This is a genomic window from Methylotenera versatilis 79 (assembly GCF_000384375.1).
Lineage (GTDB): Bacteria > Pseudomonadota > Gammaproteobacteria > Burkholderiales > Methylophilaceae > Methylotenera_A > Methylotenera_A versatilis_B.
In genome coordinates this window covers 346,030-403,700 of record NZ_ARVX01000001.1, presented here as the reverse complement: position 1 = coordinate 403,700, position 57,671 = coordinate 346,030, and the positions used below count along the sequence as shown (strand labels likewise).

The 57,671-nt window shown below is 42.2% G+C and carries 58 protein-coding genes and 3 tRNA genes (2 of these 61 only partly in view); 34 read left to right on the top strand and 27 right to left on the bottom strand.

The features are described 5' to 3' along the window. Together METVE_RS0102055 and METVE_RS0102050 are read right to left on the bottom strand one after the other, a co-directional pair. On the bottom strand, positions 1-3 hold the 5' end (the start) of the coding sequence (locus METVE_RS0102055) for a C40 family peptidase (protein ID WP_020166786.1). It extends 561 nt beyond the left edge of the window; the window shows 3 of its 564 coding nt (coding positions 1-3); its start codon is at positions 1-3; its stop codon lies off the left edge, out of view. A gap of 155 nt (positions 4-158) precedes the next feature. Beyond that, a complete protein-coding gene (locus tag METVE_RS0102050; RefSeq protein ID WP_020166785.1) occupies positions 159-455 on the bottom strand; it encodes a hypothetical protein in 297 nt (98 codons plus the stop codon). Positions 456-617: 162 nt separating this feature from the next. Here METVE_RS0102050 and METVE_RS0102045 point away from each other — a divergent pair, with 162 nt between their 5' ends. From METVE_RS0102045 to METVE_RS0101995, 11 genes are all read left to right on the top strand, one after another. Next, complete coding sequence (locus tag METVE_RS0102045) at positions 618-2,567, top strand: ATP-dependent DNA helicase (protein WP_020166784.1); 1,950 nt, start codon at positions 618-620, stop codon at positions 2,565-2,567. After that, entirely contained in the window at positions 2,564-2,962 is a 399-nt protein-coding gene (gene arfB, locus METVE_RS0102040) for an alternative ribosome rescue aminoacyl-tRNA hydrolase ArfB (protein WP_020166783.1), read from the top strand. Before METVE_RS0102045 ends, arfB begins: the two co-directional genes overlap by 4 nt. Positions 2,963-2,976: 14 nt before the next feature. Beyond that, complete coding sequence (tsaB, locus tag METVE_RS0102035) at positions 2,977-3,678, top strand: tRNA (adenosine(37)-N6)-threonylcarbamoyltransferase complex dimerization subunit type 1 TsaB (RefSeq protein WP_020166782.1); 702 nt, start codon at positions 2,977-2,979, stop codon at positions 3,676-3,678. Further along, positions 3,675-4,136 (top strand): ribosomal protein S18-alanine N-acetyltransferase, encoded by a 462-nt coding sequence (gene rimI / locus METVE_RS0102030; RefSeq protein ID WP_020166781.1) that lies wholly within the window; start codon positions 3,675-3,677, stop codon positions 4,134-4,136. The genes tsaB and rimI overlap by 4 nt, the downstream gene beginning before the upstream one ends. Next, positions 4,136-4,771 carry a uracil-DNA glycosylase family protein gene (locus METVE_RS0102025; protein WP_020166780.1) on the top strand — a complete coding sequence of 212 codons (636 nt, stop codon included), beginning with the start codon at positions 4,136-4,138 and terminating at the stop codon, positions 4,769-4,771. Before rimI ends, METVE_RS0102025 begins: the two co-directional genes overlap by 1 nt. 84 nt (positions 4,772-4,855) lie before the next feature. Continuing rightward, positions 4,856-5,467 carry a LemA family protein gene (locus METVE_RS0102020; protein WP_020166779.1) on the top strand — a complete coding sequence of 204 codons (612 nt, stop codon included), beginning with the start codon at positions 4,856-4,858 and terminating at the stop codon, positions 5,465-5,467. 63 nt (positions 5,468-5,530) lie between these two features. Continuing rightward, positions 5,531-6,388, top strand: coding sequence for a TPM domain-containing protein (locus METVE_RS0102015; RefSeq protein ID WP_020166778.1), 858 nt, complete (start codon positions 5,531-5,533; stop codon positions 6,386-6,388). Between the two features lie 19 nt (positions 6,389-6,407). Then, entirely contained in the window at positions 6,408-6,929 is a 522-nt protein-coding gene (locus METVE_RS0102010; RefSeq protein WP_020166777.1) for a TPM domain-containing protein, read from the top strand. A 201-nt stretch (positions 6,930-7,130) separates the two neighbouring features. Beyond that, entirely contained in the window at positions 7,131-8,852 is a 1,722-nt protein-coding gene (locus METVE_RS0102005) for a proline--tRNA ligase (protein ID WP_020166776.1), read from the top strand. A 2-nt stretch (positions 8,853-8,854) separates the two neighbouring features. Further along, positions 8,855-9,460, top strand: coding sequence for a lytic transglycosylase domain-containing protein (locus tag METVE_RS0102000; protein ID WP_020166775.1), 606 nt, complete (start codon positions 8,855-8,857; stop codon positions 9,458-9,460). 267 nt (positions 9,461-9,727) lie between these two features. After that, entirely contained in the window at positions 9,728-10,231 is a 504-nt protein-coding gene (locus METVE_RS0101995; RefSeq protein WP_020166774.1) for a DUF1097 domain-containing protein, read from the top strand. A 94-nt stretch (positions 10,232-10,325) separates the two neighbouring features. Here the strand turns inward: METVE_RS0101995 and METVE_RS0101990 are convergent, their stop codons facing one another. Then, complete coding sequence (locus tag METVE_RS0101990) at positions 10,326-11,207, bottom strand: hypothetical protein (RefSeq protein WP_020166773.1); 882 nt, start codon at positions 11,205-11,207, stop codon at positions 10,326-10,328. 184 nt (positions 11,208-11,391) lie between these two features. After that, positions 11,392-12,447: a tRNA preQ1(34) S-adenosylmethionine ribosyltransferase-isomerase QueA gene (gene queA, locus METVE_RS0101985; protein ID WP_020166772.1), complete on the bottom strand. Its 1,056-nt coding sequence runs from the start codon at positions 12,445-12,447 to the stop codon at positions 11,392-11,394. A 45-nt stretch (positions 12,448-12,492) separates the two neighbouring features. Between queA and METVE_RS0101980 the strand changes: the two genes are divergently transcribed. From METVE_RS0101980 to METVE_RS0101955, 6 genes are all read left to right on the top strand, one after another. Then, a tRNA-Leu gene (locus METVE_RS0101980) sits at positions 12,493-12,579 on the top strand. Between the two features lie 182 nt (positions 12,580-12,761). Further along, positions 12,762-13,238, top strand: a complete 477-nt coding sequence (locus tag METVE_RS0101975) for a DUF2244 domain-containing protein (RefSeq protein ID WP_020166771.1) — start codon at positions 12,762-12,764, stop codon at positions 13,236-13,238. Between the two features lie 30 nt (positions 13,239-13,268). Then, on the top strand, positions 13,269-14,435 hold the full coding sequence (gene coxB / locus METVE_RS0101970) for a cytochrome c oxidase subunit II (RefSeq protein WP_020166770.1): 1,167 nt from the start codon (positions 13,269-13,271) through the stop codon (positions 14,433-14,435). A gap of 73 nt (positions 14,436-14,508) precedes the next feature. Beyond that, a complete protein-coding gene (gene ctaD / locus METVE_RS0101965) occupies positions 14,509-16,101 on the top strand; it encodes a cytochrome c oxidase subunit I (RefSeq protein WP_020166769.1) in 1,593 nt (530 codons plus the stop codon). A 176-nt stretch (positions 16,102-16,277) separates the two neighbouring features. Further along, on the top strand, positions 16,278-16,862 hold the full coding sequence (locus METVE_RS0101960) for a cytochrome c oxidase assembly protein (RefSeq protein ID WP_020184159.1): 585 nt from the start codon (positions 16,278-16,280) through the stop codon (positions 16,860-16,862). Positions 16,863-16,947: 85 nt separating this feature from the next. Beyond that, positions 16,948-17,829, top strand: a complete 882-nt coding sequence (locus METVE_RS0101955) for a cytochrome c oxidase subunit 3 (RefSeq protein WP_020166767.1) — start codon at positions 16,948-16,950, stop codon at positions 17,827-17,829. A 72-nt stretch (positions 17,830-17,901) separates the two neighbouring features. Here the strand turns inward: METVE_RS0101955 and METVE_RS12665 are convergent, their stop codons facing one another. Next, positions 17,902-18,102 carry a twin transmembrane helix small protein gene (locus tag METVE_RS12665; protein ID WP_020166766.1) on the bottom strand — a complete coding sequence of 67 codons (201 nt, stop codon included), beginning with the start codon at positions 18,100-18,102 and terminating at the stop codon, positions 17,902-17,904. 102 nt (positions 18,103-18,204) lie between these two features. Here METVE_RS12665 and METVE_RS0101945 point away from each other — a divergent pair, with 102 nt between their 5' ends. From METVE_RS0101945 to cyoE, 4 genes are all read left to right on the top strand, one after another. Continuing rightward, complete coding sequence (locus METVE_RS0101945) at positions 18,205-18,912, top strand: SURF1 family protein (protein ID WP_232496457.1); 708 nt, start codon at positions 18,205-18,207, stop codon at positions 18,910-18,912. A gap of 65 nt (positions 18,913-18,977) precedes the next feature. Further along, positions 18,978-19,589: an SCO family protein gene (locus tag METVE_RS0101940; RefSeq protein ID WP_020166764.1), complete on the top strand. Its 612-nt coding sequence runs from the start codon at positions 18,978-18,980 to the stop codon at positions 19,587-19,589. A 2-nt stretch (positions 19,590-19,591) separates the two neighbouring features. Continuing rightward, on the top strand, positions 19,592-20,608 hold the full coding sequence (locus tag METVE_RS0101935) for a COX15/CtaA family protein (protein ID WP_020166763.1): 1,017 nt from the start codon (positions 19,592-19,594) through the stop codon (positions 20,606-20,608). Positions 20,609-20,710: 102 nt separating this feature from the next. Then, the gene (gene cyoE / locus METVE_RS0101930; protein ID WP_026361969.1) at positions 20,711-21,595 is read left to right on the top strand and encodes a heme o synthase; all 885 of its coding nucleotides are present in this window, start codon (positions 20,711-20,713) and stop codon (positions 21,593-21,595) included. A gap of 11 nt (positions 21,596-21,606) precedes the next feature. On the opposite strand, the gene METVE_RS0101925 is transcribed toward cyoE, so the two are convergent. Next, positions 21,607-21,683: transfer RNA gene (locus METVE_RS0101925), tRNA-Arg, on the bottom strand. Positions 21,684-21,840: 157 nt separating this feature from the next. On the opposite strand from METVE_RS0101925, the gene METVE_RS0101920 reads away from it, so the two are divergent. Both METVE_RS0101920 and METVE_RS0101915 read left to right on the top strand, forming a co-directional pair. After that, entirely contained in the window at positions 21,841-22,407 is a 567-nt protein-coding gene (locus METVE_RS0101920; RefSeq protein ID WP_020166761.1) for a c-type cytochrome, read from the top strand. A gap of 119 nt (positions 22,408-22,526) precedes the next feature. Further along, a complete protein-coding gene (locus METVE_RS0101915) occupies positions 22,527-23,369 on the top strand; it encodes a symmetrical bis(5'-nucleosyl)-tetraphosphatase (protein ID WP_020166760.1) in 843 nt (280 codons plus the stop codon). Here the strand turns inward: METVE_RS0101915 and METVE_RS0101910 are convergent. From METVE_RS0101910 to METVE_RS0101875, 8 genes are all read right to left on the bottom strand, one after another. Further along, positions 23,320-24,105, bottom strand: a complete 786-nt coding sequence (locus METVE_RS0101910; RefSeq protein ID WP_020166759.1) for a lysophospholipid acyltransferase family protein — start codon at positions 24,103-24,105, stop codon at positions 23,320-23,322. The two genes, METVE_RS0101915 and METVE_RS0101910, sit on opposite strands and share 50 nt — an antisense overlap. Position 24,106: 1 nt before the next feature. Next, the gene (locus tag METVE_RS0101905) at positions 24,107-24,901 is read right to left on the bottom strand and encodes a GNAT family N-acetyltransferase (protein ID WP_020166758.1); all 795 of its coding nucleotides are present in this window, start codon (positions 24,899-24,901) and stop codon (positions 24,107-24,109) included. Positions 24,902-25,037: 136 nt separating this feature from the next. Continuing rightward, positions 25,038-25,460: a glycine zipper 2TM domain-containing protein gene (locus METVE_RS0101900; protein ID WP_369751047.1), complete on the bottom strand. Its 423-nt coding sequence runs from the start codon at positions 25,458-25,460 to the stop codon at positions 25,038-25,040. A gap of 177 nt (positions 25,461-25,637) precedes the next feature. Then, positions 25,638-26,603, bottom strand: a complete 966-nt coding sequence (locus METVE_RS0101895; protein ID WP_020166756.1) for a carbohydrate kinase family protein — start codon at positions 26,601-26,603, stop codon at positions 25,638-25,640. 143 nt (positions 26,604-26,746) lie between these two features. Continuing rightward, complete coding sequence (locus tag METVE_RS0101890) at positions 26,747-27,313, bottom strand: TetR/AcrR family transcriptional regulator (RefSeq protein ID WP_020166755.1); 567 nt, start codon at positions 27,311-27,313, stop codon at positions 26,747-26,749. Positions 27,314-27,566: 253 nt separating this feature from the next. Next, positions 27,567-28,328, bottom strand: a complete 762-nt coding sequence (locus tag METVE_RS0101885) for a hypothetical protein (protein WP_020166754.1) — start codon at positions 28,326-28,328, stop codon at positions 27,567-27,569. A gap of 35 nt (positions 28,329-28,363) precedes the next feature. Beyond that, positions 28,364-28,774 (bottom strand): CopD family protein, encoded by a 411-nt coding sequence (locus METVE_RS0101880; protein WP_020166753.1) that lies wholly within the window; start codon positions 28,772-28,774, stop codon positions 28,364-28,366. After that, positions 28,774-29,271 carry a TlpA disulfide reductase family protein gene (locus METVE_RS0101875; RefSeq protein ID WP_020166752.1) on the bottom strand — a complete coding sequence of 166 codons (498 nt, stop codon included), beginning with the start codon at positions 29,269-29,271 and terminating at the stop codon, positions 28,774-28,776. The genes METVE_RS0101880 and METVE_RS0101875 overlap by 1 nt, the downstream gene beginning before the upstream one ends. 137 nt (positions 29,272-29,408) lie before the next feature. On the opposite strand from METVE_RS0101875, the gene METVE_RS0101870 reads away from it, so the two are divergent. From METVE_RS0101870 to METVE_RS0101855, 4 genes are all read left to right on the top strand, one after another. Next, entirely contained in the window at positions 29,409-33,311 is a 3,903-nt protein-coding gene (locus tag METVE_RS0101870; protein WP_020166751.1) for a DUF3683 domain-containing protein, read from the top strand. Between the two features lie 110 nt (positions 33,312-33,421). Beyond that, entirely contained in the window at positions 33,422-34,198 is a 777-nt protein-coding gene (locus tag METVE_RS0101865; protein WP_020166750.1) for a hypothetical protein, read from the top strand. A gap of 39 nt (positions 34,199-34,237) precedes the next feature. Then, positions 34,238-35,269 carry a quinone-dependent dihydroorotate dehydrogenase gene (locus tag METVE_RS0101860; protein WP_020166749.1) on the top strand — a complete coding sequence of 344 codons (1,032 nt, stop codon included), beginning with the start codon at positions 34,238-34,240 and terminating at the stop codon, positions 35,267-35,269. Between the two features lie 74 nt (positions 35,270-35,343). Next, on the top strand, positions 35,344-35,952 hold the full coding sequence (locus tag METVE_RS0101855; protein ID WP_020166748.1) for a glutathione S-transferase: 609 nt from the start codon (positions 35,344-35,346) through the stop codon (positions 35,950-35,952). 28 nt (positions 35,953-35,980) lie between these two features. Here METVE_RS0101855 and clpA read toward each other — a convergent pair whose 3' ends face one another. The 7 genes from clpA to tgt all read right to left on the bottom strand — a co-directional run bounded on the left by clpA (position 35,981) and on the right by tgt (position 44,724). After that, positions 35,981-38,260, bottom strand: a complete 2,280-nt coding sequence (gene clpA, locus METVE_RS0101850; protein WP_026361968.1) for an ATP-dependent Clp protease ATP-binding subunit ClpA — start codon at positions 38,258-38,260, stop codon at positions 35,981-35,983. A 106-nt stretch (positions 38,261-38,366) separates the two neighbouring features. Beyond that, positions 38,367-38,678 carry an ATP-dependent Clp protease adapter ClpS gene (gene clpS, locus METVE_RS0101845; protein ID WP_020166746.1) on the bottom strand — a complete coding sequence of 104 codons (312 nt, stop codon included), beginning with the start codon at positions 38,676-38,678 and terminating at the stop codon, positions 38,367-38,369. Between the two features lie 91 nt (positions 38,679-38,769). After that, on the bottom strand, positions 38,770-40,041 hold the full coding sequence (locus tag METVE_RS0101840) for an HlyC/CorC family transporter (protein ID WP_020166745.1): 1,272 nt from the start codon (positions 40,039-40,041) through the stop codon (positions 38,770-38,772). Positions 40,042-40,179: 138 nt separating this feature from the next. Further along, the gene (gene secF / locus METVE_RS0101835; protein WP_020166744.1) at positions 40,180-41,136 is read right to left on the bottom strand and encodes a protein translocase subunit SecF; all 957 of its coding nucleotides are present in this window, start codon (positions 41,134-41,136) and stop codon (positions 40,180-40,182) included. 96 nt (positions 41,137-41,232) lie between these two features. Beyond that, on the bottom strand, positions 41,233-43,077 hold the full coding sequence (gene secD, locus METVE_RS0101830; RefSeq protein ID WP_020166743.1) for a protein translocase subunit SecD: 1,845 nt from the start codon (positions 43,075-43,077) through the stop codon (positions 41,233-41,235). Positions 43,078-43,237: 160 nt separating this feature from the next. Continuing rightward, entirely contained in the window at positions 43,238-43,567 is a 330-nt protein-coding gene (gene yajC, locus METVE_RS0101825; RefSeq protein ID WP_020166742.1) for a preprotein translocase subunit YajC, read from the bottom strand. A 50-nt stretch (positions 43,568-43,617) separates the two neighbouring features. After that, positions 43,618-44,724 (bottom strand): tRNA guanosine(34) transglycosylase Tgt, encoded by a 1,107-nt coding sequence (gene tgt, locus METVE_RS0101820; protein ID WP_020166741.1) that lies wholly within the window; start codon positions 44,722-44,724, stop codon positions 43,618-43,620. A 206-nt stretch (positions 44,725-44,930) separates the two neighbouring features. Here tgt and pssA point away from each other — a divergent pair, with 206 nt between their 5' ends. From pssA to METVE_RS0101800, 4 genes are all read left to right on the top strand, one after another. After that, the gene (pssA, locus tag METVE_RS0101815; protein ID WP_020166740.1) at positions 44,931-45,716 is read left to right on the top strand and encodes a CDP-diacylglycerol--serine O-phosphatidyltransferase; all 786 of its coding nucleotides are present in this window, start codon (positions 44,931-44,933) and stop codon (positions 45,714-45,716) included. 424 nt (positions 45,717-46,140) lie between these two features. Next, positions 46,141-47,694 (top strand): 2-isopropylmalate synthase, encoded by a 1,554-nt coding sequence (locus METVE_RS0101810; RefSeq protein ID WP_020166739.1) that lies wholly within the window; start codon positions 46,141-46,143, stop codon positions 47,692-47,694. A gap of 114 nt (positions 47,695-47,808) precedes the next feature. Continuing rightward, positions 47,809-48,687: a drug/metabolite exporter YedA gene (gene yedA / locus METVE_RS0101805; protein ID WP_020166738.1), complete on the top strand. Its 879-nt coding sequence runs from the start codon at positions 47,809-47,811 to the stop codon at positions 48,685-48,687. Between the two features lie 88 nt (positions 48,688-48,775). After that, complete coding sequence (locus tag METVE_RS0101800; protein WP_020166737.1) at positions 48,776-49,438, top strand: HAD family hydrolase; 663 nt, start codon at positions 48,776-48,778, stop codon at positions 49,436-49,438. A 122-nt stretch (positions 49,439-49,560) separates the two neighbouring features. Here the strand turns inward: METVE_RS0101800 and METVE_RS0101795 are convergent, their stop codons facing one another. Next, entirely contained in the window at positions 49,561-50,382 is an 822-nt protein-coding gene (locus tag METVE_RS0101795; protein WP_020166736.1) for a cytochrome C assembly family protein, read from the bottom strand. Between the two features lie 89 nt (positions 50,383-50,471). On the opposite strand from METVE_RS0101795, the gene ffh reads away from it, so the two are divergent. The 3 genes from ffh (at position 50,472) to METVE_RS0101780 (ending at position 52,850) form a co-directional block, all read left to right on the top strand. After that, positions 50,472-51,836: a signal recognition particle protein gene (gene ffh, locus METVE_RS0101790; RefSeq protein WP_020166735.1), complete on the top strand. Its 1,365-nt coding sequence runs from the start codon at positions 50,472-50,474 to the stop codon at positions 51,834-51,836. A 271-nt stretch (positions 51,837-52,107) separates the two neighbouring features. Continuing rightward, a tRNA-Lys gene (locus METVE_RS0101785) sits at positions 52,108-52,183 on the top strand. Between the two features lie 184 nt (positions 52,184-52,367). Continuing rightward, positions 52,368-52,850: a GNAT family N-acetyltransferase gene (locus tag METVE_RS0101780; RefSeq protein WP_020166734.1), complete on the top strand. Its 483-nt coding sequence runs from the start codon at positions 52,368-52,370 to the stop codon at positions 52,848-52,850. 74 nt (positions 52,851-52,924) lie between these two features. Here the strand turns inward: METVE_RS0101780 and METVE_RS0101775 are convergent, their stop codons facing one another. The 5 genes in view from METVE_RS0101775 to METVE_RS0101755 are tightly spaced (at most 60 nt apart) and all read right to left on the bottom strand, a layout consistent with a single transcriptional unit that may run on beyond the window. Beyond that, on the bottom strand, positions 52,925-54,589 hold the full coding sequence (locus tag METVE_RS0101775) for a sulfite reductase subunit alpha (protein ID WP_020166733.1): 1,665 nt from the start codon (positions 54,587-54,589) through the stop codon (positions 52,925-52,927). Continuing rightward, positions 54,586-55,593: an FAD:protein FMN transferase gene (locus tag METVE_RS0101770; protein ID WP_020184155.1), complete on the bottom strand. Its 1,008-nt coding sequence runs from the start codon at positions 55,591-55,593 to the stop codon at positions 54,586-54,588. Before METVE_RS0101770 ends, METVE_RS0101775 begins: the two co-directional genes overlap by 4 nt. A 4-nt stretch (positions 55,594-55,597) precedes the next feature. After that, positions 55,598-56,413: a DUF4198 domain-containing protein gene (locus METVE_RS0101765; protein WP_020184154.1), complete on the bottom strand. Its 816-nt coding sequence runs from the start codon at positions 56,411-56,413 to the stop codon at positions 55,598-55,600. Positions 56,414-56,438: 25 nt separating this feature from the next. Further along, positions 56,439-56,999, bottom strand: a complete 561-nt coding sequence (locus METVE_RS0101760; protein WP_020166730.1) for a DUF2271 domain-containing protein — start codon at positions 56,997-56,999, stop codon at positions 56,439-56,441. Between the two features lie 60 nt (positions 57,000-57,059). After that, positions 57,060-57,671: the 3' portion of a PepSY-associated TM helix domain-containing protein gene (locus METVE_RS0101755; RefSeq protein ID WP_020166729.1), read on the bottom strand. Its footprint extends 15 nt past the window's final position; only the last 612 of its 627 coding nucleotides appear in the window; its start codon lies off the right edge, out of view — the gene reads right to left on this strand; it ends in the stop codon at positions 57,060-57,062.

The following is a 57,671-nucleotide window of genomic DNA, read 5'->3' as shown; positions in this document are numbered from 1 at the left end:
CATGCAATAATTTGAGATAAATTTAAATGTGTTAAAAATTTAAGAGAAATTTAAAGTGAATATGGATATTGAATAAATTAAATGAAGCCTATTTTAAATATACAAAGTCAGTCAATTAAGACTAACGTTGAAACCCAAAATAGGCTGATTTGAAACAACTAATTTTTTGCTATTGCGTTTTTAATCAAGCCAACGATCGCCAGCAAAACACCGCCACCTACGCCGCCGCCAACTACTTGTGTAACAATTGAGGCAATATCTACACCGCCAGCAGTACTGGCTGCAGCTGCACCGCCAACACCTAATAGGCTTAATAATTGACCACCTAAACCGCCGCCTAAAATACCGACTAACGAATTGCCCAACGTACCTAAGCTAATATTTTTAAGTAAACCACCGGCAACATTGCCACCTACTGCACCACTTATTAATTGAATAATCAAAGCTAAATCCATACATCCTCCCTAGAGATAGAACAGAATTAAAACCATCATTTCAAGCTAATAGCAACGCTAGGCTAACAATTTATAAAACATAACGCAATACTTTTACTAATAGTTTTGCTTTATATATAAGCACGGCTGAATCGTGTCAGGTATTCATGGGATAATTTAAGCATGGTTGAAAATTCACTATTAACACAAGTTTTTAAGCAAGGCGGTACATTAGCTGAAGCGATTGAAGGCTTTTCAGAGCGCCATCAACAGCTAGAAATGGCGCTGGCGATTGAAGCCGCTATTAAAGATAACAAACAGCTAGTGGCTGAGGCTGGTACAGGCACAGGCAAAACATTTGCTTACCTAGTTCCGGCGCTGCTTTCAGGTGGAAAAGTGATTATTTCCACTGGCACCAAAACGCTGCAAGACCAGTTGTTTAATCGCGATTTGCCCAATGTGCGCGATGCGTTAAAAGTACCTGTCAGTGTTGCTATGTTAAAAGGGCGTTCTAATTATGTTTGTCATTATCATTTAGAAGCTGCGGCGCAAAGCGGACGTTTTGCCTCGCGCGAAGATGCTAACTATGTACACTTAATCAAAAATTTTGCTGAAAATTCAAAAACTGGCGATAAAAGTGAGTTAACTGAAGTGCCTGAAAATGCCACTATTTGGCTTAACGTAACTTCTAACCGCGATAATTGTTTAGGGCAGGATTGTAATTTCTACAAAGATTGCTTTGTGATGGAAGCGCGCAAAAAGGCGCTGGCGGCTGATATAGTCGTGGTGAATCATCATTTATTCTTTGCTGATGTGATGTTGCGCGATGAGGGAGTGGCAGAGCTTTTGCCAAGTGCCAACACAGTCATTTTTGATGAAGCGCATCAATTACCAGAAGTAGCCGGCTTGTTCTTTGGTGAAGATATTTCCACCAGCCAATTAATCGAATTATGTCGTGATAGCACAGCCGCACATTTAACCTTGGCAAAAGATTGCATTGAGCTTGGCAAAGCGATTCCACTGTTAGAAAAAGCCTGTAAAGATTTTCGGCTGGTATTCCAGTTTGAAGGTTCGCGCATGCCCGTGCAAAAAGCCTTGGCGCTGAAAAATTTTGAGTTTGCTTTTTGCGATATGCAAATGATGCTCAAAGATTTGAATAAAGTATTAGAAAGCCAAGCCGCGCGCGACCCGATGTTAGAGAAATGCTGGCAACGCGGCGAGGCATTAAGCGAGCAACTTAACAATTGGATTAAAGCCGAAAATGCTAATTTAGTGCGCTGGATAGAGGTATTTACGCAATCCATTCAACTACATGCCACGCCGTTGAGCGTGGCAGATGGCTTTAGCAAACAATTAAACGCCCAACCACGTGCTTGGATCTTTACTTCTGCTACGTTGGCAGTTAAAAGTGACTTCAGCCATTACATCGCGCAAATGGGTTTGCACGCGGCTGAAACTGGCTTTTGGGAAAGCCCGTTTGATTACGGCAATCAAGCGTTATTGTATGCGCCAGCCAATATGCCAGACCCTAATAACTCCAGTTATGCCGCCGCCGTTGCTGCTGCCAGTTTACCCGTTATCCAAGCCAGCCAAGGCCGTGCGTTTGTATTATGCACATCGCTTAAAGCCATGCGCGAAGTGCATGCATTGCTGAAAGATGCATTTGCCAGTGCTGGTATGGAATATCCGCTACTGATGCAAGGTGAAAGTACGCGCACAGAATTATTAGATCGTTTCCGAGCACATGGCAATGCCGTGTTAGTCGGTAGCCAAAGCTTTTGGGAAGGCGTAGATGTACGAGGTGAAGCGCTCTCAGTTGTCATTATCGATAAGCTCCCTTTCGCCCCGCCCGATGACCCTGTACTTTCTGCGCGCATCGATAAGATGAATCAAGAGGGCAAAAACGCCTTTATGGAGTATCAATTGCCGTATTCCGTCATTACCCTAAAACAAGGTGCGGGTCGATTGATTCGTGATGAAACCGATAGAGGTGTGCTGGTGATTTGCGACCCAAGATTGATTACAAAGCCTTATGGTAGACGTATTTGGCAGAGCTTGCCGCCATTTAAGCGTACAAAAGAGTTGGCGGATGTTGAGGCTTTCTTTTCTGAAAATCTACAAGAAAATACATGATTTTAATCCCTGAAACCGAATACGAACTCACCGCTATCCGTGCGCAAGGCGCGGGCGGACAGAATGTGAATAAGGTTTCTAGTGCGATTCATCTGCGCTTTGATATTAACGCCAGCAGTTTGAGTGATTGGCTGAAAGAGAAATTAATCCATAGCAAAGATAATCGCATTACGGATGAGGGTGTGTTGATATTGAAAGCGCAACAATATCGCACACAAGAGACGAATAAAAAAGATGCGATTAAGCGTTTGCATGAGATTGTGAATGTTGCCAACCAAGTGAAACCAACCCGCTACGCTACACGGCCTAGTTATGGCTCTAAACAACGCAGGTTGGAAAGTAAAACTCAGCGTGGGCAAGTGAAGCAATTGCGCGGTAAAATAGCGGCTGATTAAATGATTTCTTTAGCATGAATTTACTGGCACTCGACACCTCTACCGAATTTTTATCGCTGGCTTTAATGCTGGGCGAACGTACTTTTACGCATTATCAAGCCGCTGGTTCAGGGTCATCGCAATTGGTATTGCCACAAATTCAGATCTTGTTAGATTCTGCTAACGTAGAATTGAAAGATTTAGATGGCATTGCTTTTGGCGCAGGGCCGGGTGCATTTACTGGTGTGCGCATTGCTAGTGGTGTAGCGCAAGGCTTGGGTTTTGGCGCTAATTTACCTGTTGTGGGCATTAATACATTAATTGCCGTGGCCGAAGCAAGCAAGCAAGATAAAGTGATTGTCTGTTTGGATGCACGCATGGGTGAAATTTATCACGCAGCTTTAGTTAAAGAGAATGGTAATTGGCTTGAAGTAAGCGAAACCAAAGTGTGCAAGCCGCAAGATGCGCCAGCATTAGAAGGTGAATATTGGTTTGGTGCTGGTAGCGGTTGGGCGGCTTATGCTGAAGCGCTAACGCAGCTGTACACCAACAATTTAAGCCAAAAGTTGCCGAATGTTTTACAAAGTATTACGCCGACTGCCGAAGCTATTTTGCATTTAGCACAGCCCGTTTTTGCAGCAGGGCAGGCGAAACCAGCAATGGAAGCAATGCCTATTTATATTCGTAATCGCGTGGCATTAACTACGCTTGAACGTGAGCAAGGTTTGCGACTATGAGTGCTGTCTTAAAACAGGCATATCAATTACGGCCTATGCAAATGGATGATTTGGATGCAGTAATGGCGATTGAGCCAATGATTTATACACATCCATGGACGCGCGGTAATTTCAGCGATTCACTTAATTCTGGATACAGCGCTTGGATTTTAGAGCTTAATCAAAAAATGATTGGTTACGCGTTATTAATGATGGTGCTGGACGAAGCGCATTTGCTTAATTTGAGCATTGCCAAAGATCAGCAAAAACAAGGCTTGGGCAGGCATTTATTAGAACATATGTTACAGATTGCTAAAAACCACAAGGCTGCCAATATGTTTTTAGAAGTGCGCCCTAGTAATATTTCGGCAATTGCGTTGTACGAAAACATGGGCTTTTGCGAAATGGCTGTGCGCCGTAACTATTATCCTGCACATGATGGCCGTGAAGATGCGGTATTAATGGGGTTGGCGCTTTAATGGTTATGCAAGAAGATGCTTATAAAATAGCGCGTGAAAACGCTAGTAAAATAACACGCGAAGACGTGTTGCGCGAACTGGAACTATTGCCCGTTTGGAAGTTGCGCGCGCCGCTGTCAGCCGTGCCAATCGTCGAATTAGTACAGCCAGTTTTGCTTAAGACTTCTGAAAACAGGCCTGAAAAAGTTGAGCAGATTGAGGAAGTTAAGCAGGCTGAGCCAATTGAAAGTAGCCCAATTCAACAAGTAATTGCAAGCAACCCTGTATTAGTCGCATCTGACGATAAAAAATGGGTATTTGTCTTGCCAGCGGTTTTAACAGGGCAATCTGCCGAGTTGTTTAACAATATTTTACGTGCGTTAAAAATCAAACCCACGCAAACTGCACACACACAGCAATTAGAGCAAGATATTGCGGATTCTGGTGCTAGCGTAATTGTGGCGATGGGCGAAATTGCGGCGCAACAGTTATTAACTAGCGCAGAAACGATTGAAAGTTTACGCGGTAAATTACATTTACTGAATGGCACGCAAGTGGTCGTAACGTATCACCCAGATGCACTATTACAGCATTTGCCTAATAAAGCCAAAACGTGGGATGATTTGTGCATGGCGTTAAGCGTTGTGAATGCTTGATCGTTGATGTTTGTGTAGATGCTTGAATAGCCAATATTTGACCCAATTAAAACAATTGAATTACACACTATTAAGGAGTTAAAAATGCGTACTTTTTGGCAGAAATTTTTACCGTTGGCATTTGTTTTAATCAGCACGTTAAGTTTATCTGGCTGTGGCTACAACAATTTTCAAACCTTAGATGAAGAAGCGAAAGCCAGTTGGGCCGAAGTGTTGAATCAATATCAACGTCGTGCAGATTTAGTGCCTAATTTGGTGGCAACAGTGAAAGGTTATGCCGCGCATGAACAAGAGGTATTAACCGATGTAGCGAATGCGCGTTCAAAAGTGGGTAGCCTGCAAGTGACGCCAGAATTGCTGAATGACCCAGAAGCGTTTGCCAAATTTCAAGCAGCGCAAGGTCAATTGACTGGCGCGTTATCACGCTTGATGGCTGTAGCGGAAAATTACCCTAATTTAAAAGCCGATCAAGGTTTTAGAGATTTGCAGGCGCAATTGGAAGGCACAGAAAATCGCGTGACAGTGGCGCGCAATCGCTACATTACAACGATTAAAGATTACAACGTTGCCGTGCGTAGTTTCCCCAATAATTTAACCGCGATGATGTTTGGCTACAAAACTAAGCCATCATTTACAGTAGAAAATGAAAAATCGATTTCTGTGACGCCTAAGGTAGATTTTGGGGATAAAAAGTAGCTTAAGTTAATACTCAAATTAACTTAACTTTTTTATTAGATATTTATTGCTTACAGAATTAAAGTGTTTTTCAAACTAAAAGCCAGCTTGTATGCGCTATGTGTAATGCTGTTATTCGCATCAAGCATAGCGCGTGCGGATTTGGTTGCCATCCCTGAACTGAAATCGCGCGTTACCGATTTAACTCAAACCTTATCTGCAGAACAACAAAGCCAATTGGAAGCCAAACTAGCGGCCTTTGAACAAAAAAAAGGTAGCCAAATTGCAGTGTTAATGCTGCCCAGCACGCAGCCAGAAGATATCGCGCAATACTCCATCCGAGTCGTTGAGCAATGGAAAGTAGGGCGCGAAAAAGTCGACGATGGAATATTGGTTTTAGTCGCGAAAGATGACCGTAAATTGCGCATTGAAGTCGGTTATGGCTTAGAAGGCGCTATTCCCGATTTAATCGCCAAGCGCGTGATTAATGAAGTGATTTCACCCAGATTTAAGCAAGGTGATTATTTTGGTGGGTTGGATGCTGGTGTTGATACTTTAATTGGTTTGGTTGACGGCGAACCTTTGCCAGCGCCAGCTAAAACTGCAAACAACGGCAGTAATTTAGAAAATCTACTGCCTATTTTGTTATTTGGCGGCTTAATTTCAGGCTTATTTTTGCGCAGTATATTTGGCACATTTGGCGGTAGCGCGCTAAATGGAGGCTTGGTTGGCGGCGCGGTTTGGTTATTAGGTATCGCGCTTGGCGGCGCAGTTATTTTGGCTATTGTCGCTTTCTTTTTTACCATGATGATGGGCGGTCGCGGTTTAGGCGGCATACCCATGGGCGGTGGAATGGGCGGCGGCGGTTTCGGCGGCGGCTCAAGCAATTGGGGCGGTGGCGGCGGTGGATTTGGCGGCGGCGGTGCTTCTGGTGATTGGTAATGGCGGAGATTATTGCTAAATGAAACGTAGGCATCCCATTGCGCGATTTTTTTCGCATGTTATCAGCGCCGCTAAACCGTCAAAATGGCAAGTGCATCAGCATTTTTCAAAAGCCGCTTTGCACCGGATTGAGCAAGCAATTAAAGCTAGCGAATTAACGCATTCTGGTGAGATTCGTTTTGTGGTGGAGGCTGGATTACATCCGCTGGAAATACTCAGCAAAAAAATGCCAAAAAAACGTGCAATTGAGCTGTTTAGCCATCTGAATATTTGGGATACCGAACAAAATAATGGCGTACTGATTTATTTGTTACTGGCAGACCGTGACGTGGAAATTGTAGCGGATCGTGGTATTCATCAACATGTAGGCAATGATGGCTGGGAAGCGATTTGCCATGCGATGGAATTGCAATTCAGGCATGGCGAATTTGAGGCTGGCGTTTTGAATGGTATTCAGCAGATTGGAGCTTTACTGCAGCAATATTACCCAGCCGATGGCGAGAATGAAAATGAGTTGCCGGATGCTGCAGTTATTATTTAGTCCATTTTTATTAAAATATCTCATCTTAAATATTCACACTTAAATTATTACTTCTCACATATATTCAGATTATTGACTAATCTCACACAGCTACAAATTTAAAAGCACCTTTCAATTCAGTCTCTCAACAGTAAGTCGCTACTGACTTATTATGCGTTTACCGTTAAAATTCGGTTTCAATTTTTATTCCACATCATTCCCATGCGCGCATCCCAATTTTTTATTGCCACCCAAAAAGAAGCTCCAGCAGATGCGGAGCTAATTTCGCACAAATTAATGGTGCGTGCTGGCTTAATTAAAAAGCTGGGTAGCGGCCTGTATAGCTGGATGCCACTGGGGTTGCGCGTATTGCGTAAAGTGGAGAATATAGTACGCGATGAAATGAATAAAGCAGGCGCACTAGAATTGTTAATGCCTGCAGTACAACCAAAAGAGCTGTGGGATGAAACAGGCCGCTGGGCGGTTTTTGGGCCTCAAATGTTAAAAATCAAAGATCGGCATGATAGAGATTTTTGTTTTGGCCCAACACATGAAGAAGTGATTACCGATATTGCGCGCCGCGAAATCAGCAGCTACAAGCAATTACCGATTAGCTTTTACCAAATTCAAACTAAATTCCGTGATGAGATCCGCCCGCGTTTTGGCGTGATGCGCGCACGCGAATTTATGATGAAAGATGCGTATTCATTTCATACTAATTTTGAATCGTTAACCAAAACTTATGCGGATATGCATCAAGCCTACAGCAACGTTTTTACGCGTTTAGGGTTAAAGTTTCGTGCGGTAAAAGCCGATTCTGGCGCTATCGGTGGTGATGGTTCGCAAGAGTTTCATGTGTTGGCAGATAGCGGCGAAGACGCATTGGCATATTGTGAAAGTTCGGATTATGCAGCTAATGTGGAATTAGCTGAAGCCTTACCAGAAGCTAATATTAGAACTGCGGCTAGCCAAAACTTAACCGAAGTAGAGACGCCAAAACAAACCACCTGTGAAGATGTAGCGAAATTATTGGGTATTACTGTTCAGCAGACAGTTAAGTCTATCGCCTTAATGGTGAAAAAAGAGACAGAAGTTGAACAGTTTTATTTAGCTTTATTACGTGGCGACCATAGTTTAAATGAAGTGAAAACGAGCAAGGTTTTGGGTGATTTTAGACTGGCTACTGAAGAAGAAATTCGTGCCAATTTAAACTGCCCACCGGGTTTTATCGGCCCAGTAAATGTAGCTGCGAATGTTATTGTGATTGCCGATAAAACCGTTGCCAATATGAGCGATTTTGTCTGCGGCGCAAATAAGCCTAAATATCACTTGAGCGGTGTTAATTTTGGTCGCGACTTGCCTGAGCCTAGTTTGGTTGCGGATATTCGGAATGTAGTCGATGGTGACGCAAGCCCTGATGGAAAAGGTACATTAAGTTTGTGTCGTGGTATTGAAGTTGGGCATATTTTTCAGCTGCGCACTAAGTACGCACAAGCCATGAACGCAACATATTTAGATGAAAACGGTCAATCACAAGTGATGGAAATGGGCTGTTATGGCATTGGCGTGTCACGTATTGTCGGCGCAGCGATTGAGCAAGGTAATGATGAAAAAGGTATTATTTTTCCATTAAGCATGGCGCCGTTTGCGCTAGTCATTTGCCCAATTGGCATGGATAAAAGTGAGCTGGTGAAAAATACAGCTAATCAGTTATATGCAGATTGCAAAAAAGCAGGCTTTGATGTGTTGCTGGATGATCGCGGTGAACGCCCAGGTGTGATGTTTGCGGAAAGTGACTTAATGGGTATTCCGCATCGCATTGTGATTGGTGATCGTGGTTTGGCAGAAGGCAAAGTGGAATATAAATCGCGTAGCCAATCAGAAGCGCAAAATATCGCGCTGAATGATGTGATGAATCATTTGGGTGGTTTGCTCAACACTTAACCATGAAAATGAGGCAATTTTTATGGTTAAGTATTTGTTTTTTATGCGTAACTTCGACTAGTTTCGCTGGCAATCAGCGAGAAGAACCGCTTTCTAACTCAGTCAAAGCGGTAATGCAAAAATCGATTAGTGATTTAGCGGCGCCAAAGTTAATGTTTGCAAGCCAAGCAGAAGGTCAGGCTTGGATGGCGGAGATGTCACAACGCCTGAAAAAGCGCATGCCAGACCAAGCATACCGTGAAGATTTTTTAAGATCGGTGCATTATGAAGCGACGCGCGCAGGCTTAGATCCGCAATTGGTGATGGGTTTAATTCAGGTGGAAAGTGGCTTTAAAAAATATGCGGTGTCTTCTGTAGGCGCACGTGGTTATATGCAAGTGATGCCTTTTTGGGTAAAAAGTATTGGTAACCCAGAGCATAATTTATTTCATTTGCGGCTTAATTTGCGTTATGGCTGTACTATTTTGCGCCATTATTTAGATATAGAGCGTGGCGATTTGTATCGCGCACTTGGTCGCTACAACGGCAGTTTGGGTCGGCCGCAATATCCGAATTTAGTGGTTGGTGCTTGGAAAAAGCAATGGCACTATCCGCTGAATAAGTTTTAGCTAGTCTACTTTTACAGCGTTTTTGGCGCTTTTTATCGTCTATAAAATCCCATCAAAATTTAGCAGTTATTCGCTGCGATTCACAAAAAACTTGTCAATATGACAACAATAAGTCTAGACTACGCCTAGCCAATTAGTTTGAAGCCGATTAAAGGCGTCGTCATGTTGTCGCTGTTAAGTTGTTGTATGGTCATTAAGTTAATTGGCTGTAATACTCAAAAACATTATTTTATAAAGAGTTTTACCTTTTAATTTAGGGAGAAAAGTATGTCGAAGTTAACAGCATTGGCAGTGAGTATCGCAATTTTAGGTGGAGTTTGGGCGTATTTAGCATTAAATCCGTTGGCAAGTGCAACATTAGTATGGGTTGGTTTTATTGCATGGGGTTGTTACTTCCATACAGGAGGTGATTCAGCAGCGTTGCAAAAAACTATTGCAGGCATGAGTTACGGTGCGGTAATCGCTGGCGTTGCTTTATATTTGGTGAGTTCAGGTTTGCTGGGTGCTTTAGGCGTGTTGGCTGCTCCCGTTATTATTGCAGTAACTGTGTTTCTACTAGTAATCGTTGCCGGCTGCAATTTGCTTTCTGTGGTGCCAGCTAATGTTTACGGTTACGCTGCAACCGCTGGTTTAGCATTAACAGCCAGTACGGCAGCTAATGCAACAGCGTTGAATCTGACTAATCCTGTGATATTAGTCATTATTTCTGTTGTATTAGGTGCTTTATTCGGTGCGGCTTCTGGCAAATTAGCAGGCGCGCTAGGAAAATAAATGCTAAGTAAAAGTAAAATTTAAGTATTTAAAATAAAAAAACCGCATCTAGTATGCGGTTTTTTTTGATGCCTAAATCTAATATCTAATTAGATTACTTAACCACTTTAAAACCGTAATAAGTGCCAAATTCACCTTCGTTTTCGTGATACACAAATAATAAATCATTGGTATAACCCAAACCATTAAAGTGATTTTGTGAACGTAGTTTCATGTCTTTAGGCAAATCACTTTTTGCAACAAATTTTCCAGTTAAGTCAAAAATCAATGCGGCTTTGTGATCCACATCCAACAGCAATAACTCTTCACCTTTTACACCAGTGTAAGCCACATAGTGATCACTAATATCATCATGCAAAACGCCTGCTTTAGTAAAATCTAATGCAATTTCGCCAATTTTTTCACGTTTTTTCGGGTCGACAATAAATACTTTATTACCACGTTCTTGCTTGGCGAAATAGCGATTATTCTCTGCGTCAAAACTTGGCATGGTGCCAGCATCACCAAATGCTGGGTTAAATAGAGATAGCTCATCAGAGGTATTCTTTACCTCCCCCGTTTCAGATAAGTGAATCGCGAAAATGCCTGTATTCGGCGCAAAGCCAACGTCACTGGATACGTTGTAGGTAATCGTTTCCAGCTTGCCTGTATTTGGGTTGTAATAAATAGAGCGATTGTCGTAGCCAGGTTTGCTTGAATTGACATATTTGCCAGCTTCATCGTAGGCATGAATCTGCGATTTTGATACTGCCGCTTCATATTCAGTGGCTAATGGTGCTAATCCGCCATCTGCAATGTAATAATGTTTCACGCTTGGCACGTAAGCAACTGTCATCGGGCGCGTTGTCGGTTTTTTTGCCAGTGGAATTTTAATCACCACAAGTGCTTCTGGTAGCACTTCTGCCATCAGCGTGCTGGCTGATAAAAGGCTAGATAACACTAGTGAGCTAATTAGAATTGGTTTGATTAAAGACATAAATGAGTTAACTTTCTTGGGTGAATACGTTAATGCAAACTAGCTATAAGGCATACAAAAAATAAACATCTTAATGGAACGCAAGCTTTAGTGTTTGTGTTCACTGACTAGTTCAACGCGGATTTTGACTGGATTTTTTAGTTAACCTTAATTTTAATGAAGTTTTTAATAACAGTAACTTTAATTACAGCTTGGCTTTTTCAATTAGCATTGCATCACCATAACTAAAAAATCGATATTGTTTTTCAATTGCATGCGCATAAGCTTGCTTCATCGCTGCAAATCCTGCAAAAGCTGACACTAACATGAGTAGCGTGCTTTTAGGTAAATGAAAGTTGGTGAGTAATTTGTCAATCACTTTAAATTCAAAGCCTGGTGTAATAAAGATAGCGGTTTCAGCGCTGCCTGCCTTCAGCGTCCCGTTTAAGGCTGCGCTTTCTAGTGCGCGCAAACTGGTTGTGCCGACGGCAATTACTTGTCGGCCAACTGATTTGGTTGCTTCAATCGCTGCTATCGTTTCAGCAGAAATATGATAAATCTCACTATGCATTTTGTGGTCTTTGATTTCATCTACACGCACGGGTTGAAATGTGCCAGCGCCGACATGTAAGGTGACATACGCGATACCAACACCTTTTGCTGCCAGTATTTTTAACATGTCTTCATCAAAATGTAAGCCAGCGGTTGGTGCAGCAACAGCGCCGGCATGTTTGGCGTAAACCGTTTGGTAACGCGCATCGTCTTCGGCGTCTGCATCATGCGTAATATAAGGTGGCAATGGCAGGGCGCCATAACGTTCTAATAAATCGAATATGCCAATATCACCCAAAAATTCCAGATGAAATAAATCATCCTCACGACCAATGACTTTCGCATCAAATGCATCGGCTAATCTTAGTGTGTTTCCCGCTTTTGGCGCGCGCGATGCACGTACGTGCGCTAATGCATGATGGCTATCTAATACGCGCTCGATTAAAACTTCGACTTGACCGCCACTTGTTTTAATGCCGAATAGCCGTGCTTTAATGACGCGAGTGTCGTTAAAAACCAACAAGTCGCCAGCCGATAAAAAATTGGGTAAATCTACAAATAATTGGTCACTTATTTGACTGACTAATTCGTCACCTATAACCTTGGGTTGACTATTTAAATAAAGTAGTTTACTAGCATTACGTTTGCTTGAAGGGTGTTGTGCAATCAGTGAATCAGGTAAATAAAAGTCAAAATCTTGGGTTCGCATTGCCGAAAAACTTGTTATAATAATGAAGTTGACATTATACCTCATGCCGGGATGGCGGAATTGGTAGACGCACGGGACTCAAAATCCCGCGTTGGCGACAACGTGGGGGTTCGATTCCCCCTCCCGGCACCAATTTAAATAATCTTTAAATTAACAGTGATTAAAGCCACTGATTTGACTACAAGATTAGCTTAGATTGCAACAGCTTATATTGAGCGTGAGGTAAGCTGGATATTAAACTTGTAACAAGATGTAACAGTCATTGATTGAACAGTATTTTATAAGGCTTGAGAATTTAAATCTCCGAATTAATAATGTTATCAGTAATGGATTGTAAGATTATTGCAAGACCCAATAATTCGCTTTCGCCCGAAAACAGTTTAAAGCTGATGGTGGTGTTGGCGATTATTGCATTTGTAGTTGCGCTTGGTTTCGTGCATGTTGGGGCGTGGTTAGTGCTGCCGTTCGCTGGGCTGGAATTGGCAGCATTTGCATATGCGTTTTACTATGTTTATCTACACTCTGGCGATTTTGAAAGTATTGCTATTGAAGATGACAGAATAATTGTAGAAAAAAGAAATTTTAGAGAAACGAGCGTAACCGAGTTTCAGCGGTATTGGACGCAAGTCAATGTGCGTAATATTGTTGGCGGCAAAGGTATTGTGAGTAAAAATGCACTATTTATCAGCTCACATGGTAAGGAAGTTGAGTTTGGTAAGCATTTTATAAATGATGAGCAACGCGTGGCATTAGCACACGAGCTTAAACAAAAATTAAAAAGTATTAATTAGATTATTTATTAATTCGTCTTGGAGTGGTTTATGCAAGTTTTAAAAAAAATTGGGTTAGGTTTGGCAGCAATGCTTAGCTCGCTCAATGCTTTTGCTGATTACAGTTGGAATTTCCCAGAGCCAGTCACGCCGATGGCATTAGATACCTTACACGTTCATAATAAATTCATGCTGATTACGATGATTATATTCGTGATTGTGCTGGCTATTATGATTTACTCTATTTTTGCGCATCGTAAAGATAAAGGCTATAAGGCTGTTGCTGATAAAGCACCTTCTACAGTAGTAGAAATCTTCTGGGTATTGGTTCCGTTTGTTATCTTATTACTGATCGACTTTGTGATTATGGGTATTCCTGCTTATCACAGTGTGGTGATGATGGAAGATACGCGCGATAAAGCGACAATGGTCATTAAAGTGACTGGTTCGCAATGGCGTTGGCAATATGAATATTTAGATGGTGATGCACAAGGCATCAAGTTTGTCAGTAACTTAACGACTACATCAGACCAACAACATAATGCTGCTGAAAAAGGCGAGCACTATTTGTTAGAAGTGGATAACCACTTAGTATTACCTGTTGGCGAAAAAGTACGTATTTTAATGACCGCATCAGATGTATTGCACAACTGGTGGGTGCCACAATTCGGTTCATCACGTGTAGCGGTTCCAGGCTTTATTCGTGAAACATGGGTGCAGGTGGATAAAGCGGGTACCTATCGCGGACAATGTAAAGAGCTATGCGGCAAAGGCCATGGTTACATGCCTGTTGTTGTAGATGCTGTGCCAATGGCTGAATATAAAGTATGGGTAGCTGCTAAAAAAGCAGAGATTGCTAAAGCCGGCGAGATTAAAGAAATGACTAAAGATGATTTAGTTGCGCAGGGTAAAGGTGTTTACGAGAAAAACTGTGCAGTATGTCACCAAGTAAGCGGTGCAGGTCTTCCACCTGCTTTCCCAGCAATAACCGGTAGTAAAATTGCCCTTGCCCCAATATTTGGCCCAGACGGTAAATATTTAAAAGATGGTCATCTGGATCGTTTGCTTAATGGTAAAGGTGTTATGCCAGCTTGGAAAGCAACATTGAACGACAATGAAATTGCCGCTGTCATAACCTATGAGCGTCAAGCACTAGGTAATGCCGCGAGCGTAGACCCGATTATTCAGCCAGCACAAGTTAAAGCGGCAAGACAATAATTAAAATCAATATCAATTGAATCAATATTTGTAATTTATTTTTGTTTGAAATAAAAGTAATCAGGAGAGCGCTATGAGTACAACAACGGTAGCAAATCACGAAGAGCATCAAGATCATCCGACCGGCATTATGCGTTGGCTGACAACCACCAATCATAAAGATATCGGTACGATGTATCTGACTTTTTCATTAGTGATGTTTTTAGTCGGTGGTTCGATGATTTTAGGCATTCGTGCTGAATTGTTTAAACCAGGTTTGCAGTTGATGAATCCAGACTTTTTTAATCAGTTAATTGGTGTGCATGCACTAATTATGATTTTCGCAGCACTGATGCCAGCTGCAACAGGTTTTGCAAACTGGATGATTCCATTGCAAATTGGTGCGCCAGATATGGCTTTGCCGCGTCTAAATAACTGGGGTTTTTGGCTACTACCGCCTTCGGCTATCTTACTCACATTACCATTTACATTGGCTTTATTTGGTATTGGTGATGGCGCATTAGCAACGGGATGGACATTCTACCCGCCACTATCAGTGCAAGGTGGTATTGGCGTAGACTTCGCGATTTTTGCCGTTCACTTGTTGGGTATTTCTTCAGTAATGGGTTCAATTAACATTATTGTGACATTGTTCAATATGCGTGCACCTGGTATGACATTAATGAAAATGCCAATGTTTGCATGGGGCTGGTTAATTACTGCATTCTTATTGGTTGCGACTATTCCTGTTTTAGCTGGTGCGGTAACAATGTTGTTAACAGATCGTCACTTCGGTACGCATTTCTTTGATGCTGCTGGTGGTGGTGACCCAATCATGTTCCAACATTTATTCTGGTTCTTTGGTCACCCAGAAGTGTATATTTTGTTACTGCCAGTATGGGGTTTCATTCCACAAATTCTACAAACATTCTCACGTAAACCAATGTACGGTTACAAAGCACAAGTGTATTCACTATGGGCGATTGGTGCTTTAGCTGTGGTTGTTTGGGCGCATCACTTCTTTACTGCAGGTATGCCAGTTCCAGCTTTGCTTTACTTTATGTATAGCACGATGGCAATTTCACTCCCATTAGCGGTGTTATTTTTCTGCTGGATTAAAACCATGTGGAAAGGCTCAATGAGCTTTGAGACACCTATGCTATTTGCAGTAGGTTGGATTATCTTGTTCGGTATTGGTGGCCTTACTGGTTTAGTGTTGGCTGACGTTGCTGCCGATGCGCAATACCATAATAGTTATTTCGTTGTAGCGCATTTCCACTACACGTTATTTGCTGGTGGCATCATGGGTATTATGGCTGGTGTGTACTATTGGTTGCCAAAAATGACCGGCAATATGTATGATGAAAAATTGGGTAAATGGCATTTCTGGTTAACTGCAATTTCATTTAACCTTACATTTATCCCACAATTCTTTGTAGGTTTGGCAGGTATGCCACGTCGTATTCCAGACTATGCGTTACAGTTTGCTGAGTTCAACATGATTTCTTCAATCTCAGCATTCGCCTTAGGTTTCTCACAGTTGTTGTTTGTTTACGTGATTATCAAGTGCGTAAAGGGTGGAAAAAAAGCGACTGACAGAGTGTGGGAAGGTGCAGAGGGTTTAGAGTGGACACTATCTTCACCACCTCCATATCATAGCTTTACTGAGCAACCTACTATTAAGTAATGTAATCATTTAAAGCCCAAGTTAGCTTGGGCTTTTCTATTCAATAGAAAACTTAATGGATGGGATGTTTAATAAATGGAAGATAAAGAACTGGCAAGACGTCGTAGAAATATAAAAATTGCCCTGATATTTGGTGTAATAGCCATAGGTTGGTATGTGTTGTCGATGTTTACTATATGGAACCTGTAATAGATCCAAAACCTGACTCAAGTGAAGTTAGGCAGAAAACGAAAGCTGAGCAGGATAAAGCGAATAATAAATTAGCCGTTAAAATGATTTGGGTGGCGCTAGGCTCCTTATTGTTTGCGTTTGCCTTAGTGCCTTTATATGACGTTTTATGTAGTATCACGGGCCTTAATGGTAAAACGGATAATAATGCATCTACTTTGACTAAAGCCAAAGTAGATGAATCCAGAAGCGTTACTGTGCAATTTACATCTGCCGTGATGCCAGGCTTAGGTTGGAATTTTTATCCCAAACAAGCCAGCATTACATTGCATCCAGGTCAAATTGAAACAGTGCTATTTGAAGCAAAAAATATAACGAGTCAAGTGGTCACAGGACAAGCAATACCCAGTGTTACACCTGGTATTGCATCGGTTTATTTAAAAAAAATAGAGTGTTTTTGTTTTGTGAATCAAAGCTTAAAACCAGGTGAAACCAAGGTCATGCCATTAAGATTTTTTGTCGATCCAGCAATACCAAAAGATGTCAGTGAAATGACTTTGTCATATTCATTTTTTGAAGCAACAAAAAAATAGTTTTTAGTTAAAAATCAGGGAGCTTGTATCGCATACAAAGCGTTACAAAGTTATAATTAAAATTTAAGTGCTTGGGAGTAAACGAATGGCAACTCATTCAGAAAATCAATATTTCGTTCCACACGGTAGTATCTATCCGTCTATTTTGTCGGTCGGCTTGCTATCACTTGCTTCTGGTTTCATCTTCAAAATGAATCATTTGGCATTTGGTCAGTGGATGATGTATTTAGGTGCAGCAATCATCATTGCGATGACATTCAAATGGATGGGCACTGTCATCACAGAGAGTTTGACGGGAAAATATAAAAATTGGGAAGATAAATCATTCCGTGTCGGTATGATTGTGTTTATCTGTTCTGAAGTAGCTTTCTTCGCTGCATTTTTTGGCGCGTTGTTTTACATGCGTGTGCTTTCAGTGCCAGATTTAGCTGGCTTTGATGCAGACATTACCCCGTATAAAGACTTTTTAAGCACATGGCCATCATTAGGCCCTGGCGGCACAGTGCTTGGTACGGAATATAAGCCAAGTGCTAATTTTCACCCTATGTCACCATGGGGATTGCCAGCAATTAATACCGCTTTATTGCTTACATCTGGCGCTACGATTACTTGGGCGCACTGGGCTTTGATTAAAAATAAGCGTGCTCAGTTGGTTGCTGGTATGGCATTAACCGTTGCGTTGGGTATTGCATTCTTAATCTGCCAAGGTTTTGAGTATCATGAGGCTTATACGGAAATGGGCCTTACTTTAGGCAGTGGCGCATATGGTGCAACCTTTTTCATGTTGACAGGTTTCCATGGTTTCCATGTAACGCTTGGTACAATTATGCTGATTGTTATTTTAATCCGTTGCATGAAAGGCCATTTTACACCTGAGCATCACTTTGGTTTTGAAGGTGTCGCTTGGTATTGGCACTTTGTGGATGTGGTTTGGTTGGGCTTATTTATATTTGTATATTGGTTGTAATAGAACGATAAAAAAGGGCGATGCAATGCATCGCCCTTTTTTATTTGGTTTAAAGTTTATTTACTTTAAAACTTATAGAGAATGGCCAATTAACCCGAAAGAACCTGCAATTAATAAACCGATAAATAAAAAGATTGAAAGCCCAATGCGAATTGTAAGTGCTCTTACTGTGCGCTCGCTACCAGCTTTGTCTTTATTCAAAAAGAACAATGCTGAAAATAAACTACCTAAAATGACAATTAATACCAAAACGACTGCAATTTTTATAAACATTGATTTGTCCAAATGAAGTTATTTAATAATTATGCGACTGGTCTAGTATAAATGCAATTCAGTTTTTTTAAGCTTCAATTTAAAGCGTCATTATTGAGCACTGTGCTTACCATTATCTGCATTCCACTATTTATTAAGCTGGGTTTTTGGCAGTATGAGAAAGCAGTCTTGAAACAAAAGATTCAAGCAAATTTTGAATTGTCGAACAAAAACAAATTGCCCGATTTAAAAGACTATTTATCAAACAGCGAAATTCTAGAGTTTAAAAAAACGCACGTGCAGGGTGAGTATGCAACGCAGTATCAAATTTTAATCGACAACAAAGTAGAAAATAGCTTAGTTGGATATCATGTGGTTACGCCGTTAAAGATTGCGGGTACAAATGAATATGTGTTGGTCAATCGCGGATGGATACAAGGCATGACTAAACGTGCTGATTTGCCTGTATTTGAAACGCCATCAGGCACTTTGGATGTGCAAGGTATGGCATGGGTGCCTACCAAAAAAATATTTACACTGGAAGATAAAGCACAAATCGCCGCTGATAGTAAAACATGGCAACCAGTATGGCAAAATTTGGATATGCAAAAATATGTTAAAAATGTGCCGATTAAAATACTGCCAATCATTATTAAATTAGACAATAAAAGTACTGCGGGCGGTTTTGTCCGCAACTGGGAAATGTCTCAAGAACGCATCGTGACCCATTTAGGTTATGCCTATCAGTGGTTTGGGTTTGCGTTTGCGACATTGATGATTTATTTGTACTTAAGTATCACAAGACCAAGAAAATCTAATACAGTCGTATAAAAACTCAGTCAAAAAAGTAGTTAACATTTAGCAAAAATTCGTGAATATTAAGGTAAATCTTCATTATGCAAACAGAACCGCTCGATAACATTAACAGTAAAGATCAACGCAAAGGACGAGCGATTTTTCTGATGATGCTCACATTTTTTGTGGTGCCGATTATTGCAGTTATATTGATGTTTAAGTTTAATTTTAAGCCAACAGGCGAGAGTCGCGGTGAACTGATTACACCGCCTAAATTGATTCAAGCGACTGCTACGTTGCAAGATAACAATGGCAAAGATAGCCATGAGTTTTGGGTTGAAAAATGGAATATGGTCTATGTGACCGATACATGCGAAGCTGCCTGTATGAAAAAATTAACAGATATGCGCCAAATTCATGTTTCATTGTACAAAGACATTCCACGCACGCAACGTGTATTGATTACTAATGTGCAAGATATGAGTAAGATTAAAAAAGACTTTCCTGATTTAACTGTGATTAATCAACCAGCAACGGATATTAAAGTCTTGAGTGCGCAATTTGACTTAAAAGGTGAAAATGCGCTTCAGTCTAATCGCCTGTATTTAGTCGATCCATTGGGTCACATGATGATGAGTTATCCAGCAAATGCTAATCCTGCAGACATTCGCAAAGATTTAGTGCGACTTTTAAAATATTCTTGGGCGGCATAAATATGTGGTTTAAACGCATTGCAATGTTAGGCGCGATTATGGCGCTATGCGTGGTTGTGTTGGGGGCTTATGTGCGTTTAACAGATGCTGGACTAGGTTGTCCTGATTGGCCAGGTTGCTACGGTACGCTGACCGTGCCTCAAAGTGAAACAGCGATTCAACAAGCGCAAACGAATTATCCACATAGCTTGATTGAAACAGGTAAAGCTTGGAAAGAAATGCTACATCGTTACTTGGCTGGCACATTGGGATTGGTTGTTTTAACACTATTCATTCTCGCTTGGAGAAAATCTAAACAAGGTAGCCAGCAAGTTAAAGTGTCTCCTTGGTTAACAACTTCGCTACTTGCTATTATTATGTTTCAGGCTGCGCTGGGTATGTGGACAGTGACGATGCTGCTTAAGCCCGTTATCGTCAGTGCACATTTGCTAGGTGGCATGACAACTTTAGCCTTATTGACATGGATAGCACATCGACATTGGGGGCAATATTCTCATGTGCTGTATTCGGATGCGAAAACTCAAACTCAAACCAGCCGTTGGCTTATCCGTTTTGGTTTGGTCGTGCTATTTATGCAAATATTCTTAGGTGGCTGGACTAGCACTAATTATGCCGCATTAGCTTGTACAGATTTCCCCACTTGCCATGGCGCATGGATACCAGACATGGATTTTAAAGATGCTTTTCATATGATTCGTGAGTTAGGGCAAAGTGCAGATGGTGGCAATTTAAGCTTGGCATCGATTACCGCCATTCAATGGACGCATCGTATCGGCGCTATCATAACTTTGATTTATTTGGGTTTTTTAGCCTTAAATAGTTTAAAATACGCGCAATTAAAACGCCTAAGCATTGTATTAATCATTGTGCTATTTGCGCAAATCAGCCTTGGTATTGCAAATTTAGTCTTGCACTTACCGTTAGTATTGGCCGTAGGTCATAATTTGGGTGCCGCATTATTGGTTATTATCATGGTGATTTTTAATTCAAAAATCACTGGTGGCAAATCTAATCAATAATGACCGATTGTAAAATCTGCTGCAATTAGTCTCTAGCAGCTGCAAATATATTGAATGAAATAAAGAGAGTATTAATTGAGTCAAAAATCGAACATCAATACAATTAGCCCGCTACAAGCCTTTGCGACAAGTTTTAAAAACTTTTTCGCCTTGTGTAAGCCGCGCGTGACGATGTTGATTGTATTTACTGCGGTTATTGGTATGTTCTTGGCAACGCCTGGAATGGTGCCATGGCCACTTCTATTGGCAACAACGGTGGGTATTGCATTCGCATCAGGTGCCGCAGCAGCTTTTAATTGTTTAATTGAGCATAAAATTGATGCGGTGATGGCGCGCACACGTGGAAGGCCGCTACCGACTGGTCAAGTTTCTCAAACAGAAACAACGGTTTTTGCCACACTTTTAGGCGGTTCAGGTCTATTAATTCTGTATCTGTTCGTTAATCCACTGACAATGTGGTTAACCTTTGCCACTTTTGTAGGTTACGCGGTTATTTACACGGTATTCCTAAAACCAGCTACGCCAATGAATATTGTGATTGGCGGCGCATCAGGCGCTATGCCACCAATATTGGGTTGGGCCGCGGTGAATAATGCAGTTTCGCCAGAGTCATTAATCATGTTTTTGATTATTTTTGCATGGACGCCACCGCATTTTTGGGCTTTAGCTTTATATCGTCGTGAAGAGTATGCCAAAGTAGGTATGCCAATGTTGCCAGTCACGCATGGTGAAGCATTCACGCTTTTACATATTCTGTTGTATACCGTTATTTTAGTTTTAGTGTCTTTTATGCCGTACAGTCTAGGCATGAGTGGCTTGATTTACTTGGTTTCAGCGGTTTTATTAAATGTCGTATTCTTGTGGTATGTCATTGGCTTATACCGAAAATACTCTGATGAGCTAGCAAAAAGTACGTTCAAGTACTCCATTCTGTACTTAACACTCATTTTTGCAGCATTATTGATTGATCATTACTGGAAGATATAAAAAGCATTTTTTGGTGCGCCCGGCGGGAGTCGAACCCACGACCTTTGGCTTCGGAAACCAACACTCTATCCAGCTGAGCTACGGGCGCTTGTGATGGCGCATTATAACAAAGCAACACGCATTAAGATAACAGTTTAGATTGTTTGTAATAATGCCAATATGGCATTAAGTTTGACTTTTAACCTTGTTGGCGTGTGGGTATAATAGCGAAAGTTTAATTTTTTAATATTTAGGAACTAACTGCAATGAGTAAGCATGATGAAGGATATTCAGGTTCTAGTTTTTGGCAATTAATTATTGCTATTCCAGGTACTATTTTAGCGTTTACTTTAATAATCTCGCTATTAGCGTATTTTTTTGGTAAGCCGGCACACACACCAGCTACGGCAGCTGCGGAAACCGCAGAAGTTGCAAAAGTGGAAGAGTCGATTAAGCCAGTCGCTGAAGTGGAAGTGGCGGCAGCTAGCGCTGGACCACATGTGAATAAGAGTGGCGAAGAAGTGACTAAAGCCGTTTGCGCGATGTGTCATGCTGCTGGTTTAATGGCCGCGCCAATGATTGGCAATAAAGAGCAATGGGCACCACGTATTGCACAAGGTTATGAAGCATTAGTAAAACATGCGATTGAGGGCATTCGTAATATGCCAGCGCGTGGTGGTAATCCTGATTTAACTGATGGGGAAATCGCTAATGCAGTTGCACATATGGCTAACGCATCAGGTGCAAAATTTGAGGCACCAAAAGCTGAGCCAGCAGAAGCAGCTCCAGCAGCTGCAACGCCTCCTGCAGCAGAGCCAGCACCTGCAGGTTAATTTTTAAGTTATTTTTAGTGTTAAGTATTGGGTAGTAAGAAAGGCCGCTTAAATTATTTAGGCGGCTTTTTTATTTGTAAAAACGATTAAGTCTGCATGAAACCCCTATAATCAAACCTATGGCAACTTACGCAATTGGCGATATACAAGGCTGTTATCACGCTTTTAGTGCGCTACTCAATCGACTACAATTTAATCCAAAAACGGATCAGCTAAGATTAGTTGGTGATTTAATCAACCGTGGCAGTGGTTCGTTAGAGGTTTTGCGTTGGTGTGTTCAACATCAGTCTTGCGTGAAACTGGTGCTGGGTAACCATGATTTACATGCGATAGCAGTGGCGCATCAGTTAAAAAAAGCGCATAAAAGCGATACACTGCAAGCCATTATAGATGCGCCTGATTGCGATGAGCTACTCACTTGGTTACGCCATCAACCGTTAATGTTGGTGGATTTTGATACGCATCAACAGAGCTATGCAATCGTGCATGCAGGCTTACTGCCGCAGTGGACAATTCAACAGGCAGTCACTTATGCACATGAAGTGCAAATGGCGTTACAAGCGTTTAATTACCGTGATTTTTTAACGCATATGTACGGCAATACACCCAATATTTGGCAAGATGATTTTGTGGGTATGGATAGACTGCGCGTGATTACCAATGCCATGACGCGTATGCGTATTTGTAAAGCGAATGGTGAGATGGAATTTGCTTTTAAAGGTGAGTTGCAAAACGTGCCAGAAGGCTATATGCCTTGGTTTAATGTGCCTAATCGGCAATCACAAGCGACAAGAATATTTTGCGGGCATTGGTCTGCGCTGGGTTTAAGCCAGCGGAATAATGTAATTTCGCTAGATACTGGTTGTTTGTGGGGCGGGCAATTAACGGCTTTTTGTATTGAAACTGGCGTAATCACTCAAGTGCAGCACGATGTGAGAGATTTGGTTGCAAAGCCAATTTAGTGATAATTGCATCATAAGCTTGTTGAGTTAAATCACGTCTGTTTTGCTTGCTGGCATCGATAGGCGTTAAAAAATGCAATTCAACAATCGCATTCTTTAATTGAATGATCCGTTGCATCGATTCTACTAATCCCGTTTCGCCTGCATAAGCCATCGCAGTATTGATACTGCCATCCAAGTTAACGTACCTAATAGCGACTGGCCAGATAATGGTATTTGCATTAATCGCTGCTTGTAATACGCTGCTTTTAAACGGCAATACATGCGTGCCATCTGTCGTCGTTCCTTCAGGGAAAAAACAAAGGTTATCGCCATCTGCCAAGCTTTCAGCAGTACTTTCTACAAGTTTTGCTGCTACTTGTCTTTTACTTCGATCAATAAATAGTGGGTTGGCTTTAGACGCTAAATAGCCGAATATGGGCCAGTTTCTAATTTCTGCCTTGGCAATAAAACGTGATGCAATTTGGCTATTTAATGCATGAATATCTGACCAAGAAACGTGGTTTGCGACAAACATCACACCTTTAGTAGAGGCGGGCGGCAGATTGCCGAAGGTTATCACTTTGATATGAAACGCGCGTAGTAAACCACCGCACCACCATTTAATTAGTGACTTTTTGGATTCTTTGCCCAGTACGGGCAAAATGATTGCTGCGATGATTAATCCAGTAATGGTGTGACAGAAAATGCGTATTATTCGATAGATTCGAATAATTAAGTGACTGTTTTGTTGCAAATTATTTTAAGAAATGCGAAGCATATCGACTGTTGATTTTAGATAAAGGTAACATTACCAGCATATCCGCCGTATTGAAATAGGCATCCCATGCAGGCTCACCACAAATATAGGCACCAAGCCTCAAATATCCTTTGATCAACGGTGGGCAAACGACTTGCATGTTTTGATTTAATGCATGAATCGGCAAAGGATTACGCGCAAAAACGCGGTATTCAGCAGGCGAAAGATACTCATCTTTAAGCTTGTTATACAAACTTGCCGCCATGTGTCCGCCATCATTAATTGCTACACTGCCACAACCAATCATATATTCATAATTGTGCATTTGCATGTATTTGGCTAGTCCAGCCCATAACATCGTAATGGTGCCGCCATTGCGATAATTTTGATGCACGCAAGCGCGGCCAACTTCCACGGTACTTTTGAAAAGATGTGATAATCGCGTAAGGTCAAACTCACCTGCAGAGTAATAACCACCAGCCGCATTGGCTTTTTCTGGGCTTAAGATGCGATAAGTGCCGATCACTTGATGTGTAATGCTTTCACGCACCAATAAATGATCGCAATACTCATCAAAACCATCAACATCTAAGCCGCCTGTGCCTGAAAGCTGCGCGCCCATTTCTTCCGAAAATACTTTGTAGCGTAAACGTTGCGCTTCCGCGACCTCTGCAGGGTTGCGTGCCAAGCTAATAGTTAAGCCTCTTTGTGACGGGTAATTAGATTGAAATGCTCTTGATTGCAGTTCTTTAGATTGTAATGCTTGTGATTTTGCTAACTTGTTGTCAGACATAACATCTCTCCTTTATTTTGAGAGATGTTATGTGCTTAATATGAATGAATCATTAAAGTAAAATGACTAAATGATGACAGCTAAACCCAGAAAGAATGAGTCGCTAATCATTAAGCGACTCATTAGCTAGTAAATATTAATGCGTCACGCGCGAAGTATCTGAATTCTCAACAATGCGTACTTTATCACCTGGCTTAAACTCTTCATCCGCTTCCTGCACAATTGCTAGCATTGAACCGCCATCTAACTTAACGGTAATTTCAATACCATCTTTACGCGTAATACCTTCTTCAGCAGCTGAACCAGCAAGGCCGCCAACTACTGCGCCAATTACCGCAGCAATCGCGCTGCCGCGTCCGCCACCCACTGAACTACCAGCAATGCCACCAACTGCACCACCAGCGATAGTACCAACTGGACTTTTTGTACCTTCTAGCTTAACTGTGCGCACACTTTCCACTACGCCGGTTCTTACTGTCTGCACTTTTCGCGCATCGTCACGTTTGTATACGCTACCAGAGTTAGAGCTCGCGCAAGCAACTGTTAATATTGATAACATCGCGACCAAGGATAGCTTTGAAAATAATAGTTTTGAGAATTGCATAATGGCTCCTTTAATTATTTGATTTATATATTACCGCTTACTTAGTCAATTTAATTAGCATTTGGTTTTGCTATTGACTATTTTTTACTAGGATTCAATAGGTTAACTCAAGAAGTAGTGAACAAAAATTAATTAATGTGTAGTTTGTAAAGCCGCTTGTTCAGCACTCACTTCTGCGATTAATGCTTGTGCATAAACATTTTCAATTTCAATACGCGTTGGTTTGTGATTTTGTCCGCCACGACTCGCGATTTTAATCGCACCCATCGTTGAGGCCAATCGCCCACAAGTGAGCCAATCCCAACCATTTGCAATACCATATAATAAACCTGCACGGTACGCATCACCACAGCCAGTTGGGTCAATAATCTGTTCAGCTTTAACGCATGGTACTTCATAACGTTGACCATCCGCATAAATGTGCGAGCCTTGCGCGCCCAAAGTCACGATTAATGCTTTTACTTTGCTGGCTAATTGCGCAAGTGTTAAGCCAGTTTTATCCTGCAAAACTTGCGCCTCATAATCGTTTACCGCCAAATAAGTTGCCATTTCAATAAAATGCAGCAACTCTTCACCGTTAAACATCGGTAATCCTTGGCCCGGATCAAACAGGAATGGAATGCCTGCTTCAAAGCATTCTTTGGCATGTTGAAACATGCCATCGCGACCGTCCGGTGCAATAATTGCTAAGCTAACTTCTTTGGCATCTTTTACACTGTTTTGATGCGACTCCACCATTGCGCCTGGGTGAAATGCGGTGATTTGATTGTCGTCAATATCGGTGGTAATAAACGCTTGCGCAGTAAAGCTGGCATCGATTTTTTTAATATGTTGCGTACTGATATTGTGTTGATTAAGCCAATTCGTATAACTACTAAAATCGTCACCCACCGTTGCCATAATTAGTGGTTTACCCTCTAATAACTGCAAATTATAGGCAATATTGCCAGCAGTGCCACCAAATTCGCGACGCATTTCTGGCACATAAAAACATACGCTTAAGCTGTGAATTTTGTCAGGCAAAATATGATTTTTAAATTGATCTTGAAACACCATGATGGTGTCGAAAGCGAGAGAGCCACAAATAAGCGTATGCATAATAATACCGATTTTTAAAACGATATTATCTTAGAGCAAGCATGCACTAGGCAAGGGGAGTTTTTAATGCGGCTGAGATTGCTAGGGTAAAATTTGGGTGAAAATAATGGTTAACTATTATTAATGCTCAAATATACGTTAATTTAGGATTGTTTTATCGCGCCATCGATTAAGATTTTAGCGGCTTTTTTAGCATACTTGATTGCACCAGAGCCACGTTTCATTTGCTCAGCTTGCGCTGCGCCTTCAAACAGTAATGACAATTGCAATGCCAAGCCGTCGGCATCTTTAATATTGGCATCGGCAGCTAATTTGCCGATGAACTGTCTAAATTCACGTGATTGCAATGAGGATAGTTTATGAATGGCATTTTCTTCGTTGGGGAATTCTGCTGAAGCTTTAATAAAGCCAACGCCGATAAATGCAGAAGAATTGACCCATTCTTCAATATAGTCAAACAACAATTGAATTTTTTCAGCGGGTTTTTTAGTGCCAGTGTTTAATTTTTCAGTTAACCAGCTTTGAAAATCCAGCTGGCTTTTTTGCAACACTTCTATGATTAGCTGTTCTTTGGTATTAAAGTATTTGTAGAGCGTCATTTTGGTTGTTCCTGCGACGGCGACAATCGTATCCACCCCCGTGGAATTTATTCCTCTAGTGTGAAATAAATCTGTTGCAACCAGTAAAATTCTGTCTTTTAACACGCTCATAAAAATAGTATAGCATGAGATTAATTGGCTTAGTCAATATACTTATAGGTAACATTTTTCATGCGTTAAGTATTTCAGTGCCGATTAAGTGTCTAATATTTATAATAAAAATTAATTAAATTTTTAATCCAAGTTAATTAATATACTTGCTTGTATAGAGCAGATTTAAAATAAATCTGAATATTGGTGCTGCGGAATTTTGATGGAATTGCAATAAATAGGTTGCGTAAAAAGTGCGCGAACAGCTGTTAAGCTAGGTGCCTCTAGAATTAGCCATTAACATTGGCGTGTAATTGCAACGCACCATATCTAATAACTGATGTACTTTTTTTTGATCTTCAATATTGGTAGAAATTTGACCTAATACAACATTCTCAAAATATACTTTTTTATAAGAATCGGGTAATTGTAGCGCCTCAATCAACTGGCAGTTGCCTTTACGCATTTGATCAAGCTGGGCCAATAACGCAGAAGTTTGTTGCGCTGTAGCTATTTGGCTGGGCATAACGGCAATGCTCGGCGCAGTTTGCGCAATTTTTGTATGTGATGCTGAATCGGTTTTATGCATGATAAATAAACTACCCGCAACAACCGATGCGCCTAAAAAGCTGGCGGCAATCGCATAAACGGATGATTTTGCGATGCGGAATTCTTTTTCAGTTTGCGCAGCTATGAGTGCGCTAGCAGCATTTTTAGCATGGCTTAAACTTAACGGATTATTGGCTTGAAGTTTTTCTTGCGCTGCTGCAACTGCCATAAAATACAATTGATTCGCCAACATTTCGGGCAATGCAGCACCAGCTTTAGCGGCTTCTAACGCTAAAAAATCTTGTAATTGATGGTTTGTTGCTAATACGAGGTTTTCTTGTTGAATAGATTGTTGACCCGTATTCGGCGCATCTAGCCAATCTTCTAAAATATCGAACAGGCTTAAAAGCCGCGCTTGCGGTTTGCTGCTCGATTTTTTGAGCATGTTAATCAGCCAGTCTGAATGCAGAATATCTAGATTATTCATGTTTAAATTCGGTTAACTTTAAATGACTTAACGCTTTAAAATGGTTTTACAACCACCAAAATAACGATTGCAAATAATATTAACACAGGCACTTCATTAAACCAGCGATACCAAATATGGCTGCGGGTATTTTTGCCCGCAGCAAGATCGCGCATTAATTTGCCACAATAAAGATGATAAGCAATTAAGCCCGCAACCAGCAACAACTTGGCATGCAGCCAGCCGCCTTTAATGCCATAAGCAATCGTCAGCCATAAACCAAAGATAATCGCCAATATGGCCAGCGGCAACATAAAGCGATATAACTTATTTTCCATTAAACTGAGTCGCTCCAAAGTGGCGGCATCGCTCACCATGGCGTGATTCACAAATAATCTGGGCAAATAAAATAAACCAGCAAACCAGCTGATGACAAAAATAAGGTGGAATGCTTTAATCCAAAGCATTATTTGGCCAGCTCGATATTCAGCAGTTGGTGTAATTTAGCAAAATCCAGTTCACCAATTGTGCGTTGTAGGCGTTTGCCTTGTTTATCAAAAATAAACGCAGTCGGTGTTAAATTTACGCCGCCAAATGCTTGTGTTATTTCAGAGAAACCATCGTGCATCACAGGAAAAGGCAGCGCCTTTTGCCGCGTATAGTTAAGTACTTGCGCAGGCGGATCATAAGGCATGGCGACAGAAATAACCTCGAAACCTTTGGTTTTATAATCATTATAAGTTTTAATCAAATCTGGCATTTCTTTGATGCAGCCAGGGCAATCGGTTGCCCAAAAATTAACCAGCACCACTTTGCCTTTTAAGTCGGCCATGCTGATTTTTTTGCCATCAATTGTGGTAAATGTGATTGTGGGTGCTTGGGTTTTATTGCTTAGGCTTAAGCCTAAAACGATTAATAAAGCCAGAATGGCCGCGGGAATAATGAGTTTTTTAATGGTCAACATTTTATAATTTTAACGCTTTTTAGGCATAATTGTTATCAATAACCATAGAACGCTTGTAGTTATTCCGCGGTCTACAGCATGTTATAATTAACTATTAAATTTAGCCAATTTTATCCACAAGATAAGCCAAAATATAGATGAACGCACCTATCCCCGCTGAAATTTTACAAACCGAGCCGGCTCCTGCCATTCGCTTGCGCGAAATTCCCTACAACTACACCTCATTCTCTGATCGTGAAATCGTTATTCGGTTCTTGGGCGAAGAGATTTGGGATGTGTTGAATGCGTTAAGAGGCGAACGTAAAACCGGTCGCAGCGCGCGTATGTTGTTTGAGGTGTTGGGCGATTTATGGGTCGTCAGCCGCAATCCGTATCTGCAAGATGATTTGCTGGATAATCCAAAACGCCGCAAAGCGATTATTGATGCGCTTTATCATCGCATTAATGCCATTGATGAACGTAATGTGAGTGGCAACACGAGCGGTAATGAAAAAGTACAAAAACTAGTCAATGCTGCCAAAAAAGCGGTGGAAAAGTTTGCCGATGATTTTCGTCAAACCTATGATTTGCGTAAAAAAGCGTTGGCTAAATACAACAAAATCACGCGCAAAGACAATATTCAGTTTGATGGCTTAGCCCGTGTTTCTCATGTCACCGATGCCACAGATTGGCGTGTTGAGTATCCGTTTGTGGTACTTAATCCGGATACTGAAATTGAAATCGCTGCGCTTGTAAAAGCCAGTATTGAGTTAGGCTTAACCGTGATCCCACGCGGAGGCGGAACCGGCTACACAGGTGGCGCAATTCCGCTAACGCCATTATCTGTAGTGATCAATACAGAGAAGTTAGACAAGCACACAGGCGTGCAAATGCGCACATTGCCAGGTGTTGCGCGTCAAGTTGCCACGATTGAGTGTGGTGCTGGCGTAGTGACGCGCCGTGCGATGGAAGCGGCAACCGAAGCTGGTTTAGAGTTTGCCTGCGATCCAACCAGTGCGGATGCAAGTTGTATCGGCGGAAACGTTGCGATGAATGCGGGTGGCAAAAAAGCCGTGTTGTGGGGTACCGCGCTGGATAATTTGGCATCTTATCGTATGGTGACGCCAGATGCGACTTGGATGGAAGTGGAGCGTTTAGACCATAATCTAGGCAAAATTCACGATATCGCGATGGCGCGATTCAAAATCACCCGTTTTGATATTGACCTAAAAACTCAGTTAGGAGAGCCTGAAATTATCAGTATTCCTGGACCAAGCTTTAGAAAAGTTGGCCTAGGTAAAGATGTGACCGATAAGTTTTTAAGCGGATTACCAGGCATTCAAAAAGAAGGTTGCGATGGCTTAATTACCAGCGCAACTTTTATTTTGCATCGCATGCCGAAATATGTGCGCACGATTGCATTGGAATTTTTTGGCAATGTGTCACATGCCGTTCCAGCGATTGTGGAGATTAAAGATTATCTCGATGCAACCGCTAAACCAGATCCAGCAATCCCTAACAAGTCGCTCGTTATTATGGCTGGCTTGGAGCACATGGATGAGCGCTATATCAAAGCGGTTGGTTACGCCACAAAAGCGGCAAGGCAGCAACGCCCGAAAATGGTATTGATTGCGGATATCGCTTCTGATGATGAAAATGCCGTCGGTGAAGTGGCTTCTGCCATGGTGCGTATGTGTAACGCTAAAAATGGCGAAGGTTTTATTGCCGTATCAGGCGAAGCACGCAAAAAATTCTGGCTAGACCGCGCGCGTACAGCCGCCATCGCTAAACATACTAACGCCTTTAAAATCAATGAAGACGTTGTGATTCCATTGCCTAAATTAGGCGAATATTCTGATGGTATTGAACGCATTAATATTGAGCTTTCAATACATAACAAGCTTAAATTAGTCGATGCTTTAGAAGCGTTTATGCAGACAGACTTGCCCTTGCAAGCCGATGAAGATGGTAATGCAGATGCGCAAATGGTACAGACCAAACAAGTGATGGCCTTGCAATTGTTGCGGGATTTACGTTCAAAATGGCGCTTAATTTTAAACACGCTAGATGAACCTGTGAGTGTGTTAGGTGCGCTGGGTAAAGATCATAGCCAATACGAAAATGTATTCCGCGCGGTGCAATCTTACGATTTACGCATCTCTTGGAAGCGCGAACTAAAACGCCCAATGGCGGAGATTTTCGTTGGACGCGAATATCAAAAAATATTGGCACGTTTTGATGAAATTCATAAAACCGTACTCAAAAGCCGCGTATTTATTGCCTTGCACATGCATGCGGGGGATGGCAATGTGCATACCAATATCCCCGTCAATTCTGACGATTACGGCATGATGAAGCAGGCGCATGAAGCAGTTGACCGCGTGATGGCGCTGGCCAAAGGCTTGGATGGCGTGATTTCTGGCGAGCATGGCATTGGTATCACCAAAATGGAGTATTTGGATCAATCAACCATTGACACATTTACCGTCTATAAAAACAAGGTTGACCCGAACGGCCACTTTAATAAAGGTAAATTGTTAGCAGGTTCTGGGCTTGAAAATGCTTATACGCCAAGCTTTGGTTTATTAGAGCAAGAATCTATCATCATGGAGCAATCAGCGATTGGCGAAATTGCCGATGATATAAGTGATTGTTTACGTTGCGGAAAATGTAAGCCTGTTTGTACGACACATGTGCCGAGGGCAAATCTTTTATACAGCCCGCGCAATAAAATTTTAGCAACGTCATTGCTAATTGAAGCATTTTTGTACGAAGAGCAAACGCGGCGTGGTATCTCAATTAAACATTTTGACGAGTTTAACGACGTGGCCGACCATTGCACCGTTTGCCATAAATGTTTGAATCCATGTCCTGTGGATATTGATTTTGGTGATGTATCCATCAAAATGCGCAATTTTTTACGTGTACAAGGTAAAAAGCAATTTAACCCGGGCACTGCGGCTGGCATGCTGTTTTTAAATGCTAAAGACCCAGCGACGATTAAATTTATACGCACAACCATGATTGGTTGGGGTTATAAAGCCCAAAACATTGCGCATACGTTAGCCAAAAAATTCGGCCTGCTTAAAAATAAGATTCGTCCGCCTGCCAGTGTTGGTAAGCCAGAAATCAAAGCACAAGTGATTCATTTTATTAATAGGCCAATGCCTAGAAAAATGCAGTCTAAAACTTCACGCGCCATGCTTGGTGTGGAAGATGACAGCATGATTCCAGTGATTCGCAATCCGCAAAAAGTGACTGAAGATTCTGAAGCGGTATTCTATTTTCCTGGTTGTGGCTCAGAACGTTTGTTCTCAAACGTGGGATTAGCAACACAGGCGATGTTGTATGAAGTGGGAGCAATCACCGTATTGCCGCCTGGATATTTATGTTGCGGCTATCCGCAAACATCAGCAGGTAATCACGATAAAGGTCAAGAAATCACTGCGGATAATCGCGTATTGTTCCATCGCGTAGCTAATACCTTGAATTATTTGGATATTAAAACCGTTATCGTATCTTGCGGTACGTGTATGGACCAACTGCAAAAATATGAATTTGAAAAAATATTCCCAGGTTGCAGATTGTTGGATATCCATGAATATCTGATGGAAAAAGACATGCGCTTGCAAACGGTGACAGGTACGCGTTACATGTACCACGACCCATGCCATAGCCCGATGAAAACCTATAAGCCAATGGAAGTCACCAATAAGCTAATGGGCCAAGAAGTGCAATTGAACGACCGTTGTTGTGGCGAAAGCGGCACTTTTGCTGCTGCTAGACCTGATATTGCCACGCAAGTTAAATTCCGTAAGCAAGAAGAGCTGGAAAAAGGTATGAATAAAATGGGCTTAACCGTTGGTAAGCCTGAAGGAAAAGTGAAAATCCTCACCAGTTGCCCAAGCTGCCTGCAAGGCTTAGCGCGTTATGGGGATGATACGGGTATTGAAGCCGATTACATTGTGGTCGAAATGGCTAAGCATATTCTGGGCGATAACTGGATGGAAGAATATGTGGAGCGCGTGAATAATGGCGGGATTGAGAAGGTATTGTTGTAATTAGTATTTATTAACCATTAGTACCGAGTTAAAAATACTGAAAATATCTACTGTTGAGAATGTTGATAAATAGCGATAGTAATCTCGTTTTTGAATATTAAACACACAGTATGACTAAAATTACGCTCTTCTTATTTCTCTTAATCCAAAGTCCTTTAATACTTGCCGCGACGGAAGATGGTCGCTGGCATGCAGGTATTGGCGACGCAACGGTTTTTGGTTGGATAACTGTGGCAGTTTATTTGTTGGCTGTTGCGCGCTGTATTGTTAAAGCAAATGCATCTAAGAAGTTTGGTGGAAATTATTTATTTTGGTTGTATTTAGCCATTTTTCTACTATTTTTAGGTGTTAATAAACAGTTAGATTTGCAAAGTTGGTTTACTGAAATGCTCAAAGATGCTGCGCAACATCATGGTTGGTATGAGCATAGAAGGCCAGTACAAGTGGCTTTCATCGTGGTGCTAGGTTTTGGTATGCTAATGGCATTAATCGCTTTCAGATTGTTTCTAGTAAATACTTGGCGCAACTACAAGCTCGCTTGGATGGGGATTATTCTGTTGTGCACCTTTATTTTGATACGTGCAGCCTCCTTTCATCATGTGGATATTCTGATTAACACGGAAATTTTAGGGCTTAGGCTAAATGTATTGCTGGAAATCGGCGCGATTCTGATCATTATATTAGGGACCTATTTCAATAAAAAACAGGTCAACTCTTTACTTGCAGATACGATTTCAGTGCGAGATTATGTTCAAATCGAAAAAGAAGGTGATATTGTTAGATGCCCGCAATGCGGCACTCAGCCTTTGTCAAAAACACGTGATGATCGACTGTTTAAATGCCGATCTTGCGGGTTCAAATATACGGTACGTGTGATGAACATTTAGCGCTACTAAAAATCGATTCAACTCACGTAAAATAGCGCTATGAATTACTACCAACTTGCCAAGCCTTTGCTGTTTCAATTAGATGCTGAAACTGCACATGACATCACCTTAAAAAGTCTTAAATTCGCCGAAAAAACGGGTTTATTAGCGCTTTATCCAAAACCACCTGTTTGCCAGCCAAGACAAGTAATGGGATTAAATTTCCCCAATCCAGTTGGTCTGGCAGCGGGTTTAGATAAAAACGGTGCAGTTATCGATGGCATGGCTGCATTGGGTTTTGGTTTTATTGAAGTGGGCACTGTCACACCGCGCGCGCAGCCAGGAAATCCTAAGCCGCGCTTATTCAGGGTGAAAGAAGCGCAGGGCGTAATTAACCGTTTTGGTTTTAATAATTTGGGTGTGGACAATTTAGTTAACAATGTAAAAGCGGCTAAATTTGATGGCGGGCTTTCTAATCAAATTCTGGGTATTAACATTGGCAAGAACTTTGATACGCCGATTGAAAATGCGGTGGATGATTATCTAATTTGCATGAAAAAAGTGTATGAACATGCCAGTTACATCACCGTAAATATTTCGTCACCCAACACTAAAAATTTACGCGCATTGCAAGAGAAAGAAGCGTTATCTAGTTTGCTTGCCAGCTTGAAATTAGAGCAAAATAAACTCGCGCAGCAGTACGGTAAATATGTGCCAATCACTTTAAAAATAGCGCCTGATTTAACCCAAGAGCAAGTGACTGAAATTGCCGGTTTGTTGATGCAGCATCAGATTGATGGTGTGATCGCGACGAATACAACGCTGGCACGTGATGTCGTCAAAGGCATGAAAAATGGCGATGAAACTGGTGGATTATCAGGAGCGCCGGTGCGGAATCAATCGACTATTGTGATTCAACAGCTTTCAAAACAATTACAAGGCGCATTGCCGATTATTGGCGTGGGTGGGATATTAAGTGCTGCAGATGCCGTTGAAAAAATTGCTGCTGGTGCGAGTTTGGTGCAGATTTATAGTGGGCTGATTTATAAAGGTCCTGCGCTGGTGCGTGATATTTGCACAACATTAGGTTAATTCAATCCTAGACTAAACATAGAGACTTAACACTATTTTTAGGCAAAAAATAGTGTTAAGTTATTAGAGCTTGTATGCTTCCAATTTTATATTCCTACCGCCGTTGTCCTTACGCCATGCGTGCCAGACTGGCAATTTTTGTAGCCGATATTTCAGTTGAAATACGCGAAATAGTATTGCGCGACAAGCCTGCACATATGTTGCAAGTGTCGCCAAAAGGTACTGTGCCAGTGTTGATATTACAAACTAGCGTTGTAATTGAGCAAAGCTTGGACATTATGTTTTGGGCTTTGCGGCAATATGATCTACAAGATTGGCTGGATGCGGATTCTGGCAAAATGCAGGCATTAATTACCGAGAACGATACATATTTTAAGCAAACGCTTGATAGTTACAAATATCCTGAACGTTATCCGCAATTCACTCAAACGCATTATCGTCAACAAGGTGAGAAGTTTCTACAGCACTTAGAACATTTATTAAATCAAAACGTTTATTTATTCAAAGATACCGCCAGTTTGGCTGATATGGCAATTTTTCCCTTTGTGCGCCAGTTTGCGGCGGTCGATTTAACTTGGTTTGAATCGTCAAATTATCCGAAATTGCAAAACTGGCTTAATACTTTAGTTAACTCAGAATTATTTGAACGCGTGATGAAAAAACAGCCAACTTATATTGCATAAGTTGGCTGTTTTTATTGTGCACTAAAACTTAGTCTGCGGTTGCTAGCAAGGCATCGCGTGATTGGTTATCTTTGCTAAAAACCAGTTTAACTTGGTCCTTATCATCAATATCGACATGCACTGCGCCACCATTGCTGAGGCGGCCGAATAGCAATTCGTCTGCCAAGGCTTTACGAATCGTATCCTGAATCAAACGCGCCATTGGACGTGCACCCATTTGCGGATCAAAACCTTTTTTACCTAGATAGGTTTTAAGCGCATCGCTAAACGTTACATCCACTTTTTTCTCATGCAACTGGTCTTCTAATTGCATCAAGAATTTATCGACCACGCGGATGATAATATCTTGCGTTAAGCTGCCAAAAGACACTGTCGCATCTAGACGATTACGGAACTCTGGTGAGAATAGGCGTTTAATATCCGCTTGCTCATCACCAGCTTCTTTTGCATTGGTAAATCCAATGCTCGATTTAGCCAAATTCTCAGCGCCTGCATTCGTTGTCATGATAATCGTGACATTTCTAAAGTCCGCTTTACGGCCATTATTGTCAGTCAAAGTACCGTGATCCATCACTTGCAACAGGATGTTGAAAATATCCGGATGCGCTTTTTCAATCTCATCTAGCAGTAAAACGCTATAAGGCTGTTTGGTGATTGCTTCAGTCATCAAGCCACCTTGCTCAAAGCCCACATAGCCTGGAGGCGCACCAATCAAACGGCTGACTGCGTGACGCTCCATGTATTCACTCATATCAAAGCGAATTAATTCAACGCCCATGATGTAAGCTAACTGCTTGGCGACTTCGGTTTTACCCACACCAGTCGGACCGCTGAATAAGAAGCTACCAATGGGCTTATTATTTTGACCCAAGCCACTACGCGCCATTTTTACGGCTGATGTCAGTGCTTCAATCGCTTTATCTTGGCCAAAAACCACGGCTTTTAAATCACGCTCTAATGTTTTAAGCGCGTTGCGGTCATCGCTAGAGATATTTTTAGGCGGAATGCGCGCAATTTTAGCCACGATGTCTTCAATTTCTTTATTGCCGATGACTTTTTTCTGCTTGTTTTTAGGCAGAATGCGTTGCGCTGCGCCGGCTTCATCAATCACATCAATCGCTTTGTCGGGCAAATGACGGTCATTGATGTATTTAGCTGCAAGTTCAGCTGCTGTAGTTAAAGCGCTTGCACTATATTTCACGCCGTGATGTTCTTCAAAACGTGATTTTAAGCCTTTTAAAATCTCAATCGTTTCGGCGATACTTGGTTCAACGACATCTACCTTTTGGAAGCGACGTGATAGCGCATGGTCTTTTTCAAAGATGCCGCGATATTCTTGATAAGTAGTTGCGCCGATGCATTTAAGCGTGCCATTTGAAAGCGCAGGTTTCAGTAAATTAGAAGCATCCAAGGTTCCACCACTGGCTGCGCCTGCACCGATTAACGTGTGAATTTCATCAATAAATAAAATTGCATCCGGTTTTTCGGCCAGCTGTTTCATCACCGCTTTTAAGCGTTGCTCAAAATCGCCACGGTATTTGGTGCCAGCCAATAGTGCACCCATATCCAATGAATACACCGTTGCATTTGCCAATACTTCTGGAATCTCTTTCTCAACAATGCGACGTGCTAAGCCTTCCGCAATCGCAGTTTTACCTACGCCAGCTTCGCCAACCAATAGTGGATTGTTTTTACGGCGGCGGCACAATGTTTGAATCACACGTTCGATTTCTGGACCACGACCAATCAGCGGATCAATTTTCCCTGCTAAGACTTGAGCATTTAAGTTAAGCGTGAAGTTTTCTAGCGCACCACTTGGTACGGCTTCTGCTTCAGACTCTGTTTCTGTGCCTTCTGGTTTAGCGTCGCCTTCTGGTATTTTTGCCACGCCGTGTGAAATAAAGTTAACCACATCTAAGCGGGTAATTCCTTGTTGATGCAAGAAAAACACTGCATGAGAATCTTTTTCACCGAAAATCGCCACTAGCACGTTCGCGCCAGTCACTTCTTTTTTGCCAGATGATTGCACATGCAACATCGCACGTTGAATCACGCGTTGGAAGCCAAGTGTTGGTTGTGTGTCTACTTCTTCTGTGCCGTTAACAGTCGGTGTGTGTTCTTCAATATAGTGATTCAATTCACTACGCAACACATCAAATTTTGCACCGCATGCGCGCAACACTTCCGCCGCAGTCGGATTATCGATCATGGCTAATAATAAGTGTTCAACTGTAATCAGTTCATGACGCTTTTGTCTTGCGTCCATAAATGCCATGTGCAAACTTACTTCAAGTTCTTGCGCGATCATTTTGTACCAACTTTCATTTACTTTTACACCTGCAACCAGCAATGCTGGGCTTGTTTTTACTACTACTCACGCTAATATTATGTCTGCCAACTAATACTTCAGCCAACTAAGCAAGTTCTGTCACACACTGCAACGGATGTTGCGATTCCTTGGCATGCGTTAAAACCTGTTTCATCTTCGTTTCCGCAATATCTTGCGGATAAACACCACAGACACCCATGCCTTCTGTATGTACTTTGAGCATAATTTGTGTCGCTTGTTCACGGCTTTTGTTAAAAAAACGTTCAATCGTTTCTACAACAAACTCCATGGGCGTGTAATCGTCATTTAACAACAGCACTTTGTACATAGCCGGCAGTTTTGGTTTAACTGCACTAGGCTTAATTGCAATATCTTGGTTAGGGTTTGTATTAGCCATTTGCTACTTTGTTAATTACTTAATTCTATTTTGAGCCGACTACAGAAAATTTCAAGCCCAATATGAGTAGGGATATATAGATTAAATATAATTAGGGGAATATTTTGACGCTTTTGACGATTCTATCTTGCGTCTGCATGATTTCAATCGTGTGAGTATTGATTCTAAAACTGGTGCCAGGTTCAGGAATATCTTCAAAATGTTCCAGAATTAAACCGTTAAGTGTGCGCGGGCCATCTAGCGGCAAATTGATACTGAGTTTTTTATTCAGATTACGCAGCGCGCTACTACCATCAACCAACCAGCTGCCATCTGCCTCTTGGCGATAACTACCGACTCGGCTAGGCGATTGCGTAGTGAAGTCGCCAATCACTTCTTCTAATATATCTTCCAGTGTCACCAAGCCTTTGAATTCGCCATATTCATCTACAACCAAAGCAATCCGTTCTTGATGTTCTTGAAACTGCTGAATCTGCGTATAAAGCGGCGTGCCAGAAGGAACGAAATAAGGCTCGCTGATGACTTCACGTAAGGTTTCTTTGCTAATCTCTGCGTCCTGCTGATAACTGCGCAACTGATTAATGACTTTGCGCACATGAATAATACCGATAATCTCTTCATTATCGCCTTCGCGCGCGGGCAAACGCGTGTGATGACTGTTTGAAATTCGTTGCAGAATATCATCGATTGGCGCGTCAAAATCAATGACTTCAACCAATGTATGCGCGGTCATCACGTCATCTATGGTGATTTTTTCCAAATCAAACAAGTTAAGCAAAATAGTGCGGTGTTTTTTCGGCATAAAATGCCCAGCATCCGTCACAATGCTGCGTAATTCGTCCATAGTAAGCGATTGCGAACTCTCGCTGAAGTTGATATTCACCCTTAATAGTTTCAGCAAACCTTCAACAAATAGATTGATAAACCAAACGGCTGGATACAGAATTTTTAACAGCGGATATAAAATGTAGCTGCAGATAATACCTAATTTTTCTGGATATGCCGCCGCAATGACTTTTGGTGAAATCTCGCTAAAAACTAAAATCGCGAAAGTGACAGCCAAGGTGCCGAACATCAACACCCATTCGCCTTCACCAAACAGTTCAACTGTAATAATGGTGACAAGTGTCGCAGATGCGGCGTTAGCAAAATTATTGCATAGCAAAATCACGCCAAGCAATTTGTCGGTTTTAGCCAATAAACTACTGGCTAAACGCGCGCCGCGGTTGCCTTCTTTAACCAAATGCCGCAACCGATAACGGTTAAGCGACATCAAGCTGGTTTCAGCGACAGAGAAAAAGCCAGAAATAAGCAGCAGCAAGGCTAGAACGCCAAGCTGTAAGGGAATGGGAATATTATCCAAGTGATGTGAAACGCAAAAATAAACAGGTAATCAGTTTACCTGTTTATTCATTTAAAAATCAAGTAGTTAAGTTTAAGTTAACACTTAATTTTGCTTAAAAATTAGTTATCGATGAATAGCTTTAATTAACTGAGTTGATTAAGACAGTGCTTCTGCCGCATCATCTGCATCTTTTTTATTGTCTTTTTTCTCTACATCACCAATTAAATTAGCGCGATTAACACCCAAATACATCGCAATTGGGCAAGCAACCAATACTGAAGAGTAGATACCAAATAAAATACCAATCGTCAGCGCCAGCGCAAAGTTGTGTAACACTTCGCCCCCAAATAACAACATTGAACCCACCATGGTTTGTGTCATTAAGTGTGTAATCACCGTGCGCGACATAGTACGCGTGATGGCATTATCAATCACTTGAACCACGTTAGCTTTACGCATTTTGCGGAAGTTTTCGCGTACTCGGTCAAAAACCACGACCGATTCATTCACCGAGTAACCTAACACGGCCAAAATAGCGGCCAGTACGGTTAAGTTAAACTCCCATTGAAAGAATGCAAAGAAACCTAAAATGATCACCACATCATGCATGTTGGCGATAATCGCGGCTACGGCAAAACGCCATTCGAAACGAATCGCTAAGTAAGCCATAATGCCAGCACAAACCAATAGCAGTGCTAATCCGCCGCTTGCATATAACTCATCGCCCACTTGTGAGCCAACTGATTCTACACGACGCACTTCAGCGGTTGGGTCTGCAGTTTGCAAAGCTTTGGTCACAGTTTCAGACAATTGCGCAATCGACATGTCTTTTTTCAGCGGTAAGCGAATCAACACATCATGACTGGTACCAAAGTTTTGCACAGTCGCATCTTTTAGCCCGATTGAATCAACCGCTTCACGAATGCTATCGATTTTGGCGGTTTGCGGGTAATTCACTTCCATCACCGTGCCACCAGTGAAATCTACGCCGTAATTGAGGCCTTTAGACCAAAGAAAAAATACCGCCAGTAAAAACGTGAGAAGCGAAACAGCCGTCGTTAAACGGCCGTAGCTCATAAATGGGATATCTTTTTTAATTCTAAATAATTCCATAATTTTTACTCTAAATAATTGGTTGGTACATATTTGGTTGCTAGTGAAAACTCGTTCCGTTATTCCCACGAAAGCGGGAATAACGGCTTGTTTCGTTTATGCTTTATAAATCTGCCCGATTGAAAGGTTAGTCACTTTACGGCGGTAACCATAAATCAGATTCACAATCGCGCGTGATACTAAAACTGCACTGAACATAGAGGTTAATATACCCAACACATGCACCACGGCAAAACCTTTAATTGGGCCTGTACCGAACATAAACAGTGCTAAACCGGCGATTAATGTCGTTACGTTAGAGTCTAAAATGGTATCGAAAGCTCTGTCGTAACCCGCATGAATGCTCGCTTGCGGTGTATTGCCATTGCGTAACTCCTCACGAATCCGCTCATTAATCAACACGTTAGCGTCAATTGCCATACCAAGTGCCAATGCAATCGCAGCCAAGCCAGGCAAGGTAAGTGTGGCTTGTAACATCGATAAAATAGCGACTAATAATAATAAGTTAATACCCAGCGCTAATACAGAAACGCCGCCAAAAACCACGTAGTAAATCATCATCATCACTGCAATGGCAGCAAAGCCCCACAACGTAGAGTGCACGCCGCGTTTGATGTTTTCTTCACCCATGCTTGGGCCAACGGTACGTTCTTCAATGATTTCCATTGGTGCTGCCAACGCACCAGCGCGTAATAGCAATGCAATATCAGTCGCTTCTTGTGTATTCGCCATGCCAGAAATCTGTACACGTCCGCCGCCGATTTCTTCATTGATCACCGGTGCAGTAATCACTTCGGCATTGCCTTTTTCAATCAGCAAAATCGCCATGCGTTTGCCCACGTTATCGCGTGTTACGTTTCTAAAGATGCCAGCACCGCGGCCATCTAAAGTCACATTGACAATTGAGCCACCAGTTTGGCCATTCACACCAGGACCAGCGTCGGTAATACGGTCGCCAGTTAATACCACATTCTTTTTAACTAAAATTGGATTGCCAGCACGGTCTTTATATACTTCGTCACCAAAAGGCACTTGGCCTTTTGCAGCAGCTTCAAGCGTGGCCATGTCTTTTTTATCTTCATCGACCATGCGGATTTCTAGTGTCGCAGTGCGGCCTAAAATCTCTTTGGCTTTTGCAGTATCTTGCACACCTGGCAATTGAACTACAATGCGGTCAAAACCTTGTTGCTGCACGATTGGCTCGGCAACGCCTAACTCGTTAATACGGTTATGCAAAGTTTGTAAGTTTTGTTTAAGTGCGAATTCCTGAATTTTCTTTTTCGCCGCTTCACCAATGCTGGCAGTTAACACTTGCTCTTTGCCAGAAGTTGAATCGTTCAGCGTTAAATCGGGGAAGTCTTTTGCTAATACTTTACGCGCGGCTTCTAAATCTTTTCTATCGCTAAAACGTACTTCTACTTTTTGACCTTCGCGTGAAATACCAAAGTAGTTTACTTTTTCGCGACGTAGCGTTGTGCGGAAATCACCCACGCTACTTTCAGCTGATTTATCTAACGCTGCTTTCATATCTACTTGCAACAGAAAATGCACGCCGCCACGTAAATCCAAACCCAAATACATCGGTTTTGCGCCAATGCCTAATAACCAGTTTGGTGTTTGCGATAATAGATTCAACGCGACTGTGTAATCTTTGCCCAAATTAGCGATTAACTTATCTTTCGCCTTAATTTGCGCTTCAGGGTCAGCAAAGCGCACTTTCACGCCAGTTGCATCCAAGTAAATACCATTAAACGGCACGTTGGCTAATTTAAGCGTCGCTTCAACTTTATTGAGTAAAGCAGCATCCGCTTTTAATGATGTTTTTGCAGGGCTCACTTGCACCGCTGGCGATTCACCAAAAAAGTTGGGTATGGTGTACAACAACCCAATTAGAATGACAACGGCAATTAGAATGTATTTCCAGGTAGGGTAGCGGTTCATAAATGCGGCTCAAAAGTACTAAAATTACTGATCTAACTCGAAGCGATTTTAGTTTAAAAAATATTGGTTTAAAAAGATGCTAATTAAAAGTTAATGGTTTTTGAGTGTTAAGTCTCAAACAAGAAAGCTAGCAAAAATTGAGCTAGCTTTCAAATGTTGCTTAAATGCCTTTAATCGTGCCCGGCGGTAATAAAGTTTGCACCGCATGTTTTTGCACATTCACTGTGGTATTCGTTGCAATTTCAATACTCACAAAGCTGTCACTCACTTTAGTGATTTTGCCAATCACGCCGCCAGTTGTTGCTACTTCATCGCCCGCTTTTAAGCTTTCAATCATCGCTTTTTGCAATTTCGCTTGCTTCATTTGCGGGCGAATCAGCATGAAATAAAATAAAGCAAAAATAATTAAAATAGGTAAAAAGCTCAATAAATCACCACCTGGAGCGGCTGGAGCTGCGTGTGCGTTACTAATAAATAGATTGTTTAACATGCGGATAACTTTCAAATAATTTTTAACTGTGCGATTTTAGCACAGACTGTTCAGCTTGAGAGGCGTGCGCGTTTTGCTGCAAACTCTGATTTAAACTGCGTAAAAGTGTCATTTTCAATCGCGCCGCGCATGCCTTGCATTAATACTTGGTAATAGTGCAAGTTATGGATGGTATTTAAGCGTGCGCCTAAGATTTCACCTACTTTATGCAGATGGTGCAGATAAGCGCGGGTGAAGTTGCGACAGGTGTAACATGCGCAATCGGCGTCTAGCGGTTGCGTATCTAGTTTATAAAACGCGTTCTTGATTTTGATATCACCATATTGAGTAAACAGCCAGCCATTACGCGCATTGCGGGTTGGCATGACGCAATCAAACATATCCACACCTTGCGAAACGGCGGCGACTAAATCTTCTGGTGTACCAACGCCCATTAAGTAACGCGGCTTATTTTGTGGCATTTTAGGAGCTGTGTGCGCCAAAATACGCAACATATCTTCTTTAGGTTCGCCAACAGAAAGCCCGCCAATCGCAAAACCGTCAAAATCGATATCCACCAAACCGTTTAATGAAATATCACGTAAATCTTCAAACATGCCACCTTGAATAATTCCAAATAGTGCATTTGCGTTGCCTTGATGCGCATCTTTGCTACGTCTAGCCCAACGCAAACTTAATTGCATGGAGTCGTTCGCTTCTTTATGTGTGGCGGGGTATGGCGTACATTCGTCAAAAATCATCACAATGTCACTATTCAATACTTTTTGAATGCGCATGGATTCTTCTGGCGTTAAAAAGCAGGTGTCGCCATTGATAGGTGATTTAAACTTAACGCCTTCTTCTGAAATTTTGCGCATTGCGCCCAAGCTCCACACCTGAAAGCCGCCAGAATCCGTCAGAATTGGTTTATCCCAGCCCATAAATTTGTGCAAACCGCCATGCGCGGCAACCACTTCTAAGCCTGGACGTAACCATAAATGGAATGTATTACCCAGCACAATGTGTGCATCAATTTCTGTTAACTCTAAAGGTGACATGGCTTTAACTGTGCCGTAAGTGCCAACTGGCATAAACGCCGGCGTTTGCACATTGCCGTGCGCCAAACTAACTGTGCCGCGACGGGCGAGGCCATCGGTTTTGTGAAGGGTGAATTGCATATTTAAACCTAAATTGAAGCATTAATTTTAAGTCGCGATATTATCATAAGCGAGTACTTACATTAAATTACGACTCAGTAAACCTAGTGTATTGTTGCATCATCGAAAAACTTAACCCTATTTATTGGTTAACTTTTTAATTAGAACAAGTAAAATAAGCATGCTTTGTTATACTTAGACATCATTTTATTAGCAGGCTGACGATTATGGCTGTTGTTAAATCACGCACACCACGCAAACAAGTCGATACATTAAAATCACGCGGCATTTATTTGCTACCCAATTTATTCACCTCAGCGGCTTTATTTGCTGGCTTCTATGCCATTGTGCAGGCGATGAACTTTAACTTTGAGCAATCTGCGATTGCCATTTTTATTGCCATGGTGATGGATGGATTAGATGGACGTGTGGCGCGCATGACCAATACCACCAGCGCGTTTGGAGCCGAATACGATAGCTTGTCCGACATGGTGTCTTTTGGTGTGGCGCCAGCATTAATTATGTATGTGTGGGCGTTAAAGCCGATGGGGAAATTGGGCTGGATAGCAGCTTTTATTTATTGCGCCTGCGCGGCGTTAAGATTGGCGCGTTTTAATACCAAGCTAGACGATGATTATCAAGATAAGCGTTATTTTCAAGGCTTGCCCAGTCCAGCAGCAGCAGCATTGTTGGCGGGTTTTGTATGGGTGGCGTATGAGTATGATGTGGATGGTCGCGAAATATTTTTTGGCGCGTTGCAGATGAAATGGATGGCTTGGGGCTTAACGGTTTTTGCGGCGCTCAGCATGGTAAGCGATCTTAAGTTTTACAGCGGAAAAGACATTAATTTAAAACAGAGCGTACCTTTCGTGGCTATTTTGGCGATTGTTTTAGCTTTTGTACTGATCTCCTACAGTCCGCCAGAAGTTTTGTTTACTGTGGTTCTGGTCTACGCATTATCTGGCTATTTTTTGTGGGCAAAAGCGCGAGCTGCAAAAAAAGCCATAAGCTAATTAAAAACAACTGGTTGAGCGTAAATTCACGGTTAACTACTTGAAACACTAGCATTAAATACTGATACTGATACTGATACTGATACTGATACTGATACTGATACTGATACTGATACTGATACTGATACTGATACTGATTAAATGTTGAATCATTTGATATTCCAAGCAACACCACTTTACGCAAGCTTATTTTTAAGCCTTGCTGCGCTACGCCCAGCTTCACTGCTGCGCGTTAGCGCACGATAACCCCACCCAATTTAAATAACTTCGTGCTCACTGTTTTTTAGTGCTTAGTTTTAACTATGATTAATCAATAGTTAAGCTGGCTAGTTAACAACACAGTGAGTAAAATGACTGTATTTGTAGCTTTTGCGCAATTGATTAACCAATAATCGAAGCAAGCTACAGCATTAGGAAATAAAACATGAACACAGCAAACCAAACTAACAACCAAATTATTATATTTGACACCACTTTGCGCGATGGCGAACAAAGCCCTGGTGCATCAATGACTAAAGAGGAAAAAATCCGTATCGCACGCCAACTTGAAAAATTGGGTGTTAACGTGATTGAAGCAGGCTTTGCCGCCGCCAGCCCAGGTGATTTTGATGCTATTTCAGAAATTGCCAAAATAGTGAAAACCTCGACCGTTTGCTCACTTGCGCGTGCCAGTGAGAACGATGTGCGTCGTGCAGGTGAAGCGATTAAACATGCTGCCTCTGGCCGCATCCACACGTTTATCGCCACCAGCAAAATCCACATGGAAAACAAGTTGCGCATGACGGAAGACCAAGTGTTAGAGCGAGCAGTGCAAGCGGTTAAATGGGCGTTGGAATACACGCCAGATGTGGAATTCTCTGCCGAAGATGCGGTACGTTCAGATATCGACTTTTTGGTGCGTGTGTTTGATGCAGTGATTGAGGCGGGCGCAAAAACCATTAATGTGCCAGATACTGTAGGTTATTCGATTCCTGCGCCATGGGGCGAAACGATGGCGACATTGATTAAACGCGTCAAAAACTCAGATAAAGTGGTTTGGAGTACACATTGCCATAATGATTTGGGCATGGCGGTTGCAAATTCTTTGGCTGCGGTGATGGGCGGCGCGCGTCAGGTGGAATGCACGATTAACGGTTTGGGCGAGCGCGCAGGCAATGCCAGCTTGGAGGAAGTGGTAATGGCGTTGCGCACACGTAAAGACATTTTCAAGCTTGAAACCAGTATTGATACTACGCAAATCGTGCCGACTTCTAAATTGGTTTCTACGATTACAGGTTACCCAGTGCAGCCGAATAAAGCGATTGTGGGGGCGAATGCATTTGCGCACGAAAGTGGCATTCACCAAGACGGCGTATTAAAGCATCGCGAAACGTATGAAATTATGCGCGCGGAAGATGTGGGCTGGAACGCAAATAAATTAACGTTGGGTAAATTATCTGGCCGCAATGCTTTTAGAACACGTTTGAAAGAATTGGGTATTGAGTTGGAATCTGAGGATTCCATGAATGCTGCTTTTGCGCGTTTCAAAAATTTAGCGGATAAGAAATCAGAGATTTTCGATGAAGATTTGCATGCTTTAGTCAGTGATGAATTCGTGCATGAGGCTAGTGAAAATTACAAATTGGTGTATTTACAAGTTGCCTCGCAAACAGGCGAAGTGCCGCACGCAATCATTACTTTATCTGATAACAGCGTAGAAAAGCGTGCAGAAGCAGATGGCGGCGGCCCTGTGGATGCCACGTTTAAAGCGATTGAAAGTATGGTCAATAGCGGTGCTGAATTGCAATTGTATTCGGTGAATAACATCACCAGCGGCACCGATGCGCAGGGCGAAGTGACCGTGCGTTTGGCAAAAGGCGGGCGTATTGTGAACGGGCAGGGTGCCGATACCGATATTGTGGTGGCTTCAGCCAAGGCGTATTTGAATGGGTTGAATAAGTTGTATTCAAAAAATGAAAAGATGAATCCACAGCTTTGATTTTTTTGTAAAATCGACCAAATACTTTGTTGCTTTTCGCTTGCCGTACTTAATTGTACTGTCTGCGCTCAAGCACCTTGTGCTTTGACCGCTTTAACAAAAAGTCTATCTTTTATGCACAATAAAAACCAAACTTTATTTATCATTCTTGCCCTATTTTGCACCTACTTTATCTGGGGTTCGACTTACTTAGCGATTAAATTTGGTATTGAAAGTTTTCCGCCTTTTTTAATGGGGGGCATACGATTTACGGTTGCCGGTGCTTTGTTGTATGTGGTCATGCGTTTTCTTGGCACACCAAATCCAACAAAGCAGCAGTGGTTGGGCGCTACGGCAGTTGGTATTTTGTTACCTGCGTTAGGTAACGGCACCGTGTGTTATGTGCAGCAAACGGTTTCATCCAGTGTGGCGGCGCTTTCTATTGCGACGGCACCGATTTGGATGGCGATTTTTTCATCGCTTTGGGGGCATAAAATAACACGCCAAGAATGGCTGGGCATCACGGTTGGTTTAATTGGTATCGTGTTATTAAATGTGGGCGGCAGTTTGCATGGTCAATTATTTAGCGCGTTTTTATTGATTTTTGCAGCGGCCAGTTGGTCGTTTGGGTCGGTTTGGGGTAAGCAACTAAGTATGCCAGCAGGATTAATGGCGCCCGCCTGCCAAATGTTAATGGGCGGCATTGCGTTATTAATATTCAGCGCATTTCAAGGTGAACAATATCCTAGCGTAATCAGCGTAAAATCTTGGGCGGCGATATTGTTTTTAATCGTGCTGGGTTCAATCGTTGCTTATAGCGCTTACCAGTATTTGCTTAAAACGGTGCGTCCATTGGTTGCCAGCAGTAATACTTTTGTTAACCCAATTGTCGCATTTGCGGTAGGTATTTGGCTGGCGAATGAGCATGTGACACCGACTGAATACATTGCGCTGGCGGTGATATTAGTCGGCGTTTTTTTAGTGCTTTCTGCGGACAATGAGAAATTGGCCTAAAAATAGCGTTAAGTCGCCGCACGCTTATCTATTTATTTTCAATGACTTAATATTTTCACAGACTTGATTAATTGTAACGGAGTAAATTTTGAATTTGGCTTTATTTGATCTTGATAACACTTTATTGGCGGGCGATTCTGACTATAACTGGAGTTTGTTTTTAATTGACCAAGGTTTGTTGGATGCCAAAACGCATCATGATCGCAATGAACAGTTTTATTTGGATTACAAAAATGGCAATTTGGATATTTTTGCTTTTTTAAAATTCCAATTGCAACCGCTCAGCCAGCATCCTAAAAAATTCTTGGATGAGTTGCACGTTAAGTATATGGATAAAGTCATTAAGCCAATGATGACGGATAAAGCACAAGCCTTAGTGAATAAGCACAAAGCGGCAGGCGATTTATGCGTGATTATCACGGCCACCAATAGTTTTGTGACCAAGCCAATTGCAACGGCTTACGGTATTGAGCACTTAATTGGCACTGATCCAGAAATGGTTGATGGGCAATTTACTGGTGGCGTGAGCGGTGTGCCGAGTTTTCAAGCAGGTAAGGTGACGCGGATTAATGAATGGTTGGCGGAAAAAGGCCAAGCATTAACTGGCTTTGACAAAAGCTATTTCTATAGCGATTCACACAATGATTTGCCATTGATGAAATTGGTGACGAATCCTGTAGCAGTGGATGCGGATGAAACGCTTAGCGCATATGCCAAAGAACATAATTGGCTTGCAATTAGTTTGCGCTAAGCTAATTAACTTAAACAGCTATAAAACGATTGCTTATTTTTTGAGCTAAATTAAAGGTTAAGTCCGGTCGGTATCTAGTAAAAAACTGGTGTAAATACATACTTAACTAAAAGTTAACACCATTATTTATTCAATAATACTTGCAGTACAAAACGGCTGCCAATATAAGCCAGCAATAGCAATAAGAAGCCAGTTAAAGTCAGTTTAATGGCTTTTTTCCCACGCCAACCGTATTGATAGCGGCCAAATAATAACCAGCCATAAATCACCCACGATGCAATCGAAAATAGCGTTTTGTGATTCCATTGCAATGGTTTGCCAAAGATTTGTTCGCTAAATAACATGCCGCTTATTAATGTCAATGTTAGCAATACAAATCCGATGGTAATCACTCTAAACAACAGGCTTTCCATCACCATTAATGGTGGAAAACTAGGCAATTTGATTAAACTAGGTTTGTTATGCAGGCTGCGATCAGCAATGGTCATTAATAAGGCATGCAAAGCGGCAAAGGTAAATAAGCTGTAAGCCAAAATCGCAATGCCGATATGCGCCATAAATAAGCCTTCATGCGCTGTAGGCAAATAATGGTTTTTGATGGCAAACGCGGGTAATAAGACAAAAACCGCAGCGGGCGGCAATACAAAAGCTTGTAGGCTGTGCAACTCATGCTTTCGATCTGCCAACCAATAGACCAACACAGTCAGCCAAAAAATCGCTGATAACGCGTAATAAAACCCTAAGTTAATGCTTCCAACACTAAAAATATCGCGGTACAAAAGCCAGCCGTGCAACATTAAGCCTAAGGCAATCATGGCGGAATGCAGTTTAAGCGACTGCGTATTTGTAGCTGTTTTGGTGGTGTGCCAAAAATCTGCAGCAACTGCGAGATAAATAAAAGCCACAACCGAATACGGAATGAAATAGTGCACTGAATTTTGCATATGACAATTATGGCAAAACTCGTCTAATTAGCATAGCTTGATGTAAAATTAGAAATCCAAAAGCGCAATTTTTAAGGTAATCCCCCAAAATGTTAGAAAATTTAACCGGCCGTTTACAGGGCGTCATCAAAAACCTACGAGGTCAAGCGCGATTAACTGAAGACAACATTAGCGACGCGATGCGTGAAGTGCGTATGGCTCTGCTAGAGGCTGATGTGGCATTGCCTGTGGTAAAAGAATTTATCAGCCGCGTGAAAGCGCGTGCGCAAGGCAAAGAGGTGTTACAGAGCTTAACGCCAGGCCAAGCGGTTATCGAAGTGGTGAATGATGAGCTAACCGAGTTAATGGGCAAAGCCAATGTAGGCTTGAATTTATCTACGCAACCGCCAGCGATTATCTTGATGGCAGGTTTGCAGGGTTCTGGAAAAACCACGACATCTGCCAAACTGGCAAAATTACTTAAAGAACAAAAGAAAAAAGTGTTGTTGGCTAGTGCCGATATTTATCGCCCTGCGGCGATTGCACAACTGCAAACTTTGGCTAAACAGCTAGATATTGACTGTTTTGACAGCAACGCGAACCAAAAGCCGAGTGAAATCGCAGCATTAACTTTAGAACACGCCAAAAAGAATTATTACGATGTGGTGATTTTCGATACGGCAGGCCGCTTGGGTATTGATGAAGCGATGATGGCGGAAATCAAGGCGTTGCATACGCAATTAAATCCGATTGAAACATTATTTGTAGTTGATGCGATGCAGGGCCAAGATGCAGTGAATACCGCTAAAGCTTTTGGCGAGACTTTGCCATTAACCGGCGTGGTATTAACGAAGTTAGATGGCGATGCACGCGGCGGCGCGGCATTATCGGTGCGGCACGTGACAGGTCAGCCGATTAAATTTATCGGCGTGAGCGAAAAGGTAGACGGTTTAGAACCTTTTCATCCTGACCGTATGGCTGGACGTATATTGGGCATGGGCGATGTGCTGGGCTTGATTGAGCAAGCGCATAAAAATGTCGATTTGGCCGAAGCGCAAAAAGTCGCAGACAAAATCAAATCGGGCAGCAAGTTCGATTTGGAAGATTTTAAAAGCCAAATGAGTCAAATGCGCAAAATGGGTGGCATGGGCGCGTTAATGGATAAGATGCCAGCGCAAATGGCGAATATGGCCGCAAAAGTGAATAACGAGGATGCAGATAAATCGCTGCGCCGTATTGAAGGTATTATCAATAGCATGACGCCGCTTGAACGCCGTAAACCAGAATTGATTAAAGCCACGCGTAAAAAACGCATCGCCGCCGGTAGCGGTGTGCAAGTGCAAGAAGTGAATCGCTTGTTAAAACAGTTTGAAGAAACGCAGAAAATGATGAAAATGTTCAGCAAAGGCGGCATGGCCAAAATGATGCGCGGCATGGGCGGTATGATGGGCGGAAAATTGCCGGGTATGCGTTAAATAGTTAACCGATTTAATCACTTAAGTTTTTTATAAAGTTAATCCCAACATTTGTTTAAGTAATACATATCTGCATGCTGTAAACAGCCGCTGTTTTAATCACAAACGCCTGCTTAAAAATAAAGAATATAAAAAGTTAATTTATTTAGCAGGTTGTCATTGACCAAAGCCCGAGTTTCTTGCATAATTGCGCCCTTTCGTAGGTAAAGCAAAAGTCATTCAAACTGCTTACGAATTAAGTACCAATATCCAGTATTACCCGTTTCATAATGGGGCGTTAGCTCAGCTGGTAGAGCAGCGGACTTTTAATCCGTTTGTCGTGGGTTCGATCCCCGCACGCCCTACCAATTCCATGTTTTAGGTAGTCCTAGAACATACAAGAAACCAGCCTAAGTGCTGGTTTTTTTATTGCCTTTTATCCTCTCAATGTTCTAAATTTGTCCTAGCAGATTTTGCGTGGGCTGAGGGTATGCTAGGGCTGCTCAGTATTATAATAGCCACAGTAAAATAATATTTTCAGGTTAAGGTGCTATGAATATTAGAAAGGCTACAGAAAAAGATTTTGACCAAATTTGGTCAATCTTTCATCAAGTGGTATCGGCGGGTGATACTTATGCCTACCCGCGCGATACAAACAAAGAACAAGCATTTAAAATTTGGATTGATACTCCGCGAATAGCCTATGTGTTTGAAGAGGATGGTAAGGTTTTGGGTACATTTTATTTAAAAACTAATCAACTCGGGCCAGGTGATCATGTTTGCAATTGCGGTTATATGGTTTCAACCGAAGCCAGAGGACGCGGGCTTGCCACTGCCATGTGCGAACACTCTCAAATCGTTGCAAGAGAGCTCGGCTATAAAGCCATGCAATTTAATTTCGTTGCATCTAGTAATGAGGGGGCTGTGAGATTATGGAATAATCTGGGTTTTGATACGGTGGGTCGGTTGCCAAAAGCATTTAACCATCCGTCTAAAGGCTATGTTGATGCCTTAGTAATGTATAAGTGGCTATAAGTCTATTCAGAATATTTCAGTAAAAGTTAAGAGTCATTCATATTGTGAGAACGCTGGATTTTTAAGGCGTGGATCTAATATACATCCCGACGATATCTGCCAGATGTGGTTAATGTAGATAATGTAGTTTCGCCGAGTATCTCAAGCAACTCATTATGCACCGCAGGCGCCATGCCGCTAGCGCTACCACATACGTAAATCGCTGCGCCATCTTCAACCCATTTCAACATATCGGATGCGGATGATTTTACAACATCTTGCACATAAATACTCTCGGTTTGATCTCGCGAGAAAGCGGTATCAATTCTTGTTAATAAGAATTGTTTCTGCCAACGGTGTAATTCATCTCTAAAGTAAAAGTCATGCGCGGCGTTACGTTCACCAAAGATAAGCCAATTGTTGTTTTGTTGTAAGGCAGCGCGCGCTTTTAGATGCGCCCTTAACCCAGCAATGCCAGTACCGTTGCCGATTAAAATTAGCGGACTATTGTGTGCTGGCGGGTGAAATGCGGTGTTCTCACGTATGCGTAAGGCAATATCGCTATTCATCGCGGCATATTCAGTCAGCCAACCAGAGCCAATACCCAGCCTGCCATCAGCATAATGTGTTTGACGAATAAGCAACTCAAGCCCGCCATCTTGCGGAATAGAGGCAATGGAATATTCACGATGTGGCAATGTTTTTAATGTGGATAAAATGGCGTCGACATCAAAACTATTTGAATTGAAGTTAACTAAATTTAAGACAGTAAAATCTTTAAAGCCGTTTTCATCATGCGGTAGTAACTTGTCTAATAATGCTTCATGAAAAGTCATATTCGCAGACTTGATTTTGACTGAACCATCTAATTTAAAATGATTAAGGAACATATCCACCGATTGATGCGGATTACGTGGCCCAACCTCTGCAATATCTCCCGCTTGCCATCGCATATCATTAATATGTGTTGTTAGTCTTAAGTGGTAAACAGGCGCGCCCACACTGCCTTCATTCATCAAAGTGCGGGCTGTGAGTTGCCAATGTTGATAATCGGGCGTCTTCCAATCAGCCATTTCGGTATCTTTGGCTAAAACGCCCAACTGATATTGCCAGTGCCTTAATGCGCCATCGTCATTACGGTCGACTTCGACTATATCGAACAAAGGCATAGCATGTGTGTGTTGTAACCAAGCATCTAAAGTGTGCCCGAAACCGCAAAAGTGCGTGTAACTGGCATCTCCCAGCGCCAAAATTCCATATTGAATTTTGTTAAGATTCGCATCATTCAGCATGACTTTACTCAAAAAATCGCGCGCATTATCGGGCGCATCGCCTTCTCCAGTCGTGCTCACGATAAATAACACGCGTGTAAATCGCGTTAACATTGCATAATCAACCGCTGAAAGCGCGTGCATCTCGACTGCTAAATCTGTCAGTTTGAGTGATTCGGCTGTTTTTTGCGCAAGCTGTTCGGCATTGCCTGTTTGGCTGGCATAGGCAATCAAAATGCTATTTTCATCGCGCAGATTTGCATTAGAGTTAACCAGTTTTTTTTGTAACAAATCTTGAGCAGTTCGCTTTTTGTAGCGCCAGATAAACCAGCCACAGAAGACAAGATATAGAGCAACGGCAATAATCGCATTGATTGTATGAGACAAGCTGATACTGGTGCCAGCCGCATAAGACGGATTAGAAGCTAGCAAGGAAGTGCCTAAAAGTGCTAATTTTGAAAATCTTAAACTAGCAAACAAAGTTCTCATTCCAGCATCGCCATTAATTTGGGCGAAAGGTGCTCTTCAAAACCATCAGCCGTTTGCTCAATCAACAACACGGCGATATCTTTCTGTTGTGCGTATGCCAGCGCTGATTTAACGCCCATCACAGTAAGCGCGGTTGCTAGTGCATCAGCAACCATACATTCAGCATGAATCACAGTGACAGACACTAATGCGTTGACTGCGCGGTCAATTGGGAAGCCAGTGCGTGGGTCGATTGTATGTGCGTAATGCTTGCCATCATGCTCAAAATAACGCCGATAATCGCCAGATGTTGCTACTGCTAATCCATGTAGTGCAATGATGGATTCAGTAACGGTTTGAGCGACTGGCGAAGTTTCAAGCGCAATCCACCAAGGTTGCCCATCTGGCTTTATTCCAACGCCGTATAACTCACCGCCAACTTCTATCAGGTAATTTTCTATGCCTGCATCTGTCAGCGCATGTGCAATTCTGTCTACGCTATAACCTTTTGCGATGCCTGAAAAATCGACATAAACATTACCAGGTTGCAAGGCGCGCATGCCTTTGCTATCTAATTTTATTTTTTGCCAACCGCAATCAGCATGCAACGCTTTTACTTCATCAGCATTTGGCGGAGATGTTCTTTCGCCATTTGGACCAAACCCCCACAGATTAACCAGCGGACCAATAGTTGGGTCAAAAGCGCCATCGGTTTCTGCGGCAATCTTTAATGCACAATCCAGCACCTTTAAAAATGGGGCTGGTAAGTCATGCCATGTGTTCGCATCAGCGCGATTGAAAACACTTAGATTTGAATCTTCTTGCCATGTGCTCATTTGCGTTATAACAATATCCAGCTCAAGCTGAATCAATGCACGAACTGCATCATCTGATTGTTTATGCGTATTAATATACCGGACAGTCCAAGTTGTTCCCATGGATTGTCCGGAAAGTATTTTCTGCTCACCGATAGGTAATTGCTGAGGCAGTTCCTGCAGGTTTTGTGGTATTAATACGCGGCGCATCAGCTTATTGCGGCAATACTTCCAGCGTTAGCACGTAAGCCAAAGCGCGTTCTTTTGCGAGTTTGTTTGAAACATTATTATCTTTGAAATCAGCATCTAACCAATACAAACCAGCGTCTTGTAGCGTCACTTTTACTTTGCCGTTTTTATCCGTTTTGTATTTTTTCTCATCAAGCTTGTTTCTGTAACGTGTTTGATTGCGAATAATCTCAACCTCAACACCTTCAGTCGGTTTACCATCTACAAGAAACGTAAGCTCAACAGGCTCACCAACCACTAAATCATTTGGGTGTGTGCTCGTGACCAACTCAAGACCTTTACCTGTTTGTTTTAATGCCGAAGGTTTGCCAACGGTGATAAAGTTTTCCATACGGCTTACTGACTCAGTCACTTTCAACTCTTTTGCATCAGCAGGCACTTCTTTCGCTAATGCTTCGGCTGTCCCCATAAAACGTTTTGGCTTGTCTTCGGCATCTTTCCAGTTTGCTCGGAAGCCAGAACGTACCATTTCTAAACGATAAGTGCCTTTTTGTTCAAGCTTGGCATCAAACACGGTACGTAGCTCGCCTTTCAGTACATTAACCGGTGCAACGTTGCTGCCATCCGGCGCAATAATAACGAGTGAATCTATCGCTAGTGGGCGATGATCAATGATAAATGGCACGCTTGATGATGCAGCGTCAAAGGTCACAAATTGAGGTGCCGATAAAACGGAGCTTGAAGAGGTAATCCAAACGCCATGTGCATGCACGGCAGAAGCTGACATGCCAATTGCCAAAGATAATAAAGCGGACTTGAGTTTCATGAATTTGAGTTTCATAGTGATTCCTTAAAGAGTTTTTAAATTAGGGCTTAAGCTCTACAACAACGTCGCCAAGCTCTTCTTGCCCTGTCGCTTTAGCGCTAACCGCATTTTTTGCCGGCCATGTGAATGGCACACGAACCAACTCGCGCCCACCTTTTTCGCGCACAGATTCCACTACGACGTTATATTGGCCAGCTGGCAAATTACCTAAAGGTGATTTGCCTTCAACAAAGCTTAACTTTTGCTCGCCAACAGGGCGGGTTGCGCCTGTCACACCATCCAATGGCATTGCTTGATCGCGACCACTTTTACGCCACCATTGGCGTAAGTCTTTCAGCCATTTGTCGCTTTGCTCGCCCTTGTCAGTTTTCTTTTGGCTGTACCAAACGGCCAAGTTTTTTTCAACAGTTTGGTCAGGCTTCTCAATCCAAATAGCCACATAAGGGCGGTGATATTCAGCCGAATTGATTTGGGGAAGCGTCACCTTTAGATTGATTTCCGCTGCAACTGCCTGACCAGCAAACATGCCGGCAATCAATGCGGGCAATAAGGCTGGTGCTAAAGCTGGTAAAGATATAAATTCAGGAACCCATTTACGCATTGACGATATCTCCTATAAACAAATGAAAAATAAAAACTGCAAAAGTAACGAATTAATAATTTAGTGAATAAATAAAATCACCAAAACCAATGGCAACACAACGCCCAAACCGACCAAGGGCCAAGTAGCAGGGCGGTTGCCTGCGTGCATATGCAACATAAATAAACCGGTGATGCAGAACACAAGTGCAGTGATTGAAAAGATATCTAAGAACCAGCTCCAAGCTGTTCCCGTATTGCGGCCTTTGTGCAGATCGTTGAAATAAGAAACCCAGCCGCGGTCGGTTTGCTCATAGCTTACCTCACCGCTGGCGCGATCTATCACCAGCCATGCGTCGCCACCTGGGCGCGGTAATGATAAATACACTTCAGCATCTGACCATTCGCCAGGTACGCCAGCTAATTCGGTACCAATCGCATCGCTTAACCAGTCGGCTGTCGCTTTGGGAAGTGCGACTTTATCATTTGAAGGAGTTACTTTAATCTGATTTAAAAGTGCGGCAGGAATAGTTGCCGATTTTTTCGCGACTACTGGCAGCGATTCGATGTGTGTTGAATTGTTCAGCGTAATACCCGTTGAGGCAAATAGCAGCATGCCAATAAGACACGCAGCAGAGCTGATCCAATGCCAGCGGTAAAGATGTTTGAGCCAGAATGCTCGGTTTTTTTGATT

Coding starts and splice junctions, on each gene's coding strand:
- pssA (WP_020166740.1), top strand. CDS start 44,931: ATGGCTGTTGTTAAATCACGCACACCACGCAAACAAGTCGATACATTA.
- METVE_RS0102025 (WP_020166780.1), top strand. CDS start 4,136: ATGGTTATGCAAGAAGATGCTTATAAAATAGCGCGTGAAAACGCTAGT.
- ctaD (WP_020166769.1), top strand. CDS start 14,509: ATGAGTACAACAACGGTAGCAAATCACGAAGAGCATCAAGATCATCCG.
- yajC (WP_020166742.1), bottom strand. CDS start 43,567: ATGTTAAACAATCTATTTATTAGTAACGCACACGCAGCTCCAGCCGCT.
- METVE_RS0101780 (WP_020166734.1), top strand. CDS start 52,368: ATGAATATTAGAAAGGCTACAGAAAAAGATTTTGACCAAATTTGGTCA.
- secF (WP_020166744.1), bottom strand. CDS start 41,136: ATGGAATTATTTAGAATTAAAAAAGATATCCCATTTATGAGCTACGGC.
- METVE_RS0101920 (WP_020166761.1), top strand. CDS start 21,841: ATGAGTAAGCATGATGAAGGATATTCAGGTTCTAGTTTTTGGCAATTA.
- arfB (WP_020166783.1), top strand. CDS start 2,564: ATGATTTTAATCCCTGAAACCGAATACGAACTCACCGCTATCCGTGCG.
- ffh (WP_020166735.1), top strand. CDS start 50,472: ATGTTAGAAAATTTAACCGGCCGTTTACAGGGCGTCATCAAAAACCTA.
- METVE_RS0101940 (WP_020166764.1), top strand. CDS start 18,978: ATGCAAACAGAACCGCTCGATAACATTAACAGTAAAGATCAACGCAAA.
- METVE_RS0102050 (WP_020166785.1), bottom strand. CDS start 455: ATGGATTTAGCTTTGATTATTCAATTAATAAGTGGTGCAGTAGGTGGC.
- METVE_RS0101870 (WP_020166751.1), top strand. CDS start 29,409: ATGAACGCACCTATCCCCGCTGAAATTTTACAAACCGAGCCGGCTCCT.
- METVE_RS0101875 (WP_020166752.1), bottom strand. CDS start 29,271: ATGTTGACCATTAAAAAACTCATTATTCCCGCGGCCATTCTGGCTTTA.
- yedA (WP_020166738.1), top strand. CDS start 47,809: ATGCACAATAAAAACCAAACTTTATTTATCATTCTTGCCCTATTTTGC.
- METVE_RS0101855 (WP_020166748.1), top strand. CDS start 35,344: ATGCTTCCAATTTTATATTCCTACCGCCGTTGTCCTTACGCCATGCGT.
- METVE_RS0101770 (WP_020184155.1), bottom strand. CDS start 55,593: ATGCGCCGCGTATTAATACCACAAAACCTGCAGGAACTGCCTCAGCAA.
- rimI (WP_020166781.1), top strand. CDS start 3,675: ATGAGTGCTGTCTTAAAACAGGCATATCAATTACGGCCTATGCAAATG.
- METVE_RS0101935 (WP_020166763.1), top strand. CDS start 19,592: ATGTGGTTTAAACGCATTGCAATGTTAGGCGCGATTATGGCGCTATGC.
- METVE_RS0101775 (WP_020166733.1), bottom strand. CDS start 54,589: ATGAGAACTTTGTTTGCTAGTTTAAGATTTTCAAAATTAGCACTTTTA.
- METVE_RS0101995 (WP_020166774.1), top strand. CDS start 9,728: ATGTCGAAGTTAACAGCATTGGCAGTGAGTATCGCAATTTTAGGTGGA.
- METVE_RS0101880 (WP_020166753.1), bottom strand. CDS start 28,774: ATGCTTTGGATTAAAGCATTCCACCTTATTTTTGTCATCAGCTGGTTT.
- METVE_RS0102010 (WP_020166777.1), top strand. CDS start 6,408: ATGAAACGTAGGCATCCCATTGCGCGATTTTTTTCGCATGTTATCAGC.
- METVE_RS0101860 (WP_020166749.1), top strand. CDS start 34,238: ATGAATTACTACCAACTTGCCAAGCCTTTGCTGTTTCAATTAGATGCT.
- METVE_RS0101975 (WP_020166771.1), top strand. CDS start 12,762: ATGTTATCAGTAATGGATTGTAAGATTATTGCAAGACCCAATAATTCG.
- METVE_RS0101885 (WP_020166754.1), bottom strand. CDS start 28,328: ATGAATAATCTAGATATTCTGCATTCAGACTGGCTGATTAACATGCTC.
- METVE_RS0101895 (WP_020166756.1), bottom strand. CDS start 26,603: ATGCATACGCTTATTTGTGGCTCTCTCGCTTTCGACACCATCATGGTG.
- METVE_RS0101915 (WP_020166760.1), top strand. CDS start 22,527: ATGGCAACTTACGCAATTGGCGATATACAAGGCTGTTATCACGCTTTT.
- clpS (WP_020166746.1), bottom strand. CDS start 38,678: ATGGCTAATACAAACCCTAACCAAGATATTGCAATTAAGCCTAGTGCA.
- secD (WP_020166743.1), bottom strand. CDS start 43,077: ATGAACCGCTACCCTACCTGGAAATACATTCTAATTGCCGTTGTCATT.
- queA (WP_020166772.1), bottom strand. CDS start 12,447: ATGCGAACCCAAGATTTTGACTTTTATTTACCTGATTCACTGATTGCA.
- METVE_RS0102000 (WP_020166775.1), top strand. CDS start 8,855: ATGAAAATGAGGCAATTTTTATGGTTAAGTATTTGTTTTTTATGCGTA.
- METVE_RS12665 (WP_020166766.1), bottom strand. CDS start 18,102: ATGTTTATAAAAATTGCAGTCGTTTTGGTATTAATTGTCATTTTAGGT.
- coxB (WP_020166770.1), top strand. CDS start 13,269: ATGCAAGTTTTAAAAAAAATTGGGTTAGGTTTGGCAGCAATGCTTAGC.
- METVE_RS0101810 (WP_020166739.1), top strand. CDS start 46,141: ATGAACACAGCAAACCAAACTAACAACCAAATTATTATATTTGACACC.
- METVE_RS0101865 (WP_020166750.1), top strand. CDS start 33,422: ATGACTAAAATTACGCTCTTCTTATTTCTCTTAATCCAAAGTCCTTTA.
- METVE_RS0101905 (WP_020166758.1), bottom strand. CDS start 24,901: ATGTCTGACAACAAGTTAGCAAAATCACAAGCATTACAATCTAAAGAA.
- METVE_RS0102020 (WP_020166779.1), top strand. CDS start 4,856: ATGCGTACTTTTTGGCAGAAATTTTTACCGTTGGCATTTGTTTTAATC.
- METVE_RS0101960 (WP_020184159.1), top strand. CDS start 16,278: ATGGAACCTGTAATAGATCCAAAACCTGACTCAAGTGAAGTTAGGCAG.
- METVE_RS0101890 (WP_020166755.1), bottom strand. CDS start 27,313: ATGAGCGTGTTAAAAGACAGAATTTTACTGGTTGCAACAGATTTATTT.
- tgt (WP_020166741.1), bottom strand. CDS start 44,724: ATGCAATTCACCCTTCACAAAACCGATGGCCTCGCCCGTCGCGGCACA.
- METVE_RS0101955 (WP_020166767.1), top strand. CDS start 16,948: ATGGCAACTCATTCAGAAAATCAATATTTCGTTCCACACGGTAGTATC.
- clpA (WP_026361968.1), bottom strand. CDS start 38,260: ATGATCGCGCAAGAACTTGAAGTAAGTTTGCACATGGCATTTATGGAC.
- tsaB (WP_020166782.1), top strand. CDS start 2,977: ATGAATTTACTGGCACTCGACACCTCTACCGAATTTTTATCGCTGGCT.
- METVE_RS0101765 (WP_020184154.1), bottom strand. CDS start 56,413: ATGAAACTCAAATTCATGAAACTCAAGTCCGCTTTATTATCTTTGGCA.
- METVE_RS0101990 (WP_020166773.1), bottom strand. CDS start 11,207: ATGTCTTTAATCAAACCAATTCTAATTAGCTCACTAGTGTTATCTAGC.
- METVE_RS0102045 (WP_020166784.1), top strand. CDS start 618: ATGGTTGAAAATTCACTATTAACACAAGTTTTTAAGCAAGGCGGTACA.
- METVE_RS0101760 (WP_020166730.1), bottom strand. CDS start 56,999: ATGCGTAAATGGGTTCCTGAATTTATATCTTTACCAGCTTTAGCACCA.
- METVE_RS0101795 (WP_020166736.1), bottom strand. CDS start 50,382: ATGCAAAATTCAGTGCACTATTTCATTCCGTATTCGGTTGTGGCTTTT.
- METVE_RS0101900 (WP_369751047.1), bottom strand. CDS start 25,460: ATGTTATCAATATTAACAGTTGCTTGCGCGAGCTCTAACTCTGGTAGC.
- METVE_RS0102005 (WP_020166776.1), top strand. CDS start 7,131: ATGCGCGCATCCCAATTTTTTATTGCCACCCAAAAAGAAGCTCCAGCA.